Raw genomic sequence first — 49,223 nt, forward strand, 5'->3', positions numbered from 1 at the left:
GGGGACATTTTTATGTCAGAACGTAAATTATTCACGTCTGAATCGGTATCTGAGGGGCATCCAGATAAGATTGCAGACCAAATTTCAGATGCTATTTTGGATGCTATTTTAGAGCAAGATCCAGAAGCACACGTGGCTGCAGAAACAGCTGTTTATACTGGTTCCGTGCATGTCTTTGGTGAGATTTCAACTACAGCTTATGTCGATATTAACCGTGTGGTTCGTGATACCATTGCAGAGATTGGTTATACAAACACTGAGTATGGATTCTCGGCTGAAACAGTGGGAGTCCACCCATCTTTGGTGGAACAATCTCCTGATATCGCTCAAGGGGTTAATGAAGCTTTGGAAGTCCGTGGAAACGCAGACCAAGATCCACTTGACTTGATTGGTGCAGGTGACCAAGGTCTCATGTTTGGTTTTGCGGTGGATGAAACAGAAGAACTCATGCCATTACCAATTTCACTCAGTCACAAGTTGGTTCGTCGGTTGGCAGAGCTTCGGAAGTCTGGTGAAATCAGTTACCTTCGTCCAGATGCCAAGTCACAAGTCACTGTTGAGTATGATGAAAATGACCAGCCAGTGCGCGTGGATACGGTGGTTATTTCAACTCAACACGATCCAGATGTCAGCAATGAACAAATCCACCAGGATGTGATCAATAAGGTCATCAAGGAAGTGATTCCAGCTTCTTACCTGGATGATGAGACTAAATTCTTCATCAATCCAACCGGTCGTTTCGTTATCGGAGGACCTCAAGGAGACTCAGGTTTGACGGGGCGGAAGATTATCGTAGATACCTATGGTGGTTACTCACGTCACGGTGGTGGTGCCTTCTCAGGTAAGGATGCGACGAAGGTGGACCGTTCAGCTTCTTATGCAGCTCGCTATATCGCTAAAAACATTGTTGCTGCAGGTCTTGCTAAGAAAGCAGAAGTGCAATTGGCTTATGCGATTGGGGTGGCTCACCCTGTATCTGTTCGTATCGATACTTTCGGTACAGGAACAGTTGCTGAAAGCAAATTAGAAGCAGCAGCGCGTCAAATCTTTGACCTTCGTCCTGCAGGGATTATTCAAATGTTGGATCTCAAACGTCCAATCTACCGTCAAACAGCGGCTTATGGACATATGGGACGTACTGATATCGATCTACCATGGGAACGTTTGGACAAGGTAGAAGCCTTGAAAGAAGCAGTTAACTAAGGAGATAGAAAGGAGGCTGGGACAAAAGTCCTAGCCTCTCAATTGTCTTTGGATTATCGAACAAAACGCAGTGGTTGAGTGGGCTCTACTACGCTGATTTCATCAGCTTTTACAGCCCTACTCAACTGTGCGGAGGTGGGACGACGAAATCGAATTCTAACGAATTACCGATTTCTGTCCCACTCTCTTTTTATGAAATTAATCTACAAATGTAAACAAAACTATTGACAAACAAAATGGAAGGTGTATAATGAAACTACAAATGTAAATTAATTGTTCTTGATGAGAGCTAGAAAGGTAAAAGAATGGCAAAGATTTCAAGTGCGGAATGGGAAGTCATGAGAGTTCTCTGGACTAAGGGGGAAGCGACTTCTACAGAAATAACCAAGATTCTCTCCACCAAGCAGGACTGGTCAGCTTCGACGGTGAAAACCCTCTTAGGACGATTGGCAGATAAGGGCTATTTGACAAGTCGAAGAGAAGGTCGAACCTATTTGTATCAGGCCATCCTCAATGAAGAAGAGGCAAATTTTACAGCTGTCAATGAAGTTTTTAGTAAGATCTGCTTGACCAAGCATGGTCACATATTGGAGCGATTAATCCAGCAAACCCCTATGACCGAGGAGCAAATGAAGGGGTTGCAAGACCTCCTGGCTTCGAAAGTGAGCGTGGAGCGGGTTCAATGTGATTGCCAACCTGGCCAGTGTCACTGTGCCAGTCATGTGGAGGAAGATAAATGAAAGAAGAAACTTTTGTCGTCAATGGGATGACCTGTGCATCCTGTGTGATCAATGTGGAGAAAGCTGTTAACCATCTTGAGGGTGTTGAAAAAGCGACAGTCAACCTAACCACTGAAAAAATGACGGTTGAATATCAGGGGGAACCTTTGAGTCCAGAGGCTATTTCAAAAGCAGTAGCGGACGCCGGTTATGAGGCAGTAGTATACAATCCAGATACAGCTAAGAGCCAAGAAGAGCGAGAAGGTGACAAGCTACAAGTGATCCGAAAACGCCTCTTTTGGTCTTCCGTCTTCACCCTGCCTCTCTTTTATCTAGCAATGGGGCCCATGATTGGCCTACCGGCACCTGCATTTGTTTCACCTGATCAAGCACCTGTGGCTTATACTCTTGTACTTTTGGCCTTGACCATCCCTGTGATGGTTTTCGGTCGAGCCTTTTATCGAAATGGCTTCCGAACCCTTCTAAAAGGCCATCCCAATATGGATGCTTTGGTAGCTTTAGCGACTAGTGCAGCCTTTCTTTATAGTCTTTATGGGACTTATCACATTTTGCTTGGCCACCACCATCACGTGCACCAGCTTTATTTTGAATCTGTAGCCGTGATTTTAACCTTGATTACTTTGGGTAAGTATTTTGAAACATTATCAAAAGGGCGTACTTCTCAAGCTATCAAAAAGCTCATGCATCTGGCGGCTAAAGAGGCAACGGTCCTACGTGATGGAAAGGAAGTGAAACTACCTGTAGAAGACTTGGTCATTGGAGATCAGATCCTGGTCAAACCAGGTGAAAAAATAGCCGTTGATGGTCAAGTGGTTTCCGGACAATCAGCCATTGATGAAAGCATGCTGACGGGTGAATCTATCCCCATCCAAAAAACGGAAGGCAGTCCAGTTTACGCTGGTTCCATTAATGGGCAAGGAAGCTTGGTCTATCAGGCTGAAAAAGTTGGTCGAGATACCTTGCTAGCACAAATCATTCAGCTGGTGGAAGATGCCCAACAAACCAAAGCACCGATTGCCAAGATTGCGGATCAAGTGGCAGGAGTCTTTGTCCCTGTAGTCATGGGGATTGCCCTCTTATCAGGCCTCTTTTGGTACTTTATCATGGGTGAAACTTTCACCTTTGCTATGACGGTTACGATCAGTGTCTTGGTCATTGCCTGTCCATGTGCCCTAGGCTTGGCGACTCCGACAGCCATTATGGTGGGCACAGGCTTAGGGGCAGAGCATGGAATCCTCTACAAGAGAGGGGATGTCCTTGAGTTGGCCCATCAAGCACAAGTCTTGGTCTTTGATAAAACGGGGACCATCACTCAAGGTAAACCTCAGTTGTCTTCTTCCTATACCTATGGTCAAACGAACCATGCCTTACAAGTCCTAGCTTCTCTGGAAGCCAAGTCCGAACATCCATTGGGACAAGCTATTTTGGATGCTGCGAAAGAAGAGCATATAGACTTATTAGAGATGGAAAACTTCTCTAGTCTAACAGGAAGGGGCCTCACTGCTAACTATGGTGGGAAGGTTTATCTGGCTGGGAATCAAACGCTCATGGATGAGGAAGGAATCGATATTCATCTTGCCAAGGCTGACTTGGAGGACTTAACTCAGGATGGACAAACCCCGATTTTCTTAGCTGAAGATGGACAACTCATGGCCCTTTTTGGGGTAGCAGACCGGATCAAGGAAGATAGTTTAGAAATGGTTGCTAGCCTAGAAAAAATGGGCAAGAAGGTCATCATGCTGACTGGGGATAATGAACGGACTGCTCAGGCTATTGCCAAGAAGGCTGGAATCCACCAGGTCATTAGTCAAGTCCTTCCACAAGAAAAATCTCGGGTGATCCAAGAATTGCAAGCAGAAGGCAAGTCTGTGATCATGGTGGGAGATGGAATCAACGATGCACCAGCTCTTGCAACTGCGGATATCGGGATTGCCATGGGATCTGGGACAGATATCGCTATGGAAAGTGCCGATATCGTCGTCATGAAACCGCAATTGATGGATGTTGTCCGAGCCTTGGAAATTAGTCGTTACACGATTAAGACCATCAAGGAAAACTTGTTCTGGGCCTTTATCTACAATGTTTTAGCCATTCCGGTGGCGATGGGGCTTCTCTATCTCTTTGGTGGCCCGCTCTTAAACCCGATGTTAGCAGGTCTAGCCATGAGTTTTAGTTCAGTATCGGTTGTACTGAATGCTCTCAGATTAAAGAGAAAAAAATTGTAAGAACTAGGAGAAAAGTTACCTCCTCGAGTAAAAGAAAGGAAAATAATTATGTCAAAAACATACGAAATTAGTGGAATGAAATGCCAAGGTTGTGCCAATGCTGTCACTGAAAAATTATCCGCAGTAAAAGGTGTGGAAGAAGTAAAAGTTGATTTAGAGAAAAAACAAGTAACCATTGAAGGGAAACCTTGGAAATGGTCTTTGAGTCGAGCTTTAAAAGGCAGTAAATATGAATTAGGAAATGAAGTGAAATAAAGTCAGGAAAGGCGGTCCGAAAAGGGCTGCCTTTTTTAAAAAAACAACAAGAGAACACATAAATAAATTAGGCTTGCAAGCAAAAATATAAAAAAATAGTAAAACATATAGTTGATGTTTTCTAAGGATTGGATAGACCGATCAAAAGATAAGAAGTAGTGGAAAATGAAGCGTTTTTATGATATAATAGATGCGGTAATTTTTTACCGAATGATTGAAAGAGCTTATACAAATTTACATGAAAAAAATTATAATTAATGGTGGTCGCCCATTAAAAGGTGAGGTGACCATTAGTGGTGCAAAAAATAGTGTGGTGGCCCTCATTCCAGCAACTATTTTAGCAGACGAAATTGTGACCCTTGATGGTGTTCCAGATATTTCAGATGTGGCTAGCTTGATTGACATTATGAACCTCATGGGGGCAAAGGTGGAGCGAGATGGGGAGACTCTTATTATCGATCCGCGTGGTGTACAAGATATGCCAATGCCATTTGGAAAGATCAACAGTCTTCGCGCTTCTTACTATTTCTACGGAAGTCTTTTGGGACGTTATGGCCAGGCAACTGTAGGTTTACCAGGGGGATGTGATTTAGGTCCACGTCCCATTGATCTGCATTTGAAAGCCTTTGAGGCGATGGGCGCTAAGATGACCATGGATGGTTCGAGTATGAACCTTTCCACAAATGGGGAGCGTCTCCATGGCGCAGCTATCTATATGGATACGGTTAGCGTTGGAGCAACTATTAATACCATTCTAGCGGCTGTTAAAGCGGAAGGTCGTACTGTTATTGAAAACGCTGCTCGTGAACCTGAGATTATTGACGTCGTGACCCTTCTCAATAATATGGGGGCTCACATTCGTGGCGCAGGTACAGATATCATTACGATTGAAGGAGTAGACTTTCTCCACGGGACACGTCACCAAGTGATTCCAGATCGCATCGAAGCAGGGACCTATATCGCCCTTGCTGCAGCTGTTGGAGAAGGGATTCAAATCAACAATGTCCTTTATGAACACTTGGAAAGCTTTATCGCTAAGCTGGAAGAGATGGGTGTTCGGATGACGATTTCTGAGGATAGTGTGTTTGTTGAAAAGCAAGAAAATCTGAAAGCTGTTCACATTAAAACTTCTCCTTACCCTGGATTTGCAACTGACTTGCAACAACCCTTGACTCCATTGCTCTTGACAGCTAATGGAAAGGGAAGCATCGTAGATACTATTTATCAAAAGCGGGTCAACCATGTGGCTGAACTGATGCGCATGGGAGCGACCATTGAAACAGTTGGTGATCGCATTGTTTACCAAGGACCAAACCAATTAACAGGAGCTCCAGTTAAGGCGACAGACTTGCGTGCAGGGGCTGCCTTGGTGATTGCCGGTTTGATGGCTCAGGGTAGAACGGAGATTACCAATATTGAGTTTATCCTTCGCGGCTATTCGCATATTATTGAAAAATTGCAACAATTGGGAGCTGACATCGAGCTGATTGATGAAGCATAACGAACGATTTTTATGAACATTTGGACGCAACTAGCAGCATTTTCATGTTTTGAAACAGAGCGCCTCTTCTTGAGGCCCTTTCTATATAGTGATGCCGCTGACTTTTATACCATATCCTCCAATCCAGAGAATTTGCCTTTTATTTTCCCAGCACAAACGTCCCTAGAGGAATGCCAGTATGTCTTGGCCAATTATTTTCTAAAGAATCCTTTAGGAATATGGGCGATTTGTGACAAGGGAACAGACCGTGTGATTGGATCGATTAAGTTTGAAAAGTTGGATGAAATTAAGAAAGAAGCAGAACTTGGTTATTTCTTACACAAGGACTATTGGGGTCAAGGCCTCATGACAGAGGTTGTCAAAGAGATTACCTTCTTGTCCTTTCAGGAATTTCATCTCAAACAAGTCCGAATCATTACCCATGTTGAAAATATAGCCAGTCAACAGGTGGCTTTACATGCCGGTTATAGTTTGAAACGGCAATTCAAGGGGAGTGACCGCTATACCCGAAAGATGCGGGATTATTACGAGTTCTGCATAGATAGAGGAGATCTCAATGAGTAAACACCAGGCGATTTTAGATTATTTGGAGAAACTACCCATTGGCAAACGTGTCAGTGTGAGAAGTATCTCGAATTATTTGCAGGTGAGTGATGGGACCGCTTATCGGGCGATTAAAGAAGCTGAAAATCGTGGAATTGTTGAAACGAGACCTCGTAGTGGGACAGTTCGTGTCAAGTCCAAAAAGGCTGTCCTAGAACATCTGACTTTCCGAGAGATTGTAGAAATTACCGGTTCGGAAGTATTGGCAGGAAAAGAAGGGCTGGAACGAGAGTTCAACAAGTTTTATATCGGGGCCATGACAGAAGAGCATATTTTGGACTATGTCTCTGAAGGTGGACTCCTCATTGTGGGAGACCGGACCAATATCCAACGTCTGGCCCTCCAACACGACAATGCTGTTCTTGTAACCGGTGGTTTTGACGTCGATCCTTCTATTTTGGAACTGGGTCGCAGTGGTCAAACTCCTATCCTACGTACCAAGCATGATACCTATACTGTTGCGACCATGATCAACCGGGCCCTAGCCAATATGCAAATCAAGACAGATATTTTAACAGTGGAACAAGTCTATTCGCCCATGCATGAATATGGTTTTTTACGGGAAACAGATACCGTACGTGACTATTTAGATTTGGTAAGAAAGAGCCGGTTTAGTCGTTTTCCTGTCGTCAATCAACACCAGATGGTTGTTGGAGTGGTGACCATGCGAGATGCCGGAGACAAGACGCCCCAGACAACTCTGGACAAGGTCATGTCCCGTAGCGTCTTTACGACAAACCTATCCTCTAGTATCGCCAATGTCAGTCAACGCATGATTGCAGAAGATTTTGAGATGATCCCTGTTATTCGGAGCAATCAGACCCTGTTAGGGGTTATTACTCGTCGTGCGGTCATGGACCGGATGAGCAAGGAGCAATTGTCGGGCTTGCCAACCTTCAGTGAACAAATCAGTCAAAAAGTAGTTCTGCAAGCCAATCATTTTGAATTTACGGTTGAACCAAGTATGTTAGAAAAGAGTGGTGTTCTCTCGAATGGCGTTCTCACTGAAGTTCTAACAACAGTCACTCGCCAGCTCATGATGAATTCTGGGAAAAATTTAATCATCGAACAGCTCTTGGTCTATTACCTCCAAGCTGTTCAAGTGGACGATACCTTGCGGATTGAAACGCGTATTGTCCGACAGACTAGACGATCGGCTATTATAGATTTTGATTTGTATTTGAATTTACAGTTAGTTACCAAGGCCACCGTCACTTTGAAAATTAATTAGAATGGAAGTAGGAAATAGATGATTACATTGAAATCACAGCGTGAAATCGAAGCTATGGACCGAGCAGGAGACTTTCTTGCTAGTATCCATATTGGCCTTCGGGATTTGATCAAACCAGGTCTCGATCTGTGGGAAGTAGAAGAGTATGTTCGACGTCGCTGTAAAGAAGCCAATGTCTTGCCCCTTCAGATCGGTGTAGAAGGAAGTCTGATGGACTATCCCTATGCGACATGTTGTGGGATCAATGATGAGGTAGCTCACGCCTTTCCTCGCCACTATGTCTTAAAAGATGGTGACCTCTTAAAGGTGGATATGGTCTTGTCTGAACCCTTAGACAAGTCTGTTGTTGATGTCTCAAAGTTGGACTTTGATAATGTTGCACAGGTGAAAAAGTATACAGAAAACTACTCTGGTGGTTTGGCTGATTCTTGCTGGTCCTATGCAGTTGGGAATGTTTCCCAAGAAGTCAAAGATCTCATGGATGTCACCAAAGAATGTCTCTATAGGGGGATTGAACAAGCGGTTGTCGGAAATCGTCTAGGTGATATCGGAGCTGCGATTCAAGAATATGCTGAAAGCAAAGGTTATGGTGTAGTACGCGATTTGGTCGGTCACGGTGTAGGACCAACTATGCATGAAGAACCAATGGTGCCTCATTACGGACGTGCAGGACGTGGCTTGCGCTTACGTGAAGGGATGGTACTCACCATTGAACCAATGATTAATACCGGAACTTGGGAAATCGATACCGATATGAAGACAGGTTGGGCCCACAAAACCCTTGACGGTGGACTTTCTTGTCAGTACGAACATCAGTTTGTTATTACTAAAGATGGACCGGTTATTTTGACCAGTCAAGGCGAAGAAGGAACCTATTAAAATAAGTAGAGAGGAAAGAATGGAGCTGAAGATAAATAACGGTTTCGCTCTTTTCTCTTTTTATGACTTTGTTTAGGGGAGGAAAGATATGAAAAAGTTTCTAAAATGGCTAGGCCAACGACCGTTTATAAAGGGGTTCTTGCGCTTTTATATGGCCTCTGAATCGGACATCACAAGTATAGCAGTGGCCTATTATTTATTGATTTCCATTCTCCCTTTATTGTTGATTGCAGCCAATATTCTCCCTTACTTTCAGATTCGTCCGACTCAGATTTTGCTGACCTTGCGTGAAGTATTACCTGCCTCCATGTACCGCATTGTCTTGCAAGTGATTTCATCAGTGCTTACTAAGCCGTCTACTGGTTTACTGAGTTTCTCCATCATTTCGGCTTTATGGGTCTCCTCACAGTGTATCGCTTACCTGCAGAGAGCCTTCAATAAAAGTTATGGAGTGGAGAAGGAGAGGGGGATTATCTGGTCGAGAATCTTCAGTATTTTGATTAGTTTTGCTCTGCAAGGTCTGTTTGGTCTATCTCTGGTTTTGACCATGTTTGGCCGGATGATTATTCGTTCTGTCTATGAGATTTTTAAGTTTGATGAAAGTATCTACCTTCGTCTCTTAAATATTTCAGGACCTTCGGTTTACTTCCTTCTCTTTTTAACCTTGCTCTTGCTCTATTACACCCTACCCAATATCAAAATTCCTAAGTTTCGCTATGTCTTTCCAGGAGCCATCTTTGTGACAGCAGTCCTTTATTTGACCTTGAATATTTTCTGGAAATATGTTGATCACTACATCACGAGTTTCCTAGATGCTCGTTTCTTCGGGTCAGTCCTTTTAGCAATCATTATGTTCTGGTTTATCCTGGTAGCTAAGGTGTTGATTATTGGCTGTATCTTAAATGCTAGTATTCAATATGCGATTGAAGCGAGATTTGAAACAAAAGATGGGGATGTGGTAGCCAAGTACAAGTCTTCTAAGGTAGCTTTTCACCAAAAGGAAGCTTCTCTCAAGCGTCGTTTCCATCTTAAAAACTTGAGAAAAAAACAGGACTGATGTTAAAGAATAAAATAGGAGCAAGCCGGTTTTCAGCCGGCTTTTTTCTGGTTGTTATTTTTGTTGCATTTGCAATAAAAATGTGATAGAATCATTCATAAAGAAAGGAGGAATAGATGAAGGTTCTAAGAGAGATTGGCATCATAGCCCGAGCCTTAGATTCGATTGCCAATATTGAGTTCCGAGATTTGGATCTGGCAAGAGGTCAATACCTATATTTAGTACGGATCGGGGAGCAACCAGGGATCATTCAAGAGGAGTTATCCGATTTATTAAAAGTGGATCGCTCAACAGTAGCCCGCTCTGTTAAAAAATTAGCTGATAAAGGTCTCATCCGAGAATTAACTGATTCTTCCAATCAAAAGATAAAAAAATGGATTCTAACGGAAAAGGGACAAGCGCTTTATCCTTTTATCCTTGCTGAGCATGCTTATTCTGAGAAGACTGCCTTAAAGGGATTTTCAAAGCCAGAAATCCTTCAACTAGAAGAATGGCTTGCTAAAATGAGTAAAAATGTTGCAGCGGATTGGGAGCTAGTGAAAAAAGGTCGAAAAAGAAATTATAGTGAGGAAAAGAAATGAAAGTTTCAGTAGATCAAGCATTTTGGGACTTGTTTCCCCAAGCACAAGTAGTGGTGATGACAGTAGAAGGTATCGACAATCATGTTGACGAGAGCAAGGATCCTTATTTTAAGGATCTGCTCGACAAGGGAATCGTACGATCAAAAGAATATATTGATGAAGATCAGTTCACTGCTAGTCCAGTCGTTCAGGAATGGCGTCAGGCTTTTACTAAATTTAAGACCAAAAAAGGTGCACGTTCGTCAATCGAAGCCTTATTGAAACGTGTGTCGCAAGGACGGGAGTTTTATCCCATTAATCCTTTGGTTGATCTCTACAATAGTGTTTCGCTAGCCTATGCTATCCCCTGTGGTGGTGAGGATATGGAAAAGATAGCTGGAGGCTTATCTTTAGGAAAAGCCAAGGGGGGAGAGCCATTCTTCCCGCTAGGAGCGGAGGAGGATGCTCCAGCTTTGCCGGAAGAGATTATCTATTATGATCAAGAGGGAGCTGTTTGCCGTTGTTTAAACTGGCGGGAAGCCCAAAGAACCATGCTGACAGAAGAAACGCGACAGGCTATTCTTGTGATGGAGGCAGTGACTGAAGAGCAAGCAGAACGGGCCAAAGAAGCGATGGACGAATTAAAAGGCTTGGTCAAGGACTATTTTGGTGTGGAAGGAAAAATCTCTTATTTGAGCGCCCAAGAAGCTAGTCTGGAAGTATAAAAAATACCGTCAGAGCCATAAGAGTTCTGACGGTTTTTCTGTGTATAATGAGATGTCATCTCTTATTTCGGAAGACAAATAGTTTACTGAAAACATAGTTCAAAATGACAATCATAAATTGGGCGGCAAAGGTTTCGATGGTATTGATAGCCGTCCGATTCATATTAACGAACTGACCGATGATTTGTGGATACTGGGTTACAAAGATGGTAGTCATCAGGAGGTCCAGCACCAGTGTCCCCATTCTAGCAAAAGAGAAGACAATTAACCGTTTCAACCAGCCTTTTCTTTCTTGTTTAAAGACAATAGTATCATTGGTAGCAAAGGCAAAAAGTATTCCTGAAATATTTCCAATCAAGGTAGCTAGTTGTTCCTGGTCTGTCAGTTGGAAAACAATCAGCCGAGTAGCAACAGAAACAATCGTTGTAGCAACACCAAAAATCAGGTAGGCTAAGATTTCATTATCAAAGATTCGATGGACTAGTTTTTTCATACAATTAGTCTATCATAATTCCCTTATTTGTGCTATACTTATAAAGTTGATTTGTTGAATGCAACTCGTTCAGATGAACTTCATTAGCAAAAATCAACCCTTGGTGCTTAGCTTCTTTCACCAAGCATATTAGACGCGGGAAAACCGCTAAAGGAGAAAACGATGAAAAACTATACTGTTCGTGACTTGGCACAGATTGCCTTAGTTGCAGCTCTCTATGTGGCCTTGACCATTACGCCCCCGTTGAATGCCATCGGAAGCAACGAGATCCAATTTCGTGTTTCTGAAATGCTCAACTTCATGGCTTTCTACAATCGGAAATACATTTGGTCCGTTACCATTGGGTGTATGATTTCTAACTTCTTGAGTTATGGAATCGTCGACGTGATCGTTGGTGGTGGATCTACCTTGGTCTTCGTTACACTTGGAGTCTATCTTTTTAAACGCTATGAAAAGACAGATCTCTTTAATGGATGGATTCGCAAGGACCATTTCTTATTCTCAATTTTCTTTGCCCTCTCTATGTTCACGATTGCCCTAGAATTGCATATTCTAAACAAAACACCATTCTTCTTGAATTGGTTGACAACTGGTTTGGGTGAATTTGCTTCCCTGATTGTCGGAGCTATTTTGATCAAAAAGATTGCCCAACGAATTGATTTGACTCAATAATTCACTAGAGAGTGGGACAGAAATCGGAAATTCGTTAGAATACGATTTCGTCGTCCCACCTCCGCACAGTTGAGTAGGGCTGTAAAAGCTGATGAAATTAGCGTAGTAGAGCCCACTCAACAACTGCGTCTTGCTCGATAATCCAAAGACAATTGAGAGGCTAGGACTTTTGTCCCAGCCTCTTTTTTGATGTCCAGACCGATTCCGATCTCTTTTGAAAAACGATATTTTTTCGCATGTGAAGTAGTCAGAAAGGCCACAGTAAAGCGTTTTTATGGTAGAATAGAGATATGGAAACCAGAATAAAAGAGTTAGTAAACTTATTAAACAAATATGCAGAAGAATATTATACAAAAGATGCTCCTTCCGTATCAGATTATGAGTACGACCAGCTTTATCGGGAACTGGTTGCGTTAGAGGAAGCTCATCCAGAATTGGTCCAACCCAATAGTCCAACCCATCGGGTCGGAGGAACTATTCTCAAAGGATTTGAAAAATACCAGCATACTTACCCGCTTTATAGCTTACAGGACGCCTTCTCCTATGAAGAATTGGTGGCCTTTGACCAACGGGTTCGTAAGGAATTTCCATCTGTCACCTATGTATGTGAGTTAAAAATAGATGGCCTATCTATTTCACTTTCTTATGTCGATGGTGTTCTTGAAACGGGTGCTACACGGGGGGATGGGAGCATTGGAGAAAATATCACAGAAAACCTCAAGCGAGTTCGCGATATTCCTCTAGTCTTACCGGAACCTCTTACCTTAACCGTTCGAGGAGAATGTTATATGCCCCGTGCGTCTTTTGATGCCGTAAATTTGTCCCGCCAAGAAAATGGAGAGGCAGAGTTTGCGAATCCTCGAAATGCGGCAGCCGGTACTCTTAGACAGTTGGACACAAAGATTGTTGCAGAGCGCAAGCTCGCGACCTTCCTCTACCAGGAAGCTAGTCCTACTGATCAAGCGACCCAAGAGAAGGTATTAGCCAAATTAAACCGTCTCGGTTTTGTTGTCAATCCTCATCACAAGACAGCGACTAGTATCGAGCAAGTCTGGGCCTATATTCAAGAAGTGGCAGCCATGCGCGACCAACTTCCTTATGATATCGATGGGGTCGTGATTAAGGTGAATGACTTGGCTGTCCAAGAAGAACTTGGCTTTACCGTCAAGGCTCCAAAATGGGCAGTGGCTTACAAATTCCCAGCTGAGGAGAAAGAAGCGAAACTCTTGTCAGTTGATTGGACAGTCGGTCGGACAGGAGTGGTGACACCAACGGCTAATTTGACGCCAGTTCAGTTAGCAGGTACGACGGTCAGTCGAGCTACCCTCCATAATGTGGATTACATTGCTGAGAAAGATATTCGCAAAGATGATACGGTCATTGTTTATAAGGCCGGGGACATTATCCCAGCTGTCTTGCGAGTTGTCATGGATAAACGAGTATCGGAAGAAAGATTAGAGATTCCGAGTCACTGTCCGAGTTGTCAGAGCGAGCTCCTTCATTTTGAAGATGAAGTGGCCTTGCGTTGTATCAATCCTCGCTGTCCGGCTCAAATAAAAGAAGGACTCGCCCACTTTGCCAGCCGTGATGCCATGAACATTACAGGCTTGGGGCCAGCAGTGGTTGAAAAACTGTTTGCTAAAGAACTGGTTCAAGATGTAGCAGGTATTTATCGCTTGACCGTGGATGATCTCTTACAATTGGATGGCTTTAAAGAAAAATCTGCTCAAAAATTAGTAGATGCGATCCAGTCATCAAAGGGAAATTCTGCTGAAAAACTATTGTTTGGACTGGGAATTCGTCATGTGGGAAGTAAGGCTAGCCAGCTCTTGCTCCAGGAATTCCATTCCATTCCAGCCTTAGCAGAGGCAGAGGTTGAAAAGATTGCGGCGATAGACAGTTTAGGAATGGTGGTTGCAGAAAGTCTCAAGCGTTACTTTGCTTTAGAAGGTTCTCAACTTCTTTTAGAAGAGCTTAAGGATGCTGGGGTAAACTTAGATTACCTGGGGCAAAAGGTCGCAGCAGATGCACCATTGTCTGGTAAAACAGTTGTCTTAACAGGTAAACTGGAACGACTAACACGTTCTGAAGCTAAGGCTAAATTAGAAGCCTTAGGGGCAAAAGTCACAGGCTCCGTGTCCAAGAATACAGACCTATTAGTTGCAGGTAGCGATGCGGGAAGTAAATTAAGTAAAGCTCAGGAATTATCGATCGAAATACAGGATGAAGCCTGGCTTGAAAGTTTATAGAGGCATGTATGGAAAATAAGATTAAAAAAGCACGAGTGATTTATAATCCGACTTCTGGTCAGGAAATCATTAAAAAGAACATCGCAGAAGTCTTGGATGTGTTAGAGGATGTAGGCTACGAAACAAGTGCCTATCAGACCACTCCTGAGCCTTTATCAGCCCAGTTAGAAGCAGAGCGAGCTGCAAAAGCCGGTTTTGATTTGATCGTTGCTGCCGGGGGAGATGGGACCATTAATGAGGTGGTCAATGGGGTTGCTAGCCTCGAACATCGTCCAAAAATGGCTTTTATACCTACTGGTACAACCAATGATTACGCACGTGCTCTGAAGATTCCGATGGGTGATCCAGTAGCGGCTGCGCGGATCATTGAGAAGAATCAAACCATTCAAATGGATATTGGCCGTGCTTACGGAAGTAAATATTTTATCAATATTGCCGCTGCAGGGACTTTGTCTGAATTGACCTTTAGTGTGCCGAGTGAGGTGAAGTCGCGCTATGGCTACTTTGCTTACGTAGCGGAGGCAGTGAAGAAGTTCCCTAAGAATAAAACCCGCAAGGTGCGGATTGAGCACGACAATGGGGTCTATGTTGGACCAGTTTCGCTTGTCTTCGTGGCTTTGACCAATTCAATCGGTGGCTTTGAAAGTGTGGCGCCAGATGCTAAACTTGATGATGGGAATTTCACCTTGATTTTAGTGAAAACCGCTAAATTATTTGATATGTTGTCCCTCATTATGCAAGCCGTTAATGGTGGAAAACACGTCAACGATTCAAATATTGAATACCTCAAGACTTCTAAATTGAAGATTGAAGTTTTGGACAACAAGGAAGAGTTTAAAATCAATTTAGATGGTGAATATGGTGGCGATACGCCAGTAGAACTGGAAGTCTTTCACAATCACTTAGAATTTTTTGCCAACATCGATGAAATTAATGACGATGCTCTGGTTCATTCAGAATATAAATTAGAAGAATAATGGAGAAACATTGCTGAGAGTGGGCAATGCCAGTTTCTTCTTACTTAGTTAATTAGGAAATAGGAAATACAATAGGATGCATCAGTATCAAGTAAAAATCCACTACCATCATCCCGTAGGTGACTATTTTGCCCGTGATATGTGGAAGTGGCATGAAGGAGTATGGGGAGAGGAAGTCTCCTTCTCCAAGCTCGATTATTTTGGAGTTGAGGGGCTCTTAGTTTATAACTGTGAGACACCTCAACACATTGGCCATGTCATCATCAAGGAAGGAAACTGGCTTAGTCAGTCGGATGAATACCATATCGAGCTTTTGCCAGAAGGGAAAGTGCGGGAAGTCTGGTTGATTCAAGGAGATGACACCGTTTATTATTCCTTGCAGGCTGCAATGACCAGTCATGAATACAGCCGTCGGAAGCCACACGCTTTTGATATGGCGACCCATTACCAAGAATTTGATGCCAAATGGGGCTATCAGGGTTGGTTGGGATATCGTCAGCAAGATGATGATTACCGCTTTAAACTTTGGGCACCTACTGCCAATAAAGTAGACCTTCTTATCTATGATTCTGTCGCCAATGACAGCAAGGTCTGGAAGGTTGTCCCAATGGTTCGTGGTCAGAGAGAATCTAGCGACCATGTTCGCAATAACTGTGGTGTCTGGTATGCAGATGTCATGGGAAACCTCAGTGGACTAGCCTATCAGTATAAGGTTTATTTTGATTACCATACAGAGGTTGCGCGTGATCCTTATACGATCGCTACCAGTGAAAATGGTAAAAAATCTGCCATTCTTTCTCATCAGGATTGCATCTTCCCTGCCTTTCAGTCAGAAGCTTATGAAAAGGCTGACTGGCGTCTGGATAATCCTTGTCAGGCGGTTGTCTATGAAATGCACGTCCGGGATTTGACCATCTCTCCGACTTCCGGTGTGGATGAAGCCTATCGAGGAACCTACCGAGGAGCTCACCAGACTGGGACAAAGAACGCCCAAGGCGATGCCACAGCCTTTGACTATATCAAGGAATTAGGGGTCAATGTAGTTCAACTGCAACCAGTGACCGACCGCTATAAGACCTATGATGAAGAGGGGAATGTCCTCTACAATTGGGGCTACGATGTGCAGAATTACTCTGCTCCAGAGACTAGTTACTCGACCAAACCTCACGATCCTAAGACCACCATGCGCGAGTTAAAAGAAATGATACACGCCTATCATGAAGCGGGTATTTCGGTAGTCATGGATGTGGTCTATAATCATATTTATTCGATAGAAGATGGAGCTTTCCAAACAACGGTTCCTGATTATTACTACCGGATGAATCCAAATGGATCCTTCCAAAATGGTACAGGAGTTGGGAATGAGACGGCCAGTGAGCATGAGATGTACCGCAAATTCATGATTGATTCCTTGACTCATTGGGTAACAGAATATAAGATTGACGGTTTCCGCTTTGACTTAATGGGGATTCACGATGTGGATACCATGAATGAAATCCGTGAAGCCATGGACGCAATTGATCCACGGATTCTCCTTTATGGAGAAGGTTGGGATATGGGGACAGGATTGGCTCCAGAAGATAAAGCCAAAAAGGACAATGCTTATCAAATGGCCCAAGTCGGTTTCTTTAATGATACCTCTCGAGATGCCATTAAGGGAGCTGAAGTCTTCGGATCCATCAAACGTGGCTATGTTAGTCGGAAGTCTACAGAAGACATCATTGCGCGTTCCGTTCTGGGAAGTGCAGAGTTGGGATCCTTCCTAACTCCAAGCCAGGTCCTCAACTATGTAGAAGCCCATGACAACTACAACCTCTACGATTTACTTTCTTATGTCCACCCAAATGATTCTCAGGAAAAAATTAAGAAGCAGGTAGAAATGGCGACAGCCATGAATCTCCTCTTCCAAGGGATGGCTTTTATGCAGCTTGGACAAGAGTTCCTACGAACCAAACTAGTTGCAACGGGCGAAGATGGAGAAGTGACACAGGAAGATCGAGAACGGGCTATGAATTCTTATAATGCGCCTGATGCCGTCAACCAAGTCGATTGGGATTTAGTATCTGTCAATAAGGATTCAATCGAATATGTTCGTCAAATCATTCATTTGAAGAAGACACTTCCTGCCTTGTCCCTCGAATCTTATGAGGAGATTTATCAACATGTCTTTGTCCATACTGCCGATATGGGTAGTGGTGTTGTGGTCTTTGAATTGACCTGGGATAAACACTATTATGTTATCTTTAACACCAGTGGACTACCATTCTATCTCCAGAACGCAAATCATCTTGAGCTCCTTGTTGGAAATAGCCGAAACAAACGTCCATTCTATGTAGAGAATTTAACAGCATCTGTCTTTGAATGGAAGAAATAAATAAAAAAAAATAAGATTGGGATTTCCCAATCTTATTTCAAATAGAAGATAATGCTCTCTTAAAAACTTTCCTTAGGTGAGTCCGGACGTCAGCGAACTTCTCTGAAGTTCCAAGACTTAGTTTTGAACCTAAAGTTTCAAAACTCCCGAGTACTTGAAACATAGTGTTTCAAGTACTTTTCTCACAGCGGAAAGTTTTAGATTTGCTTTAATAATCCAAGGTAATAGAAGTTTATTTTGAAAAACAGTCCAGCTTCCTTAAAGTAAAAACAGTTTGTCTATATTCAAAAATAAGATTGGGAGGTCCCAATCTTATTTTTTTTCTGATGAAGATGAGCTTGAGCTACTTGAGCTGGAATCTTCACTTGAAGAAGATGAACTGAATTGTTCAGGGTGGAGTTCCTTATAGCTTGGCGCTTTGAAGAAATCTACTGTTGATTGATTGCCATTTTGGCTATAGAGGCTGGTTGAGGCATCCCCTTTTTCTTTTTCAATTTTCTTCAATGCTTTCATCGAGTTATTGTAGGAGTAGTCATCTGGGTTGACTTTTCCAAGATCATTTCCTGTATAGAATCGTAAGAGGTCTCCTGTTTGGATACTATCACTAATCTTGAGTTGTAGATTCGCTGCCTCACGGATTTTATCCAGTTGCTCTTTCGTTGATTCGTCTGGATTGGTGATTTCTTCACCAGTCTTGGTGTAATAGGTCCGGCCACTGTAACTTGTATACTCAGGAGTCACAAAGTAGTTAGCAGAACGGAAAGCTACGATTTGGCTATGATTTGGAGATAACAAGTCTTGACCAACTTGAAGGAAGTTCTTAGAATCAATTCCTAACAAGTGTTCTAATGTTGGAAGCATATCAATCTCTCCACCATAGGTCTCAATCACTTTCCCCTTGTTCATACCAGGAATGACCACCATATACGGTACGCGTTGCAACATGGCATTGTCATAACTAGACCAAGTTTCAGAGTTCTTATCTAGCAAAGGAGCCAGAGCTGGATTACGAGAATTAGAAATACCGTAGTGGTCCCCGTACAGAACAATAATGGAGTTCTCATAAAGACCAGAAGCTTTGAGATAATCGAAGAAGGCCTTGATGGAAGCATCCAAGTAGTTGGCTGTTGCAAAATAGCCATTAATGGTTTCATCTTGCGTCTCTGCAAGAGGGAAGCCGATTTCGTCTCCAATCAGACTGGTTGTATAAGGATAGTGGTTGGAGACGGTAATGAACTTAGTATAAAACGGTTGTTGCATGTGTTCCAAGTACTTGATGGAATCCTTCAACATGATCTTATCATTAAGTCCATACTGGAAGGAGTTGGTATCATCTTGCTTGGTAAAATAAGAGGCATCAAAGAAGTAATGGTAGCCCCATTGTTTGTAGGCTGTATTACGGTTCCAGAAGCTTCCGGCATTTCCGTGGAAAACAGCACTGGATTGGTAGCCATTCTTAGAAAGAATGAAAGGAGCTGCTTGCTGAGTATTGGTCCCACCGTAGTTCACCATAAAGGAACCTTGGTTCAAACCGAACAAGCCCGTTTCAATCATGGTCTCTGCATCCGATGTTTTGCCAGCTTTTACCTGGTTAAAGACATTGGCAAATGCAAAGGTTTCGTTTGAATGGTAGAGCGAGTTGATAAAAGGGGTCACTTCGTATTCTTTGCCATCGACTTTCAATTTATAGTCGATCAAGAATTGTTGGAAGCTTTCCAAATGGATATAGATAACATTACGACCTTTAGCAAGTCCAAAGGTTTCTGGGTTTGGTTGAGCATAATGGCTAGCAACATACTCTTCAACTGGCTTCAAGTCAACCTCAGAAGCCTTTGATCGTTCTTTATTGGCCATGTAAGTCTGGTTGGCACTGTAACCCAAAAAGGCAGGTAAACCAAGCGCACGAACCACATAGTAGTTGGAGAAGCCACGCGTTAACAATTCCGGACGGTCAATCTCTGCCAAGAAAAGGTTGGCAGAGAAGAGCATAGCAGAGAGCGAAGTCACTGCAAAACTTGCCCGTTTGTTAAAGGGACGGTGATCTAGTTTGACCAATTTCTTTAAGAAGAGGAAAGCTAGAATCGGGAAGTCTAAAATATAGATAATATCCCAGGGACGGAATAATTCTAAGGCTGCAGCTCCAAGACCAGCGGAAACCTTACTAGAGGCTAGCATGGTATTGACAGTTACGAAATCTGTAAACTCACGATAATAAATCGAATTGGATATCAACCAGATAAATAAAATGACATAGATGCTAAAAGATAGCAAATAGAAGAGTTTGGTTCTCTTAATATAAAAAGCGAGACCGATGAATAAGAGACTTAACGGTATCGGGTTAATGATTGCAAGAAAAACCTGATAGAAGCCTTGAATATCTAGATTAAAGTCTACTGTATAGGCCCACATGGTTTTAAACCAATAAAGCAACAGTAGGGTAAAGACAAATCCTAGTCTGGTACTCATAGCATCGAGTATCGTTTTGGTAATTTTTTTCACAAAAATATACTTCCTTGCCTTATTTCCTAAAAATTTTCTTACAACAGTATACCATAATTTAGATCGTTTTGAAAATAAAGCAAGCAGATAATGAGGGATAGAAAGTCTAAGATTGAGATTTGTAATCTATTACTAAACAAAAAGAGCAAGAATGTTTAAAACGATGGAGATCACTTTGTTATTAATCGTATTTTTAAGGAAGAGACTTTGTGAAATTTTGAAAATTTTGATACAATAGAGAGTATGAAAAAGCTGACAATTAACCGACAAGTTGAGAAGAAAATCCATAAAGGTTATAAGATTTTAGAGAAGGTTGACTTTGGGCAGCTCCCCTTTGACAATGAGGTTGTCGAGCTAGTTACAGCTTCGGGCCACTTTGTTGGGACAGGTTACCTTTCCGAGCAAAACAAGGGACTTGGTTGGGTCATCTCTCCGAAGAAAATCACCTTGGATCAGGCTTACTTTTGTCACTTATTTGCTGAGGCTAAGTCAAAACGACAGTCTTATTATCAGTCGGAATTGGATACTGCTTTTAGAATTTTTAATCAAGAAGGAGACGGATTTGGTGGCTTAACCATTGATCTTTATGAAGATTATGCCGTCTTTTCCATTTACAATTCCTTTGTCTATCAAATCAGAGACTTGATTGTTTCAGCTTTTCAAGAAGTTTTTCCTGAAGTCTTGGGAGGATATGAAAAAATCCGTTTTAAGGATCCCGGTTATGATTCAGCTCATCTATTTGGTCAAGAAGCTCCAGAGACCTTCTGTATTTTGGAAAATGGAGTTCGTTACCAAGTCTTTCTGAATGATGGCTTGATGACAGGAATTTTCTTGGACCAACATGAAGTGCGTGCTAGTTTAGTAGATGGTTTAGCAACAGGCAAGACCTTGCTCAATATGTTTTCCTATACGGCAGCTTTTTCAGTGGCAGCTGCTATGGGAGGAGCACTTGAGACGACCTCTGTGGATCTCGCCAAGCGTAGTCGGGAACTATCTGAAGCTCATTTTGTGGCAAATGGTCTAGAATTGGACCAGCACCGCTTTATTGTCATGGACGTTTTTGATTATTATAAGTATGCCAAGCGACATGGCTTGACCTATGATGTGATCGTTTTAGATCCGCCAAGTTTTGCTCGCAATAAGAAGCGTACCTTCTCAGTTGCGAAGGATTATCACAAACTGATTGAGCAGTCCCTAGAAATTTTAAATCCAAAAGGTATTTTGATTGCTAGTACCAACGCTGCGAATGTCAGTCGAGACAAATTTAAAAAAGAAATTGAAAAGGGCTTCAAAGGCCATAAACATCGCTATATCAGTGAGGTAGGACTTCCAGCTGATTTTCGATACAATGAAAAAGAAGAAAGTAGTAATTACTTGAAAGTTTTTACAATTAAGGTGGATCAATGAAATTAGTTGTTTCTGTAATGCCAAGAAATTTTGAAGAAGCACAGGCCATTGATGCCAGTCGGTATCAGGAAGCAGATGTCATTGAATGGCGTGCGGATTATTTGGATAAGAATGATATCTTGCAAGTTGCGCCTGCCATCTTTGAAAAATTTGCCGGTCGTGAGATTATATTTACCCTGCGAACACGGGAACAGGGGGGAGAAATTGAACTTTCTGGTGAAGAATACGTAGCGATTATCCATGATATCAACAACATCTATCATCCGGATTATGTCGATTTTGAGTACTTTGGTCACCAGGACGAGTTCAATCAGATGATGGATTATTCCAATCTTGTCTTAAGCTACCATAATTTCCAGGAAACCCCTGAAAACATGATGGAAATTATGTCAGAGTTAACCAGCTTTACACCGAAATTGGTCAAGGTATCTGTAATGGCTCATACCGAGCAGGATGTTCTGGATCTAATGAACTATACACGTGGTTTTAAGACGCTAAATCCAGAACAAGAGTTCGTTACCATTTCTATGGGGAAAATCGGCCGAATCTCTCGCATTGCTGCCGATTTAACTGGTTCTGTTTGGTCCTATGCTAGTGTAGGAGTGGAAAGTGCACCAGGACAAATTAGCTTGTCCAGCATGCACAAGATTCGGGAGATCTTAGATGAAGATTGATGGCTATACGCGAATGGCGGCTGTGATTGCTAAGCCCATTCGTCATAGTATCTCACCCTTTATTCACAATCAAGCTTACCAACTAACCGCGACCAATGCAGTCTATCTTGCTTGGGAAGTGGAAGAAGAACAAGTCGAACAAAGTCTTCAACAGTTACGGGTACTAGATATGTTGGGCGCTAATATTTCCATGCCTTACAAGAAAAAGGTCTTGCCATTTTTAGATCAGGTAGATGGAAGTGCACAACTTATTGGTTCGGTCAATACGGTTGTTCAGAAAGATGGTCGTTTAACAGGCTACAACACAGACGGACTTGGTTTTCTAAAGAGTCTCCCCAAGACTTTTTCGATAAAGAATAAGAAACTTGTCCTTTTAGGAGCAGGTGGTGCTGCGACTGCTATTGTTGTAGAGGCCAGTCGGCAAGGAGTTGGCGAGATTCATTTATTTGTTCGTCCCGAAAGCTTAGATAAGTATCAGGCTATCTTTGCTCCACTATCTGAAGCTCTTGCTGTTTCAATTGTCCTTCATGACTTATCCAGTCGGGATCAGTTAAATGCAACGATAGAGGGGACCGATTTATTGATCAATGCTACAGGAATAGGAATGGACGGGTCTTCTCTCCCTATTCCGAAAGACTTTATCTTTCCTAAAGGTTGTCTAGTGGCTGATTTAGCTTATTTTCCTGCCAAGACACCATTTCTTCAATTAGCAGAAGAACAAGGGGCAAAAACCTTAAATGGCTTGGGAATGCTCTTCCAACAAGCTGCCGTTGCCTTCGAACTGATGACGGATAAAACTTTCCCGGAAGAGGAAGTCTGGCAAGCTTTGAAATTGGAATACCCAGATTATGTATTAGAAAAATGATGGAAGAAAACAGAAAAACTTAATCAAGTATGCTCTGTTTTCTATTTTTATACAATAGTGAAATTGTAATCTTTTTCACATGGATTTGAAAGGAGATACTTATGAAGGTGAATGTTGATCTACCAAAGAATGGTTATGAGATTGTCATTGAGAATGGAGCGATCCAAAAGGTTGGAACCTGGCTCAGTCATTTATGGGAAGCTCAAAAAGTAGCAGTCATAACAGACAATCATGTAGGATCTCTTTATGCAAGTCAGGTGGTAAAAAGCCTTGAAAGTGAAGGATTTACAGTAATTAGCTATGAGTTCCTAGAAGGAGAAGCTAGTAAAAATCTGACGACCGTTCAAAAAGTCTATGAATTCTTAGCCAAGAATGGCATGACACGATCAGACGGCATTCTCGCTCTTGGAGGTGGTGTTGTTGGTGATCTAGCTGGCTTTGTAGCTTCTACCTATATGAGGGGCATTCATTTCGTTCAAGTACCGACTAGTTTGACGGCTCAGGTTGACTCCTCTATCGGAGGTAAGACCGGAGTCAATACACTCTATGCTAAGAACATGGTAGGAACCTTTGCCCAACCGGATGGGGTATTGATTGACCCTGAAGTGTTGCGGACTCTTGGCCAGCGCGAGTTGATCGAGGGCATGGGGGAAGTCATTAAGTACGGTCTCATCGAAGATCCTGCCTTATGGGAAGAACTGGATCAAATGGATGGCTCCATTGAGTCTATTTATGAGCATGCAGAATCCCTGATTGCCCATTCCTGTCAAGTCAAGCGCAAGATGGTCGTCGAAGATGAGCTAGACCAAGGCATTCGCCTATATCTAAATTTTGGTCATACCCTTGGCCATGCGATCGAAGCAACAGCCGGTTATGGCCAGGTCATGCACGGGGAAGCCGTAGCGATTGGAATGGTGCAAGTTACTAAGGTGGCAGAAGCTAAGGGATTGGTTCAAGCCGGTTTAACGCAGGCTATTCGCCAAATGTGTCAAAAATTTGGCTTACCAGTAGAATTCCATACTTGGGATAAGGAAAAGCTTTATCAGGCCTTGACCTTGGACAAGAAGGCCAGGGGCAATCAATTGAAACTCGTTTTGGTACCAGAAATCGGGACTTGTCAAATCCATCCAGTCCCATTGGAAGAAATGAGAGACTTCTTACACTAGAAAGCGACAAAGGAGATAGCATGCGTTATTTAACAGCAGGAGAATCACACGGACCACGACTTACAGCTATTATCGAAGGAGTGCCAGCAGGGCTCCCTTTGACCGCTGATTATATCAACGTCGAATTAAAACGTCGCCAGGGTGGCTACGGTCGTGGAGCACGGATGAAGATTGAAAGCGATCAGGTCGAGATCACCTCTGGTGTTCGCCATGGCTTGACCATGGGAGGTCCTATCACCTTGAATGTCACCAATCTAGACCATCAAAAATGGTTGGAGATCATGTCTGTCAGTGATGTGGAGGAAAAGAAGAAGGGGCTTCGGAAAATTACCAAGCCTCGTCCAGGCCACGCCGATTTGGTCGGTGGCATCAAGTATCGTTTCGATGACTTGCGAAATTCTTTGGAACGGTCATCGGCTCGGGAAACAACCATGCGAGTAGCAGTTGGTGCAGTAGCCAAACGTCTATTGGAAGAGATTGGGGTTCAAGTAGCCAGCCACATCGTCAATTTCGGAGGAATCGAAGTAGAGGTTCCGGAAAATCTAACAGTTTCCCAAATCAAGGAAGCGGTCGCTCAATCAGAAGTTTCCATCGTTAATCGAGAGCGAGAAGAGGAAATCAAGGCCTATATCGATAGCGTGAAGAAAGAAGGGGAAACCATCGGAGGAATCGTCGAAACGATTGTAGGTGGTGTGCCTGTCGGTCTGGGTTCTTTTGTCCAATGGGATAAGAAATTGGATGCCAAGATCGCTCAAGGGGTTGTCTCTATCAATGCCTTTAAAGGTGTAGAGTTCGGGCTAGGCTTTGAAGCAGGTCGTCGAAAAGGCAGTCAAGTCATGGATGAAATTCTCTGGTCTGAGCAGGATGGGTATACTCGTCGAACCAATCATTTGGGTGGATTTGAAGGTGGTATGACCAATGGAGAGCCGATTATCGTCCGTGGTGTTATGAAACCAATACCGACTCTTTACAAGCCCCTCATGAGTGTCGATATTGAAACACACGAAGCGTATAAGGCAACGGTGGAGCGGAGTGACCCAACAGCGCTTCCAGCTGCAGGGGTTGTCATGGAGGCTGTGGTGGCAACGGTTTTAGCCACAGAAGTCTTGGACAAGTTCTCTTCTGATAATCTGGAAGAATTGAAGGAAGCTGTCGAGCGTCATCGGGCCTATACCAAAGCTTTCTAACTGGAGAAATAGATGGAAGAAAAGGTTGTTTATATCGTCGGTCTAGGACTGATTGGCGCTTCGTTAGCTATGGGGATCCGAAAAGCCCATCCGCAAGTGACTTTACTAGGCTATAATCGTAGTCAAGCCTCACGAGATATTGCTCTAAAGAAGGGAATTGTTGATGAGGTGACGGCTGATCTTGAAGCATTTGCTAGTCGTGCAGATGTTATCATCGTCTCTTTGCCCGTCAAACAAACGATTCAAACCTTTCAGCAACTGGCGAGAATGCCACTGAAAGAAGGAGTCATTGTGACGGATGTGGGCTCCACCAAGGGGGCCATTGTAGAAGCTGGGGAAAATGCTTTTAGACATCTCCCAGTCCGTATTGTCGGCGGGCATCCCATGGCGGGGAGTCATAAGACGGGAGCTGCCTCAGCTGACTCCACCCTCTTTGAAAATGCCTACTATATTTTTACGCCAACAGCTACGACAGACCCAAGTGCGGTCTTGGAATTGAAGGACCTCCTCTCAGGGCTTGGAGCCCGTTTCATCGAGGTAGATCCAATAGAACACGATCGGGTTACTTCTCAGATCAGCCACTTTCCTCACGTATTGGCGGCTACCCTGATGGGACAAGCAGCTGCTTATACAGAGGAGCATAGCCTAGCTGGTCGCTTTGCTGCAGGAGGATTTCGTGATATGACGCGGATTGCAGAGAGTGAGCCTAGCATGTGGACTTCTATTTTACTGTCCAATCCAGCTGCTGTTCTCGAGCGGATAGCGGATTTTAAGGATCGTCTTGAGCAAGTTGCTGATATGATTCGCCAAGGAGAAGAGGATGCCATTTGGTCCTTCTTTGACCATAGTCGAAACCAACGGCAGCATATGCAGATCCATAAGAGAGGAGGGGTGGAAAGTACCTTCGATATTTTTGTGGATGTCCCAGATGAAGAAGATGTCATCCTTCGGATCTTGGAGCTGCTTCGTGGTACCTCCTTGGTCAATATTCATATTAATGAAGAAAACCGGGAAGATGTCTACGGGATCCTTCAGATTTCCTTTAAGACGGCTGCAGATCAAGCGCGGGCTGAAGCCCTGATCACCGAGCAAACGGATTATAGTGTGGTGATCAAATAGTAGGTCCTAAGTAGGATTTTTACAAAAATAGCAGTTTCTACCACAAGATCTACCAGAATCTTTGTATAATAGAACAAAACCAAATCGTTAAGGAGAAATTACATGTCAAATATTTATGATCTAGCCAATGAATTGTCACGCGGAATTCGTGACTTACCAGAATACAAGGCTGTCCTTGCTAGTAAGGAAGCCATTGATGCCGAAGCCGATGCAAAAGCGTTATTCGGAGACTACCTGGCTTTCCAACAAGAAATTCATGGAGTCATCCAGTCTGGACAAATGCCAACTGAAGACCAACAAAAGAAAATGCAAGACTTCGCTTGAAAATTACAAGGAAACCCAATTGTTAATGAGTTTTTCACCAAACAACAGCAATTGTCTGTTTATCTAGGAGATATTGAACGGATTATTTTTGATCCAGTTCAAGATTTATTTAAATAAGGGAGAGGTGGAGAGCCCACCTCTTTTTCTCTCCCATCTTAGAGGACCTTCCAAGTGAACGTTGAAAATGGCTGTTTTTTATGGTAGAATTTTTAGAAAAGCTTGAAGGGGTAAGCCATGAAATTACAAACGAATTGTAAGGGTTTAAATGGAATCATTCGTGTTCCGGGGGATAAATCGATCAGTCATCGTTCGATTATCTTTGGTAGCCTTGCACATGGAACCACTAAGGTCTATGATATCCTACGTGGTGAAGATGTCTTATCCACTATTCAAGTATTTAGAGACCTAGGTGTCTCTATCCAAGATGATGGTCGAGTGATCACCATTGAGGGAAAAGGCTTCGAAGCCTTTCAACAACCTAAGAATGATCTGGATATGGGGAACTCAGGTACCTCCACTCGATTGATAGCGGGTGTCTTAGCAGGAAGTCCCTTCCCAGTTACCATGGTTGGAGATGATAGCTTGTCCAAACGACCAATGGATCGGGTGGCGATCCCCCTTCGAGAAATGGGAGTCACTGTCCAGGGTCAAACTGCGCGAGATATGCTTCCTCTTCACCTTCATGGGACAAAAGAATTACAACCAATCCATTATTCATTACCGGTAGCCTCTGCTCAGGTCAAGTCAGCTCTTCTATTTGCTGCCATGCAAGCAGAAGGGGAGTCAGTCATTCTAGAGAAAGAACTGACACGGAATCACACCGAAGATATGATCCAGCAGTTCGGTGGCCATATCAGCGTGAAGGGCAAAGAAATTCGCCTACGTGGGCCTCAAAGCTTCCAAGCCTGTGAGGTGACGGTACCAGGTGATATTTCCAGTGCAGCCTTTTGGTTAGTAGCTGGTTTGATTGTCCCTAATAGTCAGATTCGTCTAGAGAATGTCGGGATCAATGAGACTCGTACAGGTATCCTAGAGGTTATTGAAAAAATGGGAGGCAAGCTTCAAATCTTGGATGTTGATCCCCTTGCTAAGGCTGCGACGCTTGTCGTAGAGACTTCTGATCTCCATGGGACGGAAATTTCGGGTGATTTGATTCCTCGCTTGATTGATGAGCTTCCAATCATTGCCCTTTTAGCTACCCAAGCTTCTGGCCAAACCATTATCAAAGATGCTGAAGAATTGAAAGTCAAGGAAACGGATCGCATCCAAGTAGTGGCAGATAGTCTAAATGCCATGGGAGCAACCATCACCCCAACAGAGGATGGGATGATTATTGAGGGGAAAACGCCCTTACATGGTGCGAGCCTGCAGACCTTTGGTGACCACCGGATCGGCATGATGGGAGCTATTGCAGCCCTGCTTGTAAGAGAAGGTGAAGTGGAGCTTGCGCGTGCTGAAGCTATAAATACCAGCTATCCTACCTTCTTTGCTGATCTACAAAAGGTGTCTCATGCCTAAAGTACTACTCGGCTTTATGGGAGCAGGGAAAACGACCATTGGCTCTTTATTGGATCCAGCTTTTGCAGATATGGATGCACTTCTAGTTCAACGCCTAGAAATGCCGATTTCTGACTATTTTGCTCGCTATGGAGAAGACAGTTTTCGCCAGCAAGAGTCGCTTTTGTTGCATGAGTTACTCAATCAAGAGAGCTCGGTCATTTCAACTGGTGGGGGCATCGTCCTTAAGCCAGAAAATCGTGAGCTTCTCAAGAAGAATCCTTGTAATATTTATTTGCGGATTGATTTTGAGCGGCTTTATCAAAGACTGGCTGCGGATCCTGCAACTAAGCGCCCCCTCTTTCTTAATAAAAAACCAGAAGAGTTTCGTGCCTTGTATGAGCAACGCCTGCCCCTATATGAAGAAGTAGCCACACATGTGATTGATGTTGCTGATAAGACACCAGAAGAAATTGTGGAGATTATCCGATGCTTGTAGCTTATCTCGGTCCTAAGGGATCCTTTACCCATCATGTAGCCCTTGAAAGTTTTGAAGAGGCGACATTATGTCCATACGGGTCTATCACAGAAGTGATCAAAGCCTATGAATCCGCCCAAGTAGATTATGCGGTTATCCCTGTTGAGAACTCTATCGAAGGCAGTGTCCATGAGACGATTGACTACCTCTTTCACCAGGCTCATTTTCAGGCTATTGCAGAAGTGGTCTATCCCATTAAGCAACAACTCTTAGCTGTTAAGCAGGATCAAGCCATTGAGGTGATCTATTCGCATCCTCAAGCATTAGCCCAAGGGAAAGCCTATGTACAGGAGCATTTCCCTCAAGCCAGACTAGAGATGACAACATCGACATCCTATGCAGCTCGATATGTCTCTCAACATCCGGAACTTCCTATTGCAGCCATTGCGCCTTTGGAGGCTAAGGATGAATATGGTTTGGAAGTGGTAGCTAGTAATATTCAGGAAATGGATCAAAATTTCACCCGCTTTTGGATCCTTGGTCAGCGACCTTTTGAAGGCAGTCGCTCGCTGAAGAAAGCTGCTAGTAAGGATAGTTTGGCCATTACCTTACCAAGTAATATTGCGGGCTCCTTATGCCAGGCCCTATCTACATTTGCTTCAAGAGAATTAAATTTAACAAAAATTGAAAGTCGTCCTTTGAAGACGGCCCTAGGGGAGTATTTTTTTATCATCGATGTGGTGGATGCTGACGAAGCACTGTTTGCTTCTGCCTATCAAGAACTGGAGTCCCTGGGGGTATCTATCAAAACCTTAGGCCGCTATTGGGTCTATGTGCTAAACGACAATGAAACGGAGAACGTATGAGTAGAGAATCAGAAAACCTATCCTATCATGAACAAAAGAGATTGGATTATCTTTATTCCAACTACCATTACCTGAACGAAAAAGAGCAGTTGGAATACAAGTACTTAAAAAATAAATCAGAGGGACGATTCCAAGATGATCCCGTTTCAGAAAGAGGAGAAGAGTCAGTTTCTCCTTCAAGTAGAGGAGAAGACAATTCTAACGAATTACCAGTCTATCCATCACGTAGCCGGAAGGACAAACCAAAAACCAATAAAAAGAATCGAGAGGAAGGAGCAGCCCTTCCCACGCGTAAGAAGGGAAAAAAAATCCGCTTCAAACGTATTTTAAAATGGATAGCTATCTTCTTCTTGTTAGTCCTTGGTGGTATGCTCTTTATGTTCCTCAAAGGCTTGAATAGCAAACCTGGTGGGACTAACGCCCAACCAGCTGTTAAAGAGTATTTTAACGGTCAGAAGACCAAAGACGGGGTCAATATCCTGATCCTGGGAACGGATGGTCGGATTGGGGAAAGCTCATCTGAGACGCGAACGGACTCCATCATGGTGGTCAATGTCAACAACAAGGACGGCAAGGTGAAAATGGTCAGCTTTATGCGAGATACTCTGGTACATATCGATGGCGTAAGCCAACAAACAGATCCAGAATATCAAGATTACTATGACCAGAAGTTGAATACAGCCTTTACCATTGGAGAGCAGAATAACAACCAAGGAGCAGAATTGGTCCGTCAAATGCTCAAAGATAACTTTGACATTGATATCCAATACTATGCCATGGTCGATTTCCAAACCTTTGCGACAGCGATTGATACCCTTTTCCCGAATGGGGTGGAGATGAATGCTCAGTTCTCTACTATTGATGGTGAAACCGTCTCTGAGGTTGAAGTCCCGGATGACTTGAATATGAAGGATGGGGTCGTTCCGAATCAGACCATTAAGGTCGGAAAACAACGGATGGACGGCCGGACCCTCCTCAACTATGCTCGTTTCCGTAAAGATGATGAGGGCGACTTTGGACGGACAAGACGCCAACAAGAAGTCATGTCTGCCATTGTGCACCAAATCAAGGATCCAACTAAGCTCTTTACTGGATCTGAAGCACTAGGAAAGGTCTTCGCTATGACCTCGACCAATGTACCCTTCTCCTTCCTATTGACCAACGGGATTGGCTTAGTCGGAAGTGCCAGCAAGGGGATTGAACGCATTACAATTCCAGAAAATGGGGATTGGGTCGATGCCTACGATATGTATGGTGGTCAAGGCTTGCTGGTCGATTTCGATGCTTATAAAAAGAAATTGTCCCAAATGGGCTTAAGATGATATAATTAAGGGATAGGAGTTTTGAAAACTCCATCCCTTTTAATTTGTAGAAAGATTGAAAACCATGTTAAAGAAAAACGAAATTGTAACGGTTGAGATTGTCGATTTGACCCACGAAGGAGCAGGAGTGGCTAAGGTCGATGGCCTGGTCTTTTTTGTGGAGAATGCCCTGCCAGGAGAAGTGATCCGCATGCGCGTGCTAAAGGTCAATAAGAAAATCGGCTACGGAAAAGTAGAGGAGTACTTGGAAAAATCTCCTCACCGCAATGAAGAGCTAGACCTGGCTTACTTGCGAAGCGGCATTGCTGACTTAGGCCACCTGGCTTATCCGGAGCAGCTGAAATTCAAGGCCAAGCAGGTTAAGGATAGCCTTTACAAGATGGCAGGAATCTCTGATATCGAAGTGCCCCTGACCTTGGGGATGGACCATCCCGTCCAGTATCGTAACAAGGCCCAGGTGCCTGTTCGTCGTGTCAATGCTCAGGTGGAGACAGGCTTCTTTCGCAAGAACTCTCATGATTTGATGCCGATCGAAGACTTCTATATCCAAGATCCAGTCATTGACCAAGTGGTCTTGGCTCTTCGAGATTTGATTCGTCGGTTTGACCTCAAGCCTTATGATGAAAAGGAACAGTCTGGCTTGATTCGCAATCTTGTGGTCCGCCGAGGTCACTATTCAGGAGAAATCATGGTCATTTTGGTCACCACTCGTCCCAAGGTTTTCCGTGTGGACCAGTTGATCGAGCAGTTAATCAAGCAATTCCCAGCCATCAAATCCGTTATGCAAAATATCAACGATCAGAATACCAATGCCATTTTTGGGAAAGAATGGCGGGTTCTCTACGGTCAAGACTATATTACCGATCAAATGTTGGGCAATAGCTTCCAAATCTCTGGGCCAGCCTTTTACCAGGTCAATACCGAAATGGCAGAGAAGCTCTATCAGACAGCCATTGACTTTGCGGAGTTAAGAGAAGATGATGTCGTGATCGATGCCTATTCAGGAATCGGGACCATTGGCTTATCAGTCGCTAAACATGTCAAGGAGGTCTATGGGGTCGAAGTCATCCCTGAAGCCGTTGAAAATAGCCAGAAGAACGCAGAATTGAACGGTATCAGCAATGCCCACTATGTCTGTGATACAGCTGAAAATGCTATGAAGAATTGGCTCAAGGAAGGCATCCAACCAACCGTGATCTTGGTTGACCCACCACGTAAGGGCTTGACCGAAAGCTTTATTAAAGCAAGTGCCCAAACAGGCGCTGACCGCATCGCCTATATCTCCTGTAACGTCGCCACCATGGCGCGTGATATCAAACTCTACCAAGAGTTGGGCTATGAATTGAAGAAAGTCCAACCGGTGGATCTGTTTCCGCAGACGCATCATGTTGAGGCAGTATCACTACTTGTACGAGCTGAGGCATCTGCGAAGTAGAAGTAGATGCTCCGCTCATGGGATAGGACTCGTAGAATGAGGGGGAAACCGACGAAATGATACGGTAAGTTCGAACCGCTGAGTGTGCGACTCTGCTCTTCCAATCTGAGACAGCGAAAAGTAGAAGGGTATGGTATTAGTATCAATCAATGAGTAATAAAGTAACAGGATGATTCGAAACATTTGCTTGTAATTTGCGGAGGAACATCAATATGGATGGAATAACAAAAGATTCTATAAAAACGGCTGAACTAATGAAACAATTATGGCCCCAATTGACCGATAAAGAAGCTATTGATGAAGTAAAAAGATATACGAATGGAAAAAATACTGCAATCTTTACTGAAGTTGAAGGTGACACAATTGTAGGTCTAGCACTATGTTCACTCAGATTTGATTATGTTGAAGGCTGTAAATATAGTCCTGTTGGATTTTTAGAAGGGATTATTGTCGACGAGGAATATCGTTTAAAGGATATTGCTAAAAATCTCTGTACAAAATGTGAGGAATGGGCGAAAAATAAAGGATGTAAGGAATTTGCAAGTGACTGTACTTTAACGAATACGGACTCTATAAGATTTCATCTCAATATTGGATTTCAGGAGGCAAATAGAATTATTCATTTTAAGAAGAAATTATAATTTCAGAACGTGGTCAAAATTTATGTATCTTTAGGAAGTGTAAAAGAATGGACGGACTACGAATTGCTTTTCATTAGTTAAGAATATAGTAATGTTGTAAAGTTAATCGAGGAGTTATTGATGGATTTTATTAGTAAGATAGCCATAAATAAAGGCTGGTCAGATGATAAAAAATATTGTGTGACAGATCAAAAACAGAAAAAATATTTCTTGCGTGTTTCTGATAAGGAGAAGTTAGATTCTAAAAGATTTGAATTTGATATGATGGAGAAAGTAGCTTCTCTTGGAGTTCCAATGTGTAAACCGATTAGCATAGAACTCTGTGATGACGAAGTACATTCTTTACACGAATGGATAGACGGAAAAGATGCTCGAGAAACCATTTTAACTATTTCGAAAGAACAACAATATACTTATGGAGTAGAAGCGGGAAGAATCCTTCAAAAAATTCATTCACTCCCTGTTACAGAAGTTCGTGAAGATTGGGAGGTCTTTTATAATCGAAAAATTGATGACAAAATCTCCAAATACAAAGAATGTCCCGTTCAATATGAAAATGGTCAGATCTTTATTGATTTTTTAAATGCAAATCGAGAATTGTTAAAAGATAGACCTCAGGTTTTCCAACATGGAGATTATCACATCGGGAATTTCATGATTGGTGAAGATCATAAAATTTATGTCATTGACTTTGATCGATTTGATCTGGGAGATCCTTGGGAGGAATTCAATCGTATTGTATGGTCTGCTCAAGTTTCTCCCTCTTTTGCGTCTGGTATGATAGATGGATATTTTGATCATAGGGTTCCGGATTTATTTTGGAAGCTTCTCGCTATCTATATTCTAAATAACATAGTTGGTGCTCTTCCATGGGCTGTACCATACGGAGCTGAAGAAATATCAGTAATGCAACATCAAGCTAAGGAAATTTTAGAATGGTATGATGATATGAAGAAAATCATTCCTAGTTGGTACTTGAACAAGAAGAAGACTGAATAATGTAAACGTTGGAATATCAATTTGGGAAATATGCCACAATTATTTGCTCAAATTCAAACACATCTAACTATTTTTAATACAAATGATTTTTATCACTACAGGTTGGAGTGGTACAGTAAGGAGTTTAAACATGAAATTCCATGAATTTGGTGATAAGAATTTGCCTTCTATCTTGCTGATACATGGCGGTGGCAGTTCTTGGTGGAATTATCTTCGTCAAGCACGGATTTTGTCAGAAGACTACCGTGTTATTCTACCCACTTTGAATGGTCACGGCGAAGAATATCAACTCGATTATGTTTCTACTGAAGATTCTGCTTTGGAGATCCTAGACTATGTCAAAGCAAACTGTGGTGGAAAGGTGTTTGCGATTGGTGGCGTTTCACTTGGTGGTCAAATTGCCATGGAGCTTTTATCTTTAGACAGCGAGATAGCTGAGAAGGTCATCATAGACGGAAGCCTCTGTATTCCTCAACCAAAGCTAGCTAAAATCAGCATCTTTCTAGTAGCTCTATTTGGTAAATTGATGTTCAGTAAATTCTCTTGCAAACTTCAATTAAGCATGATGGACAAACTCTATCCTAAACTGGCTTATCCAGAGGAAATAAAAGCATATTATTTAAAGGATCTGCCAAGGACACCTATCAAAACATTGGTGACCATTTACAAAACCTATATGGGACGTTACAAGCTAAAGGACACGATTTCTGCTAGTAAGGCCCAGGTTCTGTATATCTATGGTGAAAAAGAATTAAACTGTGTGAAAGCATCGGCGAAATTATTTCAGCAGCTACACCCAAATACGATCCTGTATGAAGCAAAGGGCTATAACCATGGCTATTTATCAGCTTACCTGCCTCAAGAGTGGATCGATTTGGTGGAGCCGTTTTTGGAGAATAATGATTGATTATACGTTATTAATTTAGAAAGCAGAGTCTCATGGAAGTCAAAAAATATAGCCCTCTCAATTCCTTAAAAAAGATAGCAGATAACCTCTGGATTGTAGATGGGGAAGAAGTACTGATGAATTTCAAACTCTTCAAAGTGCCTTTTTCAACTAGAATGACAGTTATCCGTCTGCAGAATGGTGGTCTTTGGGTGCATTCGCCGATTAATCCTAGTGATAATTTACTTTTTGAAATCAAGCAATTAGGTGAGGTAAAACACCTTATTGCACCCAATGTCTTACATTATAGTTATATAAATGAGTGGCACGAACTATTTCCGGAAGCAGAAGTATGGCTAGCTAGTGGTGTTCAAAAGCGTGCCAGAAAATCGGGAATGAATTTATATTATGGTCATGAACTAGAGAAAGCCAATTGGAACGAAGAAATTCTTTTTACGATATTTGAGGGAAGTTTTTATGTGAAAGAGGTTGTTTTTTTCCATACTGAAAGTTCAACTCTAATTTTAACGGATCTTATTGAAAATATAGAAGCTGAGAATTTATCGCTTTTTGAAAAGCTACTTTTTAAAATAGGTGATAATCACTATCCAAATGGTAAAACACCAAGAGATTTAAGAATGAGTTTCTTTTTTGGTAAAAAACAAGCTTTGAGGAGTTATCACAAAATAAAAAAATGGGATCCTAAGAATATTATTATTTCTCATGGACCGTGTATCATTGGACAAGCAAAAGAGATGTTAAACCAAGCGTTCTTTTGGCTAGAGAAATAGGAATTTACTATAAAGAAATTAATAAAATATATCTAATATAATTGACTACAATTACTTGGAGTTGTTAAGTTAAGATGTGGAATCTACTTAAATTGTTGATTCTAAGAGGTATCAGATGACACGAGAGAAAGAATATAGATTAACTAACGGTATCTCTTAATTAGATTTAGTGAAAGAAGAATCCATTTTTCACTTGAATCCCTTCTCTTTCGTATGGTAGAATGTATATACAAATTGTATGTACAAAGGAGAGGTAGAAATGGCAAACACGAAAGCAGTGAATTTTCGAGCAGATGAGATGTTTTACCAGAAAACAAAAGAGGTACTTGCTGATGAAAAAATTTCTGTGTCAGATGTCCTAAATGCAGCACTTCGAAAAATTGCTAACGGGACTGTGGATCCAAGAGAATTTGTTTCAAGTGATTTGCAGAACACGCAGTATCAAGTGGCCTTTGAGGATTTGAAGAAGGAGATTTTAGTTGGGCACCAGGAAATTGCTCAAGGGAAAGTCACTTCTGTAGCCGATGTGAGAAAGGAATTTGGTCTTGACTAAGTTGAAACGCTATCAGGTCTTTCTTGCAGATCAGGCTAAGCAGGACTTGCGTGGCATTCACGACTATATTCTTGTGAATTTTTATAGCCAGCAAGCTGCAGATGGCAAAGTTGATTTGCTATTAAGTGCTCTTGAGACCCTAGAACTGTTTCCAGAAGCCTGTCCTCTGGTATCAAGCCGGGGCTATGGTGAGATGACGAATGATGGGAAACCCTATCGTTATATGCCAATAGAGAACTATCTCGCATTTTATTATATTGAGAAGCATACAGTGTATGTTGCTCGTATACTCAGTGCAAAGCAGGATTGGGTCAAGATTTTTTATAAGTAGAATGAGGACCCCCATGTTAAAATCAAATAAGCTAATCATTTTTTTAATTTCCCTCCCCTTTCTGATGGTTATTATTTTCTATTCTCTTAGTGAGCATCCTGGATATAGTGATGATGGGAATTTCGTCAGAAATCATGAGGCTGCTATTAAGAGTGAGATCATCGCACACTTAGCTCAGGAAAAGCAGGACATAGAATCTGTGACGCTCTTACCAAATACTGCTAGAGGTGAGTATGATAATGGTGGTGATGTGAGTGGACATTACCATATCTATTTTACAGCCTACGTCGATCATAATCGCGAACGAACGATAAGCGTAGAACTATTCTTCCCGGATGCCAGCATTCCCCCATTTACCTTGTTTCCCCCCAACCCTTATAAAGACAAAGGCAAAAAGATGTCCAATTGGTTGATGGGGAATATTGAAGTATCGGAAGAAACCTCTAAATAGAAATACGAAATGAGTAAGTATGAATAGAATAGTAGACGATCAGATAGTGCTTATACCTTATTATAGGAATGATGCCATCTCCCTTCTTTGGTATCAAGATAGTGAGGTTTGCAAACAAGTGGATAATACTGATCAGATTTACGATGTAACAAAACTTCATAAAATGTATGATTACCTAACTTCACACGGCTCTTGCTATTATGTTCAATATGAGGGAGTGTTAGTTGGAGATGTGACACTTCATGATAATTCAGAGCTTTCTATAGTGATCAGCAAAGAGTATCAGAATTTACAGATTGGAAAACGATGTATTTCTGAAATGATACAGTTGGCCAAAGAGAAAAAAATGGTTAAGGTAACTGCTCAAATTTATCCTTTTAATACTCAAAGTCAAAGAATGTTTTTGGCTTTGGGATTTCAGAAAGTAGATGAAGAGTGGTATGAATATAAGTTGATTTAGGAAAGCTGTGTATTATTTTATGTATTTAAATAATAGTCCGTATTTTATATACTAAAGAATATTAAAGTGAGAATAAACTCATTAAAAACATATAATTGAAATAGGAGAAGAAATTATCTATCTTCTATGTCTGTAACCGTTTTTTCTGCTATAATATCACTAGATAGAAATGTGGGAGTTTCAATCATGGTTACAAAACGGTTTTTGAAAAATGTTATTGTTGCGATGGTCTCGGTTTTTATGTCCATGGCCATTGTTCAAGTGGCTCAAGCTGAGCAAACTGGACTCGATTACCAGAGTCTTCATCTACTGCCTTTTAATGGCAGTAAGCAGCTCGTACTGGGAGATTTTGATCATTTAGGTCGTGCGACCTCAGCTCATATTCAGTTGCAGGACAAGGATGAGCCAAAGAAAAAAAGAGAACCACGTCTCAACTATAATCCGGTTGGCTGGCACAATTATAAGATTGCTTATGGAAACAAAGGGAAGAAGGCCAGTGGACTTACTAATGAAGGGAAAAATCTGGTTCCTCTAACTGCCTGGACCAATACGGGGAATTATAAAGGGACAGCAGATAGCAATGTGGAAGGCATGCTTTACTACGAGAAAAGGCTCGATAGCTGGCTGGCCACCCACCCCAATTATTGGCTGGATTATAAGGTGACGCCTGTCTATACGGGGGATGAATTGATTCCTCGGCAGGTGACCTTGCAATATGTAGGAATTGATCGAGATGGCAACCTTCTACCAATCAATTTAAGTAGCTCCAAAGAGTCGGTAGATGCTTATGGGATCACCACCGTTACCTTGGATAATTATTCCAAGAATGCGACCATTGACTATCTGAAAGGAACCGCCAAACCATCCTTAGTGCCGACGGAACCAAGTAGTCAACCACAACCTGCCAGTCCTTCTGTAGAGACGCAACCAAGTCAAGCCCCTCAATCTAGTCAGCCAGCAGTGCCTGCACAGCCCGTTCAACCTGTAGAGCCTTCACAACCAACTCGTCAACTGGCTCCAGTAGTTTATGTGGCTAGAAATGGAAGTGCTGAGGTTTATTGGTATTCTTTGGACAGTATGCCTCGTAATACCAATTTTTCTAAGGTGGTTCAGATGTCAGAAGAGCAAGCGCTCAGTCTTGGGAAGCGACATACAAGTAAGGAATAAGTATCAGTGATTTTGATAATGAGAAAGCCTAATTGCTGGGCTTTTTGTGTTGCATTACAATCTTAAAAAGTTAGTAATCTAAAATGATCTCTCAGCATCTTGCAAACCTTTTCATAAAGTTGTATACTAGAAATAGTTTATGGAATCGTTTGCATAAAACGGTAAATGATGAAAAGAGAGTATCGTAGGAGAAGAGACAGATGGAATTAACAGCGATTTATCACCGGCCTGAATCGGAGTACGCCTATCTTTATAAGGACGGCCAGCTCCACATTCGCATCCGGACCAAGAAAGAAGATATCAAACGAATTGTCTTGCACTATGGGGATCCCTTTATTTTTATAGAGGATCTTTATGAGGCAACTAAGGAAATGGACAAGGTGACGACAGACGACCTCTTTGATTATTGGCAAGTGCCGGTATCTGTCCGCCATGCCCGGATCCAGTACCTCTTTGAATTAGAGGACACAGCGGGAGAGAAGATTTTGTATGGAGACCGAGGTGTAGCAGCCTACAACAAGGAGAACCTGGACTTTGTCATGAACGGTTTTAAGCTTCCTTTTATCCATGAGATTGATGGGTGTGCTGTACCGGACTGGGTGGCGCAGACGGTTTGGTACCAGATCTTTCCTGAGCGATTTGCCAATGGGAATCCAGCCATTTCACCAGAAGGTGTTCGTCCTTGGGATGCCTCTATTTCCCCTCAAGTATTGGATTTCTTTGGTGGAGATTTGCAAGGCATTATTGATCATTTAGATTATTTGCAGGAGTTAGGAATTACAGGTCTCTATCTTTGCCCGATTTTTGAATCGCCGAGCAACCACAAATATGATACCATTGACTATTTTGAAATTGATCAACATTTTGGTGATAAGGAGACCTTCCGCCAGTTAGTGAAAGAGGCCCATGCTCGTGGGATGAAGATTATGCTGGATGCTGTCTTTAACCATATTGGTTATGATTCACCCCAATGGCAGGATGTGGTCAAATACGGGGAGGATTCGATTTACAAGGACTGGTTCCATATCAAAGAGTTCCCTGTCTCCTCAGAAAATCTGTGGAATAGTCGCGACTTGTCTTACCACGCTTTTGCCTTTGCGGGCTTTATGCCTAAGCTCAATACGGCTAATCCTGAGGTGAAGGCCTATCTCTTGAAGGTGGCGACTTACTGGATTGAAGAGTTTGATATTGATGCTTGGCGACTGGATGTGGCCAATGAGATCGACCATCAATTCTGGCGGGATTTCCGTAAGGCGGTCTTGGCCAAGAAGCCGGATCTCTATATCCTAGGGGAAATCTGGCATTCGTCCCAACCTTGGCTCAAGGGCGATGAGTTCCATGCGGTGATGAACTATCCCCTCTCTGAAAGTATCAAGGATTATTTCCTGCGGGGGCATAAGGAGACGCAACGCTTCATTTGGGAGATCAATAGCCAGTCCATGTACTATAGGCAACAAATCTCTGAGGTTATGTTTAACCTCTTGGACTCGCATGATACAGAGCGCATCCTGACGACGGCCAAAGGCGATCTTCAGTCTGTCAAGTCTGCTCTCGCCTTCCTTTATCTGCAACGGGGTACGCCCTGTATCTATTATGGAACAGAGCTAGCTCTCATCGGCGGCCCAGACCCAGATTGCCGCCGTGTCATGCCATGGGAGCGCGTGTCAGCGGACAATGACATGCTCAACTTTATGAAGGAATTGATCCAGCTCCGAAAAGAAGTAGCAGGCATGATTCAGTATGGTAAAGTGAGTCTGGAAGAAGTAGAACTAGATGTAGTAGCAGTAGAATGGCAGCATGAAGGTAACATGCTCAAAGCCTACTTTAACCAGTCGAAGAAAGACGTTGTCTTAGAAAGAGGACAGGCAAATCTGATGAGTCTTGGAAGCATTTCCGATGGTCGAATGATCATTCAGCCAAATGGCTTTGTTATTTATAGAGAAGAGCTAAACGTATAAAACTATTTCTAATGGACGCATTTGTGTGCTATTTTCCGAAATCTTTTAGTTGTACATTCCCCTCCATAGGTGTATAATGTGTCCTTAGATAAACAAAATAGGAGTTTACTATGGAATTAAAAGATTTCACAGAAAAAGAACAAGAACAAATCAACCAGGGATTGAGTACAGCTGAGATTTCTGATAAAGAAGCAGCGAAGAAGTTGCTTGCTCTTGTACCGCAAGAATGGATCAAACGCATTCCTTTCTTTGTCAGAGGGCATGCGACGACCAAGACAGTTGAGCGTGTAGCCAAGCAATACCCTGAACTCTATGCAGTGGCGAAACGTCAAGGCGACCTTCCTGAAAAAGAAGGGGAAGAGCTCCGCAAGATTATGACAGCCATCTTTGAAGAAAAGATGAACAAACATAAGATTAAATAATCTTTTATAATACTTTGTTTTTTAACACACAATTGAATGAGTGATTGCAGTTGAAATGCAGTCACTTTTTTATTTACTAGCCATAGAGACTTTTACACTAGTAAATAAAAATGAACAATATTTCATGATATAATACTAATGAAAGCAGTTCCAGACGGATGAAAGATTCCATTGAAGAAAAACAAGTAAAGGTATTCATTATGAAAAAATTTTTGATATTTATTTTTGCGATGTTTGGATTGTTCGTAGGATGGATAGCTATTATGGTATATAGTTATCAAAGAAGTTATAATGAATGGAAAAGTTCACGTTCAGGATCAAGAGTAACTTATCCAGTTGAAAAATACTCTACTTCAAGTTCTAGTACCAAGTATTATGATTATGAAAAATACTCTACTTCAAGTTCTAGTACGAAGTATTATGATTATAAAAAATCAAATGAATATACAGATGCATATGTAAAAGCTCTCTTTTTGTCAGAAAAATCTCATTTATCGAAACAGAAAATTGAACAAGATTTAACAAGGTTTGGAAGATATTCAGAGGATGCTACCCAGTACGCTATCAATAAGCTTAATATTGACTGGAAAGAGCAAGCACTTTTAAGAGCAAAATATTATCAAGAGTTTCATTATTCAAAAGAAAAATTAGTTGAGCAACTTATAAATGTTGAACTATTTACTCAAGAAGAGGCTGATTATGCTGTAGAACATGTTAATTTCGATTGGAAGGAGGACGCTATGAAAGAAGCGGAATCTTATGCAAACGGTACCAAGATTTCGAAAGAAAAGATGTTAGAAGTACTTGTTGAAAACAAAAAATTTACTCAAGAGGAAGCCGAGTACGCAATAGAACATGCCAAAATAGATTGGTCGAATTAAACAATAATTTTAATTTTGATTTTTGTAACATATTGAAGAGCTGGATAGTCTGCCAGCTCTTTTTTGCTACTTATAAAGTTTCCTTAATTCGTGAAAAATAGTTGGAGCTAAGTCAGTTTTAAACTATAATATAGGATAAGGAGATTCGATAGGAAGAAGAAATGAATGATGTTACAAAACACGATTCAATGTTACAAAACATCTTAGTATATAGAAAAGGAACCAGTTTATGAAACCATTTAAAAAATTCATGCTCCTTACTAGCTGTGCTTTGGCGATCTTTGCTTTAGCGGCTTGTGGGACCAATCAAAAGCAATCCAAGGAAAAGCAGGAGAGCTCTACTGTTCAGCAGTCCATTTCAGACAAGGAGCACTACAAGGGAACTTACAGCAACCTTAATAGCAAGGAAAGCGTCGAAGAAGTGCGGGCTCTCTTGTCTGCTTATTTGGATCAGGAAAGTGTAGACAAGTTTCTGGGTCTAGTAACGGACTATGATAGCATTGTCGGCTCGGTCGGTTTGACGGGTAACTTCAGCAAGTTCAAGAAAACAGACTACAATGTAGAAAAAATTAGTGACTTGTGGACCAAGCAGAAGGGCGATTTCGTCGGGACCAACTGCCGGATCAATAGCTATACCTTGCTAAAGAATCGTATCGAGATTCCTAAGATGAAAGCGGATAGTGAACTCTTGTTCGTGGATAATGATGCTATTGACAAAGGCAAGGTCTTCGATGAGGCAGACAAGGAAGCCTTTAACATTCTCTATTCACGGGTTCCGACTGAGGCGACAACAGATGTCAAGGTCCATGCCAAGAAGATGGAAGAGTATTTTGCCAATTTCAAGTTCAATGAAAATGCGCGCATGCTTTCTGTCATCGTTCATGATAACCTAGATGGCAACACGCTTTTTGTCGGGCACGTCGGTGTCTTGGTGCCTGCTAAGGACGGCTATCTCTTTGTCGAAAAGCTAACCTTTGAAGAGCCCTACCAAGCCATTAAGTTTGCAACCAAAGAAGATGTCTACAAATACTTGGAGACCAAATACCAAGATTACACGGGTGAAGGTCTGGCTAAGCCCTTTATCATGGACAATGAAAAATGGGTTGAAACCAAATAGAATTTCAAGCTAGTTAAGTTTGATGGAATTCCAGCTAAGGAAAGGAGCTAAAGATGAATAAAAAACGGAGCTTCTTTGCTCTAGCCCTTATTCTTATCGGTTTTCTATTAGTAGAATCAAGTATGTATGTCCTACCCTTTATTGAAGGATTAAAAGATTTAGAACTAGTTGCTTTCGGATTTGGAATTCTTCTCTTAGTGGGTATCATCATCTTATTAACCAAGACTAAAAAGCATACTGATTAAGGCCAAGTCAACAATTTTACTGTGTATTTAGAATTTATGGAGGGAGAAATGGAATGGCAAATTTGGGATCAGGACCAGTATTGTTAAGTGTTGGTTTTATTGGCTTCTTCAGCATTACGTTATTCGTTCGTCGCTGGTTGGCTAGCCGACGTAGTGGTGGTCCCTTCTTTGCGCCCTTCCATATTAACCATGGCATCTTCTACATTCATGTGCCTTTGTGTTTCTGCCGTCGTATGATCCCATTGAAAGAGATGAAGCAGATAACCTACTTATTGCTCCGTGGTCGCGCTGGTGGTGGGAGTCGCTATGCTTTCTATATCGAACTCAGAAATGGAAAGACCATTCCCTTCTTTTTCGGTAAAAGCAAGCGGAATGAACTGTTGGTTGAAAAACTCAAGCAAAATGCTGGTAAGTATGGGTTTAAAGTACATTTTCAACGCTAGAATACAATCACCTGAAGGAAACAAAACTAGGATTTGATTCTCTGTAAAAACGAAAGTGAGCAATTCTATGAACGATTCTATGAAAGAATATATCTACTTAAAAAAGCAGTTCCAAGCGCAAGATAAGGATTCATCCAGCGTGCTGGCTCTCTATGAATTTGCAGATTGGCTGACCGTACAGGAAACTCCAGAAGCTAAGCAGGTCTTGGTGGATGTGTATCAGGAGTTGGGCTTGTATGCCAGTGCCTATGCTCTCTTCTCAGAGTTAGTAGACAAGTCTGATCGAAAGCAAGTAAAGAAACTTTTCACCTTAGAAAAGATGAGTCTAAGTCATGGAGATCGCTTTGCTCTCTCTCGTCCCTTGACCGAAAAAGAAAAAAAGCCTCATAAGGAGAAAGTCAGTGAATTGCCAACCTTCCGCTATCATCCGGATCCACTAGCGACGGGTTCCTTTAAGGAAGGGGAGCCTAAGACCTGCCCTTCGTGTGGGGAAGACCACACCGTCTATTATGCTTTGAGACCTTATTGTGTAGAAGAGCTAAGACATCTCTGTCCAACTTGTATTTCTACTGGTCGTGCTGCCCAAAAGTTTGAAGCAGAGTTTATCCAAGATGCTGATTGGCAAGGGGTCATGAATAAGGAAAAAGACCAGATCCTCTTCTGTCAAACTCCAGGTTATAGTAGCTGGCAGGGCGAATATTGGCTCTCCTGTTGCCAAGACTACTGTGCCTATATGGGGACAGTTGGCACTCGTGAACTGGAAGAGATGGGCATTGCAGAGCGAGTTTTGGAAGAATATGAGGAGCGTGATGAATTTCAGGATGTGGCTGAATACTTAGTCAAGGATGGTTCTATGTGTGGCTATCTCTTTCGATGTCTCCATTGTGAACAATACCATCTTTGGGTCGATGCGGATTAGTAGGATGCTCCAAATCTAATAGAGTCATGAACTAGATGAAAGAATAGAAAAGGAATCACGAATGAGTAGAAAGCAAGCCCTATCTATGTATTTGTTAGGAACCTTTGGTCAAGTATTAGGAGTCAGCCTTCTGGTTTGGTTTTTAAGAGTAGGAGGAGTCAAGGTTGATTTTACATCACCAATGGGGAGCATTGCTGTTATTGTAGGTGGTTTGTCATCAGCTTTGTGGGGCAGTATTGCAAGCATTAGTTACCATCAATCTAGTTTTAAACAACTTCTCAAAGATTTTTTTCAAGTCAAAGACAGTTTAGCAAATTATTGTTTGGTGCTTGTTTTCTTGCTACTCGACTTTTTCCCCTTTATCTTAGGTGGTAAGATTACCACTCAATCGTTGGTCTTGCCAGTGGTGCTCTTTTTCAAGGCCCTTCTTTTTGGTGGGATTGAAGAAATTGGCTGGCGTTATTTCTTTCAACCAACTTTGGAGGAAAGAATACCTTATCTTTCAGCTACTTTTATCACCTTTTTAGCCTGGTCTAGCTGGCATCTTTTTTACTTTTACATTGATGGTTCTTTAGCTGTCATTCAGTTGCTTCCGTTTCTAGTAGGTCTGCTAACTAATTGCTTTATCTTATCGGCCTTGTATCATAAAACGAAAAATTTATGGCTCTGTGTCATGACTCATGCCTGTATCAATTCCTTGTCTCAGATGATAGTGAATGAAGAGGTATGGCTATCTCTAGTCAGTAAAATTCTTATTATTTGTTTAGCAATTATGATTGCAAGAAAGAAGTATATAACTGTAAAGGAGGAAAAATGAGCAAATTTATTTCAAAACAATCAGTCGCTATCTGTTATGCACTGACTGCCCTCCTTGCTACTTTTATAGTGGGGCAAGTTATCCTTTGGTTTTTCCCGGATGGAAGTAGTATGGGTGCCTCACTACTGTTTATCCTAATGAACTTGATTCCCATGATTGTGGCGGCTGTCTTTTCTCTGGTGTTGAGTGAAGTCAACTCCTTGGGTGAATTTTTCAAAAAGGTCTTTCTTCAAAAAGAAAGTTCCCTATCTTGGATCCTAGCTTTCTTCATCCCCGTCATCTATTATGGGATCTCCATCCTGCTTATGAACGTTCGCTTTACTGGGAACTCCCTCTTGGCCTTCTTCCTATACTTCCCTTGGACCTTATTATATGGCGGTCTAGAAGAAGTCGGTTGGCGTTGGTTTTTACAAGATCATCTTTCCTTTAGTAAGCACTTTATACCTAAAATGATGCTTCTTTCCATTGTCTGGTTCCTCTGGCATATTCCTATCTATCAACTCCCTTGGATTACAGCAGGTTCGTCCAACTACCTCATCTTTTACCTGATGATTTTAGGGAATACTTTCCTATTTGGAGCGCTCAAGGAGTACTCGAAAGGAGCTGTTCCTTGTATCCTTGCCCATATGCTGATTGATAGTCTAGCTGTCCTCATGCTGGTACAGAGCTCTCTTCCTCAGATTATCCTTCTAGTTATTTTCGAAATTCTAGTATCCTCTTGGCTAGTGGCTATTCGAAAATCAGAGAAATAGAGTTGTACCTCTCATCTAATTTCGGTGGGAGGTTTTCTTTTTTATCAGATGATAAAATAAAACTTTTTAGCTAATAACGTATTCCATCATATAGTACTTCATAGAGGAGTCTGTAAAATGATATAATTAGTTTAACGAAGAACTTAGAGATAGGATCATCGTATTAACACAGTCTGATCCTTATCAATCATTCAAGGGGGAAAGACCATGCAAAAAACTTTTCAGTTGTTGCGAAGAGGAGATCTAGAGGCCGTCCGTCAGATATTGGATAAAAATCCAGAAGAAGTCAATGCTGTTTCGGGTGACAAACCCAAAAGAGATCAAGGGCAATCCCTTCTTCAAGTCGCTATCAAATCGGGACATCTAGATATTGCAGACTTACTCATTGATAGAGGGGCAGATCTTAACTTTATTGAAGAGCCGACAGAGCTGAATCCATTTTGTCAACCGGTCATCCAAACAGCCGGTGGAAGAGCTGTATTTGACTGCAGGCGCATGATCAAACGTTGGAAAGGCCAATATGAAATGCATTCGTCTAAGGAAAAGGCGGACCAGTCTTTCAAGGTTTTCGAGAAAATGTTGGAACTTGGGGCAGATATCTCTCAGAAGAATAGTCATGGGGGAACCTTATTACAAACTATCTTAATAGAAACCAAAGAAGTTCTGCCATCTTATTCTTGGAAAACAAAAGAAACAAGAGATAATGTCCTCATCACGGAGGAATTACGTCATGATTTAAATCGTATTTATAATCTCCTGATTCGTTACGGTGTGACTTCGGACGAAATTTCTGCCTATTATAAGATCCCTCTCAAAGAACTTTACCAGGACAGCCCAACCATGGAATTCTTAAATCGCTTAGATCAGAGCAGATCTTGATAAGCATTTGAACTACTAGTTAAAAGAGCCTTAGGGCTCTTTTTGTTTATTATAATGAGGATAGAAACAGATTGTTTTTTCTTTTGGGCAAATTATGGTACTCTAAAGATAGAATAATGGAAGGGTTTTCTGAAAATGCATTTAGCTGATTTAATGGAAAAAAGTGAGGGTGGACAGTTTTTAATCTTGTCACATCTGCAACAGCATTCCCCAAGTAGTCTGTCAGAAGTGATGGCTGAGACGGAATTTTCCAAAGCAACCTTGAACAAATATCTTGCACTGATTAATGACAAGGCCCAAAAGAATCAGCTGGCCCTTTTCATTGAGGTAGAAGATGAAAATCTTCGCCTTCTTGTAGGTTCGGATACCAAGGGGCGGGACATTCGGCGGGCTTTTTTGGACAATGCTATCAAGTACCAACTATTGATCTATTTACTTTATCATGGCCAATTTCAAGCTCAACAATTAGCTCAGGAGCTCTTGATTAGTGAAGCGACATTAGGGCGTCATATTTCGGGCTTGAATAAATTATTAACTGAGTTTTCATTTTCAATTCAAAATGGGCGCTTGAAAGGACCTGAACATAAAATTCGTTATTTTTATTTTGGCTTGTTACGAAAAGTTTGGGCTAGTGCAGACTGGAAACAAGAACTGAACAGGAAAGAAAGACAAACTGAAATTGCAACCTTAGAGGAGGTGTGTGGTGCCCAGTTGTCTCAAGGCCAACGCTTGGATTTTGTTCTCTGGTCTCACATTACCCAGCAACGACTAAAGGTCAATGCCTGTCAGTTCCGAGAAATTGAACAGAAGATGAAGGGCTATACAGACAACATTTTTTACCAACGCTTGTTTCGTCGAGTAGACCAGCTCTTTTCTGGGAGACACATTGCCCTTAGTCATGATGATGGAGAGATGTTGGTCCACTTTGCTTTCCTTGTTACCCATCGGATCCTCCCGCTTCATACTATGGAGTACATCTTAGGCTTTGGGGGAGAGATTGGGGCTTTGACTACGCAGCTCATTCAAGAGATGAAAACGCAGAAGCTTTTAGGAGAGTATATAGAGGGTCCAGTGACCTATGAATTGAGCCAAATTTGTGGGCAGGTTTATCTTTTTACAGGCTACCTTCTTCAAGACAAGTATAAGTACCAACTTGAAAGCCACAATCCTTATGTCTTTAGTAGTCATGATTATAGAGAAGTAGCAGATACTATCTTCAGCAAACTTCCGATCTTTTGCCAAGGAACAGCTCTGGATAAAAAAATCAAGTGGGAGTGGCTCCAGTTAATGGATTATATCGCAGAAAATAGTGGGAGACAAATTAAGATCGGCTTAGACTTAACAGTGGGCTATTTAGGCTATACACGGATGACAGAAGTCCTCAAGCGCTACCTAGAGTACAATCGTTTTATTACCATTGAAGCTTTTGATCCAGCTTCAGATTACGATTTGATCGTGACCAACAATCCGATTAGCCTTACCCAGCGGATTCCTGTCTATTATTTAAAATATGATTTAGATATGATCGATCTAGCCAATATTCGCCAGATGATCTACCAAGAAGAAGGTCAATAAAGCTATTCAATGCTTGATGAGACTTTTACGATATTATTGAGCTGAGTTAGAAGTAATAAAAAATTTGAGGTTAGGCAGAACAAATTCAAAACGAATTGTTCCTCCTAGCTTTTTTATTAGATTTTTCTAAAAATTTCATTTTTTCTAAGTCTTAAAAATCCTTATGAAACAAGGGTTCTGAATCCATCTACTCAATTTTTTTAAAATTCTTAAAAAAATTGATGATGGCACTGCACCCATAAAATGAGACACAAGAAAACACTCCTGTTGAAATCTGGTAAACTAGAAACAGGAGTGTTTTATTATGGTCAAAAAAGCATATTCAGTAGAAACTAAGCTAGCCTGTATCGAAA

The 49,223-nt window shown here is 41.9% G+C and carries 48 protein-coding genes, 1 pseudogene and 1 riboswitch; of the genes and pseudogenes, 47 read left to right on the forward strand and 2 right to left on the reverse strand.

The window, feature by feature from the left end:
* Positions 1-12: 12 nt before the first annotated feature.
* From metK to QM873_RS04575, 11 genes are all read left to right on the forward strand, one after another.
* Entirely contained in the window at positions 13-1,203 is a 1,191-nt protein-coding gene (gene metK, locus QM873_RS04525; protein ID WP_048716930.1) for a methionine adenosyltransferase, read from the forward strand.
* Positions 1,204-1,508: 305 nt separating this feature from the next.
* The gene (locus tag QM873_RS04530; protein ID WP_048716931.1) at positions 1,509-1,943 is read left to right on the forward strand and encodes a CopY/TcrY family copper transport repressor; all 435 of its coding nucleotides are present in this window, start codon (positions 1,509-1,511) and stop codon (positions 1,941-1,943) included.
* Positions 1,940-4,168 (forward strand): heavy metal translocating P-type ATPase, encoded by a 2,229-nt coding sequence (locus QM873_RS04535; RefSeq protein ID WP_414278892.1) that lies wholly within the window; start codon positions 1,940-1,942, stop codon positions 4,166-4,168. Before QM873_RS04530 ends, QM873_RS04535 begins: the two co-directional genes overlap by 4 nt.
* 48 nt (positions 4,169-4,216) lie before the next feature.
* A complete protein-coding gene (gene copZ / locus QM873_RS04540; RefSeq protein WP_006596060.1) occupies positions 4,217-4,423 on the forward strand; it encodes a copper chaperone CopZ in 207 nt (68 codons plus the stop codon).
* Between the two features lie 238 nt (positions 4,424-4,661).
* Positions 4,662-5,924 (forward strand): UDP-N-acetylglucosamine 1-carboxyvinyltransferase, encoded by a 1,263-nt coding sequence (locus QM873_RS04545; RefSeq protein WP_414278893.1) that lies wholly within the window; start codon positions 4,662-4,664, stop codon positions 5,922-5,924.
* Between the two features lie 12 nt (positions 5,925-5,936).
* Positions 5,937-6,488, forward strand: a complete 552-nt coding sequence (locus tag QM873_RS04550; protein ID WP_048688090.1) for a GNAT family N-acetyltransferase — start codon at positions 5,937-5,939, stop codon at positions 6,486-6,488.
* Positions 6,481-7,758, forward strand: coding sequence for a CBS-HotDog domain-containing transcription factor SpxR (gene spxR, locus QM873_RS04555; protein ID WP_195549946.1), 1,278 nt, complete (start codon positions 6,481-6,483; stop codon positions 7,756-7,758). The genes QM873_RS04550 and spxR overlap by 8 nt, the downstream gene beginning before the upstream one ends.
* Positions 7,759-7,776: 18 nt before the next feature.
* Positions 7,777-8,637, forward strand: a complete 861-nt coding sequence (locus QM873_RS04560; RefSeq protein WP_414278894.1) for a methionyl aminopeptidase — start codon at positions 7,777-7,779, stop codon at positions 8,635-8,637.
* A gap of 88 nt (positions 8,638-8,725) precedes the next feature.
* Positions 8,726-9,694 carry a YihY/virulence factor BrkB family protein gene (locus tag QM873_RS04565; RefSeq protein ID WP_006596065.1) on the forward strand — a complete coding sequence of 323 codons (969 nt, stop codon included), beginning with the start codon at positions 8,726-8,728 and terminating at the stop codon, positions 9,692-9,694.
* A 116-nt stretch (positions 9,695-9,810) separates the two neighbouring features.
* Positions 9,811-10,275: a MarR family winged helix-turn-helix transcriptional regulator gene (locus QM873_RS04570; RefSeq protein ID WP_287515927.1), complete on the forward strand. Its 465-nt coding sequence runs from the start codon at positions 9,811-9,813 to the stop codon at positions 10,273-10,275.
* Positions 10,272-10,979 carry a B3/B4 domain-containing protein gene (locus tag QM873_RS04575; protein WP_414278895.1) on the forward strand — a complete coding sequence of 236 codons (708 nt, stop codon included), beginning with the start codon at positions 10,272-10,274 and terminating at the stop codon, positions 10,977-10,979. The genes QM873_RS04570 and QM873_RS04575 overlap by 4 nt, the downstream gene beginning before the upstream one ends.
* 55 nt (positions 10,980-11,034) lie before the next feature.
* Here QM873_RS04575 and QM873_RS04580 read toward each other — a convergent pair whose 3' ends face one another.
* Positions 11,035-11,472: a GtrA family protein gene (locus QM873_RS04580; protein WP_287515929.1), complete on the reverse strand. Its 438-nt coding sequence runs from the start codon at positions 11,470-11,472 to the stop codon at positions 11,035-11,037.
* 28 nt (positions 11,473-11,500) lie between these two features.
* A riboswitch (PreQ1 riboswitch) is annotated at positions 11,501-11,637 on the forward strand.
* Here QM873_RS04580 and QM873_RS04585 point away from each other — a divergent pair.
* From QM873_RS04585 to pulA, 4 genes are all read left to right on the forward strand, one after another.
* The gene (locus tag QM873_RS04585; RefSeq protein WP_048716949.1) at positions 11,635-12,144 is read left to right on the forward strand and encodes a QueT transporter family protein; all 510 of its coding nucleotides are present in this window, start codon (positions 11,635-11,637) and stop codon (positions 12,142-12,144) included. (Overlaps the previous riboswitch by 3 nt.)
* 290 nt (positions 12,145-12,434) lie before the next feature.
* Complete coding sequence (gene ligA, locus QM873_RS04590) at positions 12,435-14,393, forward strand: NAD-dependent DNA ligase LigA (protein ID WP_414278896.1); 1,959 nt, start codon at positions 12,435-12,437, stop codon at positions 14,391-14,393.
* 8 nt (positions 14,394-14,401) lie between these two features.
* On the forward strand, positions 14,402-15,370 hold the full coding sequence (locus QM873_RS04595; RefSeq protein WP_195323816.1) for a diacylglycerol kinase family lipid kinase: 969 nt from the start codon (positions 14,402-14,404) through the stop codon (positions 15,368-15,370).
* A gap of 76 nt (positions 15,371-15,446) precedes the next feature.
* Positions 15,447-17,744 (forward strand): type I pullulanase, encoded by a 2,298-nt coding sequence (pulA, locus tag QM873_RS04600; RefSeq protein WP_414278897.1) that lies wholly within the window; start codon positions 15,447-15,449, stop codon positions 17,742-17,744.
* A 312-nt stretch (positions 17,745-18,056) separates the two neighbouring features.
* Here pulA and QM873_RS04605 read toward each other — a convergent pair whose 3' ends face one another.
* The gene (locus QM873_RS04605; protein WP_342992010.1) at positions 18,057-20,243 is read right to left on the reverse strand and encodes an LTA synthase family protein; all 2,187 of its coding nucleotides are present in this window, start codon (positions 20,241-20,243) and stop codon (positions 18,057-18,059) included.
* A gap of 243 nt (positions 20,244-20,486) precedes the next feature.
* On the opposite strand from QM873_RS04605, the gene QM873_RS04610 reads away from it, so the two are divergent.
* The 32 genes and pseudogenes from QM873_RS04610 (at position 20,487) to QM873_RS04765 (ending at position 48,870) form a co-directional block, all read left to right on the forward strand.
* Positions 20,487-21,650: a class I SAM-dependent rRNA methyltransferase gene (locus QM873_RS04610; RefSeq protein WP_342992009.1), complete on the forward strand. Its 1,164-nt coding sequence runs from the start codon at positions 20,487-20,489 to the stop codon at positions 21,648-21,650.
* On the forward strand, positions 21,647-22,324 hold the full coding sequence (gene aroD, locus QM873_RS04615) for a type I 3-dehydroquinate dehydratase (protein ID WP_342992008.1): 678 nt from the start codon (positions 21,647-21,649) through the stop codon (positions 22,322-22,324). Before QM873_RS04610 ends, aroD begins: the two co-directional genes overlap by 4 nt.
* Positions 22,314-23,189 carry a shikimate dehydrogenase gene (aroE, locus tag QM873_RS04620; protein ID WP_342992007.1) on the forward strand — a complete coding sequence of 292 codons (876 nt, stop codon included), beginning with the start codon at positions 22,314-22,316 and terminating at the stop codon, positions 23,187-23,189. The genes aroD and aroE overlap by 11 nt, the downstream gene beginning before the upstream one ends.
* Positions 23,190-23,290: 101 nt before the next feature.
* Entirely contained in the window at positions 23,291-24,355 is a 1,065-nt protein-coding gene (gene aroB / locus QM873_RS04625) for a 3-dehydroquinate synthase (RefSeq protein WP_195549933.1), read from the forward strand.
* A gap of 20 nt (positions 24,356-24,375) precedes the next feature.
* Complete coding sequence (gene aroC / locus QM873_RS04630; RefSeq protein ID WP_287515774.1) at positions 24,376-25,542, forward strand: chorismate synthase; 1,167 nt, start codon at positions 24,376-24,378, stop codon at positions 25,540-25,542.
* 12 nt (positions 25,543-25,554) lie between these two features.
* On the forward strand, positions 25,555-26,661 hold the full coding sequence (locus QM873_RS04635; RefSeq protein ID WP_414278898.1) for a prephenate dehydrogenase: 1,107 nt from the start codon (positions 25,555-25,557) through the stop codon (positions 26,659-26,661).
* 102 nt (positions 26,662-26,763) lie between these two features.
* Positions 26,764-27,102 (forward strand): annotated as a pseudogene (locus QM873_RS04640) (YlbF/YmcA family competence regulator).
* A gap of 117 nt (positions 27,103-27,219) precedes the next feature.
* Entirely contained in the window at positions 27,220-28,503 is a 1,284-nt protein-coding gene (gene aroA, locus QM873_RS04645; RefSeq protein WP_414278899.1) for a 3-phosphoshikimate 1-carboxyvinyltransferase, read from the forward strand.
* Positions 28,496-28,981: a shikimate kinase gene (locus tag QM873_RS04650; protein WP_343093702.1), complete on the forward strand. Its 486-nt coding sequence runs from the start codon at positions 28,496-28,498 to the stop codon at positions 28,979-28,981. The genes aroA and QM873_RS04650 overlap by 8 nt, the downstream gene beginning before the upstream one ends.
* Positions 28,972-29,826, forward strand: coding sequence for a prephenate dehydratase (gene pheA / locus QM873_RS04655; RefSeq protein WP_414278900.1), 855 nt, complete (start codon positions 28,972-28,974; stop codon positions 29,824-29,826). The genes QM873_RS04650 and pheA overlap by 10 nt, the downstream gene beginning before the upstream one ends.
* The gene (locus QM873_RS04660; RefSeq protein WP_462217795.1) at positions 29,823-31,148 is read left to right on the forward strand and encodes an LCP family protein; all 1,326 of its coding nucleotides are present in this window, start codon (positions 29,823-29,825) and stop codon (positions 31,146-31,148) included. Before pheA ends, QM873_RS04660 begins: the two co-directional genes overlap by 4 nt.
* A 64-nt stretch (positions 31,149-31,212) precedes the next feature.
* The gene (gene rlmD / locus QM873_RS04665; protein ID WP_414278901.1) at positions 31,213-32,583 is read left to right on the forward strand and encodes a 23S rRNA (uracil(1939)-C(5))-methyltransferase RlmD; all 1,371 of its coding nucleotides are present in this window, start codon (positions 31,213-31,215) and stop codon (positions 32,581-32,583) included.
* 212 nt (positions 32,584-32,795) lie between these two features.
* Positions 32,796-33,224, forward strand: coding sequence for an aminoglycoside 6'-N-acetyltransferase (aac(6'), locus tag QM873_RS04670; protein WP_414278902.1), 429 nt, complete (start codon positions 32,796-32,798; stop codon positions 33,222-33,224).
* 120 nt (positions 33,225-33,344) lie between these two features.
* Positions 33,345-34,223 carry an aminoglycoside phosphotransferase family protein gene (locus tag QM873_RS04675; RefSeq protein ID WP_414260359.1) on the forward strand — a complete coding sequence of 293 codons (879 nt, stop codon included), beginning with the start codon at positions 33,345-33,347 and terminating at the stop codon, positions 34,221-34,223.
* 130 nt (positions 34,224-34,353) lie between these two features.
* On the forward strand, positions 34,354-35,130 hold the full coding sequence (locus tag QM873_RS04680) for an alpha/beta fold hydrolase (RefSeq protein ID WP_414278903.1): 777 nt from the start codon (positions 34,354-34,356) through the stop codon (positions 35,128-35,130).
* A gap of 32 nt (positions 35,131-35,162) precedes the next feature.
* Positions 35,163-35,900 carry a DUF4336 domain-containing protein gene (locus QM873_RS04685; protein ID WP_070674153.1) on the forward strand — a complete coding sequence of 246 codons (738 nt, stop codon included), beginning with the start codon at positions 35,163-35,165 and terminating at the stop codon, positions 35,898-35,900.
* A gap of 259 nt (positions 35,901-36,159) precedes the next feature.
* Positions 36,160-36,453, forward strand: coding sequence for a type II toxin-antitoxin system RelB/ParD family antitoxin (relB, locus tag QM873_RS04690; protein ID WP_049474732.1), 294 nt, complete (start codon positions 36,160-36,162; stop codon positions 36,451-36,453).
* The gene (locus QM873_RS04695; protein WP_070594508.1) at positions 36,446-36,784 is read left to right on the forward strand and encodes a type II toxin-antitoxin system RelE/ParE family toxin; all 339 of its coding nucleotides are present in this window, start codon (positions 36,446-36,448) and stop codon (positions 36,782-36,784) included. The genes relB and QM873_RS04695 overlap by 8 nt, the downstream gene beginning before the upstream one ends.
* A gap of 13 nt (positions 36,785-36,797) precedes the next feature.
* Entirely contained in the window at positions 36,798-37,235 is a 438-nt protein-coding gene (locus QM873_RS04700) for a hypothetical protein (protein ID WP_414278904.1), read from the forward strand.
* Between the two features lie 19 nt (positions 37,236-37,254).
* Positions 37,255-37,695 (forward strand): GNAT family N-acetyltransferase, encoded by a 441-nt coding sequence (locus QM873_RS04705; RefSeq protein WP_414278905.1) that lies wholly within the window; start codon positions 37,255-37,257, stop codon positions 37,693-37,695.
* Positions 37,696-37,881: 186 nt separating this feature from the next.
* Entirely contained in the window at positions 37,882-38,862 is a 981-nt protein-coding gene (locus tag QM873_RS04710; protein WP_414278906.1) for a DNA/RNA non-specific endonuclease, read from the forward strand.
* A 200-nt stretch (positions 38,863-39,062) separates the two neighbouring features.
* On the forward strand, positions 39,063-40,820 hold the full coding sequence (locus QM873_RS04715; RefSeq protein WP_414278907.1) for a glycoside hydrolase family 13 protein: 1,758 nt from the start codon (positions 39,063-39,065) through the stop codon (positions 40,818-40,820).
* A gap of 110 nt (positions 40,821-40,930) precedes the next feature.
* Positions 40,931-41,242: a hypothetical protein gene (locus QM873_RS04720; protein ID WP_049506087.1), complete on the forward strand. Its 312-nt coding sequence runs from the start codon at positions 40,931-40,933 to the stop codon at positions 41,240-41,242.
* A gap of 158 nt (positions 41,243-41,400) precedes the next feature.
* Positions 41,401-42,123: an Ltp family lipoprotein gene (locus QM873_RS04725; RefSeq protein WP_229046111.1), complete on the forward strand. Its 723-nt coding sequence runs from the start codon at positions 41,401-41,403 to the stop codon at positions 42,121-42,123.
* Between the two features lie 229 nt (positions 42,124-42,352).
* Positions 42,353-43,240 carry a DUF4300 family protein gene (locus QM873_RS04730; protein WP_195213804.1) on the forward strand — a complete coding sequence of 296 codons (888 nt, stop codon included), beginning with the start codon at positions 42,353-42,355 and terminating at the stop codon, positions 43,238-43,240.
* A gap of 53 nt (positions 43,241-43,293) precedes the next feature.
* Entirely contained in the window at positions 43,294-43,485 is a 192-nt protein-coding gene (locus tag QM873_RS04735) for a hypothetical protein (RefSeq protein WP_195213805.1), read from the forward strand.
* 53 nt (positions 43,486-43,538) lie between these two features.
* Positions 43,539-43,928: a hypothetical protein gene (locus QM873_RS04740; protein WP_195213806.1), complete on the forward strand. Its 390-nt coding sequence runs from the start codon at positions 43,539-43,541 to the stop codon at positions 43,926-43,928.
* Positions 43,929-43,995: 67 nt separating this feature from the next.
* Positions 43,996-44,847, forward strand: coding sequence for a CbrC family protein (locus QM873_RS04745; RefSeq protein ID WP_195213807.1), 852 nt, complete (start codon positions 43,996-43,998; stop codon positions 44,845-44,847).
* 61 nt (positions 44,848-44,908) lie between these two features.
* Positions 44,909-45,664, forward strand: a complete 756-nt coding sequence (locus QM873_RS04750) for a CPBP family intramembrane glutamic endopeptidase (RefSeq protein ID WP_195323851.1) — start codon at positions 44,909-44,911, stop codon at positions 45,662-45,664.
* Positions 45,661-46,416 carry a CPBP family intramembrane glutamic endopeptidase gene (locus QM873_RS04755; protein WP_195327080.1) on the forward strand — a complete coding sequence of 252 codons (756 nt, stop codon included), beginning with the start codon at positions 45,661-45,663 and terminating at the stop codon, positions 46,414-46,416. Before QM873_RS04750 ends, QM873_RS04755 begins: the two co-directional genes overlap by 4 nt.
* A gap of 207 nt (positions 46,417-46,623) precedes the next feature.
* Positions 46,624-47,295, forward strand: coding sequence for an ankyrin repeat domain-containing protein (locus tag QM873_RS04760; RefSeq protein ID WP_195327081.1), 672 nt, complete (start codon positions 46,624-46,626; stop codon positions 47,293-47,295).
* 135 nt (positions 47,296-47,430) lie between these two features.
* Positions 47,431-48,870, forward strand: a complete 1,440-nt coding sequence (locus QM873_RS04765; protein WP_195327082.1) for a helix-turn-helix domain-containing protein — start codon at positions 47,431-47,433, stop codon at positions 48,868-48,870.
* Positions 48,871-49,223: the final 353 nt, after the last annotated feature.

Source organism: Streptococcus australis (genome assembly GCF_047463015.1).
Lineage (GTDB): Bacteria > Bacillota > Bacilli > Lactobacillales > Streptococcaceae > Streptococcus > Streptococcus australis_F.

Coding starts and splice junctions, on each gene's coding strand:
- QM873_RS04550 (WP_048688090.1), top strand. CDS start 5,937: ATGAACATTTGGACGCAACTAGCAGCATTTTCATGTTTTGAAACAGAG.
- QM873_RS04595 (WP_195323816.1), top strand. CDS start 14,402: ATGGAAAATAAGATTAAAAAAGCACGAGTGATTTATAATCCGACTTCT.
- QM873_RS04715 (WP_414278907.1), top strand. CDS start 39,063: ATGGAATTAACAGCGATTTATCACCGGCCTGAATCGGAGTACGCCTAT.
- QM873_RS04760 (WP_195327081.1), top strand. CDS start 46,624: ATGCAAAAAACTTTTCAGTTGTTGCGAAGAGGAGATCTAGAGGCCGTC.
- aroC (WP_287515774.1), top strand. CDS start 24,376: ATGCGTTATTTAACAGCAGGAGAATCACACGGACCACGACTTACAGCT.
- relB (WP_049474732.1), top strand. CDS start 36,160: ATGGCAAACACGAAAGCAGTGAATTTTCGAGCAGATGAGATGTTTTAC.
- QM873_RS04725 (WP_229046111.1), top strand. CDS start 41,401: ATGAAAGATTCCATTGAAGAAAAACAAGTAAAGGTATTCATTATGAAA.
- pulA (WP_414278897.1), top strand. CDS start 15,447: ATGCATCAGTATCAAGTAAAAATCCACTACCATCATCCCGTAGGTGAC.
- QM873_RS04545 (WP_414278893.1), top strand. CDS start 4,662: ATGAAAAAAATTATAATTAATGGTGGTCGCCCATTAAAAGGTGAGGTG.
- QM873_RS04560 (WP_414278894.1), top strand. CDS start 7,777: ATGATTACATTGAAATCACAGCGTGAAATCGAAGCTATGGACCGAGCA.
- QM873_RS04635 (WP_414278898.1), top strand. CDS start 25,555: ATGGAAGAAAAGGTTGTTTATATCGTCGGTCTAGGACTGATTGGCGCT.
- QM873_RS04650 (WP_343093702.1), top strand. CDS start 28,496: ATGCCTAAAGTACTACTCGGCTTTATGGGAGCAGGGAAAACGACCATT.
- metK (WP_048716930.1), top strand. CDS start 13: ATGTCAGAACGTAAATTATTCACGTCTGAATCGGTATCTGAGGGGCAT.
- QM873_RS04675 (WP_414260359.1), top strand. CDS start 33,345: ATGGATTTTATTAGTAAGATAGCCATAAATAAAGGCTGGTCAGATGAT.
- QM873_RS04730 (WP_195213804.1), top strand. CDS start 42,353: ATGAAACCATTTAAAAAATTCATGCTCCTTACTAGCTGTGCTTTGGCG.
- QM873_RS04580 (WP_287515929.1), bottom strand. CDS start 11,472: ATGAAAAAACTAGTCCATCGAATCTTTGATAATGAAATCTTAGCCTAC.
- aroA (WP_414278899.1), top strand. CDS start 27,220: ATGAAATTACAAACGAATTGTAAGGGTTTAAATGGAATCATTCGTGTT.
- QM873_RS04765 (WP_195327082.1), top strand. CDS start 47,431: ATGCATTTAGCTGATTTAATGGAAAAAAGTGAGGGTGGACAGTTTTTA.
- QM873_RS04575 (WP_414278895.1), top strand. CDS start 10,272: ATGAAAGTTTCAGTAGATCAAGCATTTTGGGACTTGTTTCCCCAAGCA.
- aroE (WP_342992007.1), top strand. CDS start 22,314: ATGAAGATTGATGGCTATACGCGAATGGCGGCTGTGATTGCTAAGCCC.
- QM873_RS04705 (WP_414278905.1), top strand. CDS start 37,255: ATGAATAGAATAGTAGACGATCAGATAGTGCTTATACCTTATTATAGG.
- QM873_RS04685 (WP_070674153.1), top strand. CDS start 35,163: ATGGAAGTCAAAAAATATAGCCCTCTCAATTCCTTAAAAAAGATAGCA.
- QM873_RS04700 (WP_414278904.1), top strand. CDS start 36,798: ATGTTAAAATCAAATAAGCTAATCATTTTTTTAATTTCCCTCCCCTTT.
- rlmD (WP_414278901.1), top strand. CDS start 31,213: ATGTTAAAGAAAAACGAAATTGTAACGGTTGAGATTGTCGATTTGACC.
- QM873_RS04720 (WP_049506087.1), top strand. CDS start 40,931: ATGGAATTAAAAGATTTCACAGAAAAAGAACAAGAACAAATCAACCAG.
- pheA (WP_414278900.1), top strand. CDS start 28,972: ATGCTTGTAGCTTATCTCGGTCCTAAGGGATCCTTTACCCATCATGTA.
- spxR (WP_195549946.1), top strand. CDS start 6,481: ATGAGTAAACACCAGGCGATTTTAGATTATTTGGAGAAACTACCCATT.
- QM873_RS04610 (WP_342992009.1), top strand. CDS start 20,487: ATGAAAAAGCTGACAATTAACCGACAAGTTGAGAAGAAAATCCATAAA.
- aroD (WP_342992008.1), top strand. CDS start 21,647: ATGAAATTAGTTGTTTCTGTAATGCCAAGAAATTTTGAAGAAGCACAG.
- QM873_RS04660 (WP_462217795.1), top strand. CDS start 29,823: ATGAGTAGAGAATCAGAAAACCTATCCTATCATGAACAAAAGAGATTG.
- QM873_RS04530 (WP_048716931.1), top strand. CDS start 1,509: ATGGCAAAGATTTCAAGTGCGGAATGGGAAGTCATGAGAGTTCTCTGG.
- aroB (WP_195549933.1), top strand. CDS start 23,291: ATGAAGGTGAATGTTGATCTACCAAAGAATGGTTATGAGATTGTCATT.
- QM873_RS04745 (WP_195213807.1), top strand. CDS start 43,996: ATGAACGATTCTATGAAAGAATATATCTACTTAAAAAAGCAGTTCCAA.
- ligA (WP_414278896.1), top strand. CDS start 12,435: ATGGAAACCAGAATAAAAGAGTTAGTAAACTTATTAAACAAATATGCA.
- copZ (WP_006596060.1), top strand. CDS start 4,217: ATGTCAAAAACATACGAAATTAGTGGAATGAAATGCCAAGGTTGTGCC.
- QM873_RS04755 (WP_195327080.1), top strand. CDS start 45,661: ATGAGCAAATTTATTTCAAAACAATCAGTCGCTATCTGTTATGCACTG.
- QM873_RS04565 (WP_006596065.1), top strand. CDS start 8,726: ATGAAAAAGTTTCTAAAATGGCTAGGCCAACGACCGTTTATAAAGGGG.
- QM873_RS04735 (WP_195213805.1), top strand. CDS start 43,294: ATGAATAAAAAACGGAGCTTCTTTGCTCTAGCCCTTATTCTTATCGGT.
- QM873_RS04710 (WP_414278906.1), top strand. CDS start 37,882: ATGGTTACAAAACGGTTTTTGAAAAATGTTATTGTTGCGATGGTCTCG.
- QM873_RS04570 (WP_287515927.1), top strand. CDS start 9,811: ATGAAGGTTCTAAGAGAGATTGGCATCATAGCCCGAGCCTTAGATTCG.
- QM873_RS04535 (WP_414278892.1), top strand. CDS start 1,940: ATGAAAGAAGAAACTTTTGTCGTCAATGGGATGACCTGTGCATCCTGT.
- QM873_RS04585 (WP_048716949.1), top strand. CDS start 11,635: ATGAAAAACTATACTGTTCGTGACTTGGCACAGATTGCCTTAGTTGCA.
- QM873_RS04740 (WP_195213806.1), top strand. CDS start 43,539: ATGGCAAATTTGGGATCAGGACCAGTATTGTTAAGTGTTGGTTTTATT.
- QM873_RS04750 (WP_195323851.1), top strand. CDS start 44,909: ATGAGTAGAAAGCAAGCCCTATCTATGTATTTGTTAGGAACCTTTGGT.
- QM873_RS04680 (WP_414278903.1), top strand. CDS start 34,354: ATGAAATTCCATGAATTTGGTGATAAGAATTTGCCTTCTATCTTGCTG.